This is a genomic window from Altericroceibacterium endophyticum (assembly GCF_009827595.1).
Lineage (GTDB): Bacteria > Pseudomonadota > Alphaproteobacteria > Sphingomonadales > Sphingomonadaceae > Altericroceibacterium > Altericroceibacterium endophyticum.
The window spans coordinates 568,342-625,168 of the sequence record NZ_WTYT01000001.1; the positions used below are offsets into that span (position 1 = coordinate 568,342).

Consider the following 56,827-nt stretch of genomic DNA (forward strand, 5'->3'; position numbering starts at 1 on the left):
ATCTGATGCCGGTTACGCAGATCGAAGCACAGGGACTGAACAAGGCTCTGACACTAAATGTGCTGGCATCGCAGGCACTGATTTCAGCATTTGACCCGCTGCTTAAACGCGCACCGCGTCCGCGCATCATCGGACTTACTAGCTCGGTCGCGGCCCAGCCCCGGCCCTATTGGGGCGCCTATGCAGCCAGCAAGGCCGCTTTCGAAACGCTACTTTCCTGCCATGCACAGGAAGTGGAGCGGATTTCGGATATGCGGGTTGCGATTCTTGATCCCGGTGCCACACGCACCAAAATGCGCGAACGCGCCTATCCCGGCGAAGATCCGCAAACGGTCAAACCCCCCGAAGATGTGGCGGCGCGGATCCGGTTATTGCTGGTTAATGACTTCGCCAATAATCACCGCGAACGAGTGTAAACAACGCTGAAACCATATGCTTTCGGAAATCCGTAAGCACATTCATCCAGTTTCTATTCCACAGGCCCGATTCCATGTCGGATCGCAGCTGGAGATTAGATCATGCAGGATGAGTTTTCAGATCTCTATCGCTATGCCGCGCAGGAAGACCGGTGCGCGCCGCGAACTGTCACCGCTTTTCAAGCACAGCTGCGCATCGCAGGCCGGGATACCTTTTCCAGCCATATTCATGATGTGAGCCTCTCCGGCTTTCGCGCCATGTCCGCGCACCGGATTGCGAGTGGGTCGGTTTGTTATCTGACCATCCCGGATTTTGATGTGATGGAGGCAATCGTTGTCTGGTGGAAAGACGGAATGTGCGGATGCGCGTTTCGCAATTTGCTGGACAGGCAGACGCATGACCGGATCGTCAGCAAGTACCGCGCCCACCGCGCAATTGAGCAATAACGCCCGTCACTCCCCCTTCATTTGACGATAAGCATCAAGCGCCCTTTCCCGGGCTTCCTTGTGGCCAATAAGCTTTTCAGGGTAATCATGCGGCCGCTTGTCACCGGAGGGATCGTGAATATCCTTATCAGGCAGCGCGGCCAGTTCCGGCACCCATTCACGGATGTAATCGGCCGCATTGAATTTCTCACTTTGCGACAAAGGCGCCATGATCCGCGGAAACATCTGCGAATCCACGCCAGTGCCCGACACCCACTGCCAATTGGTGGCATTGCTACCATAATCGGCATCGACGAGCGTGTCCCAGAACCACTCCTCGCCGTGCCGCCAGTCAATCAGCAGATGTTTGATCAGGAAACTCGCCGCAATCATGCGCACGCGATTATGCATCCAACCGGTAGCCCATAATTGACGCATCCCGGCATCGACAATTGGATACCCTGTTTTGCCCATCTGCCACGCCTCCAGTTCCTCAGCAATCACATGGCCCCGATTGGGATTGCGCCAGGGAAAATCATCATACCGATCACGATAATTGCCGTCGGGATAGTGAGGAAACTGGAAAATGATGTTCTGGGCAAAATCACGCCAGGCAATTTCCGACCGATAGGTTTCGGCCCCCTCCCCCCGGTGCCCTTCTAGCGCGGACCAGATTTGCGCGGGGGTTATCTCACCGAAATGAAGATGCGGAGATAGGCGTGAAGATCCATCTATCGAGGGGAGGTTACGGTCATTCTCATAGTCAGAGACCCGATCACCAAAATCGGCAAGCTGCGCATGTGCGGCGTCCTCGCCCACTTCCCAGCTCTTGCGCATCCCCCCTGCCCAATCAGGTGCGGATGGCAGCAAGGTCCAACTTTCCAGACTGTCGGATTTCGGCCAGTTTTCCGGCAATGTCAGGCTAGGCTCTTCTCGCGGGGATTGCTGCGGCAAGGCGCGCATCATGGCGCGGTAGAATGGCGTGAAGATCTTATATGGATCACCCGATCCGGTCGTAAGCGATCCCGGGGGCATCAGGTAATTGCCATCATACAACGCCAAATCCATGTCCTGCGCAACCTTCTTCTCCGCCTCGCGCCACCAGGGTTCATAATGCGCGATCGCGTGAATGGTTTTCGCGCCCGTTTCTTCCACCAGACGCGCGAGTTCTGCTGCGCTTTCTCCGCGCCGCAGGATCAATCTGGAGTTATGTTTTGCAAGCGAGCGCTGAAGCGCGGACAGGCTGTTATGGAGCCACCAGCGAGAGGCCCCGCCCATCTTGCGATTACCTGGCGTTTCATCATCGAGAATATAGACGGGGATGACCGCCCCATTTTCAGCGGCAGCACAAAGGGCCGCCTGATCACGTAATCTGAGGTCACGGCGAAACCATACGATCTGGGGGGCAGTCATTCTCTCTCCGGATAGACATTGGAATAATCAGGAACGGGAACGGCATGCACACGGTTCCCTTAAACACCCCCAGCGAAGGAGAGTATCATGGCTGATGGCGAGAACCGGCGCTTGGCGACATGCGCCATCATCGGCTGGGCGGTATTTCTGCTGATGCTGGTGATGGTCCTCACCGGCCAAAGCAGCTGGATCGACCAGTTTGCTCCAAATCTGCGGCAATGGGGCAGTGGTAGCTCGTTCTTGTTTGAATCCGTGAGGGATCTCACCGCGCTGGGGGGCGTCTTTCTGCGACTGGTGGTCGCTGCCCTCGCCGCATCAATGCTGTTCATTTTCGGATACAGATATCGTGCTTTGGTCCTGGCTGCGGCCGTCCTTTCGGGCTGGCTGGCGAACAGCTTGCTGAAACTGGTGGTTGGGCGTGCGCGCCCTGATCCTGCGTTTCAGATGATGGATGCGATTGGGAACAGCTTCCCCAGCGGCCACAGCTTTAACGGCGCGGTATTGTGGATATCACTCGCCGCATTGGTCGCCCCATTGTTGAAACACCCCGCAGCGCGCAAATTGCTATGGTGGGCCTGTATTATTACATCACTGGGAATTGGCTGGAGCCGGCTGTGGCTCGGTGTGCATTATCCAACTGACAGTATCGCAGGGGTATTCGGCGGCGCGGCATGGGCCATGACCTTCATCCTCTGTGCGCGAATTTTCCAGATGAAAGCCACGTCAGTGAGCAGCGACGAACCCTCTTCTCATTAGGCCGCAAACATCGTCAGGCAGCGAAACGGAAAAACGGCCTTGCGCCATGGGTGATGCATATCGCGCATCGAGCAGAGTAAGCCGTCCTTCGATCCGCTCTATCATCGGTGCGCGTGACCAGAAGAGGAAAGCCGCAACATCCGGGTCCTTGCGGGCCGCCTTGTCCAGGTCACATCTATCGAGCGGATATTCACCGCGCGTCGCGCCCTCCATTCGCCAGATCCCATTGCTGCCCACCGCAATGTCACGCTGCCAGAAGGCAATGGGAACAGGCGAAACTATGGCGGTTTCCCCCTCGATAGTCGCAGGCAGATAGGCACGCGACAAAGCAATATTACCGGCGATATAGGCCAGAACACAGGCCAGAGCGATCCTGGCAATCTTGCGGCCATCTTCTCCGCGTTTGCTTCGTCGCCAGCTCAGCCAAACTGCCGTGCCCATGCCGAGCCACAGCCAGATATCGATAATGAAAATCGCATCGCCATAGAACCAGCGATGGGAGAACGGTTCGAGCAGCCTGATCCCGTAATTGTTCAGCCAGTCGAGCGCCGGATGGCTGAGGCAGGCAAGGAGCGAGAGCGCAAACAGCCAGCCAAAATGCACCTGCAAGCGGCTTTCCGGCCGGCGTCCGCGTGATGCCTGCCACCGGTCAAAGCCATAAAGCAGCGCGGCGAGGATGAGCGGTAAAACCACCCAGGCAATTGGACCGTGGGTCAAACCGCGCCGCATGGCGAGGCTTTCTATTCCATAGACTGTGCAGGTCGCATCGATGTCGGGAATATTGGCGCCGATGATCAGCGCTGGCATGGCAAGGCCGGTCTTTTGCTTAAGGCCAGCCTGCCCCATAAGGGCGCCGACAAGACTGTGCGTAAGATTATCCATAATCCGCGCTTCCAGCCTTGCCGGCGAATAAGATCAGACGGGGTCCTGAGCAGTTCCGCTGACGGTCCATGTCTGGCCGCGCGCAAGCAATGCGGCAAAGTCAGGCGTCTTGCCTTCACTTGCCTGCTTGTTCTGTTCCACCACCGCGCTTTCAAAAGTCACGGCCGGATTATCATAAATCACGCCCAGCGGCATGGGGAACGGACCAAAGGGTAATTCCACCAGCATGTGGGCCAGTGCACGGCTTTTCACATTATGCACCAGCACACCGGCTGTCTGCCAATCATCGCCTTCGACATCGACGACCTTCAGTGCGAAGCTTTCCTGATCCAGAGCGATACCTTTGGTGCCCTTGGCGAACAGCATCGGCTTGCCATCTTCCAGCCAGATCTGCGTTTCAGCAGATGTTTTCTTGGCCGTAAAATCTTCGAACACGTCTTTATTATAGACGATACAGTTCTGAAATATCTCGATAAAGGCTGCACCCTTATGGGCATGTGCGGCCTTCAGAACGTCCGGCAGATCCTTCGACACATCATACCCGCGAGCCACGAAACGTGCTCCGCTACCAAGCGCGAAGGCGCAAGGGTTGGCCGGGTGATCGATCGAGCCCTGCGGAGTGGACGGCGTGTGGGTGCCTTCACGGCTAGTGGGCGAATACTGCCCTTTCGTCAGGCCGTAGATCTCGTTGTTGAACAGCATGATCTGCATATCAACATTGCGCCGAAGCACATGCATCAAGTGGTTGCCGCCGATGGACAGGCCATCACCGTCACCCGTTACCAACCAGATATCGAGTTCGGGATTGGCCAGCTTCACACCCGTTGCAAAGGCGGGTGCGCGGCCGTGGATCGTGTGGAAACCATAGCTTTCGACATAATAGGGAAAGCGGCTGGAGCAGCCGATCCCCGAAATGAAAACCGTCTTGGCAGGATCAGCCTTCAGCTGCGGCAAAGTGCGCTGCACCGCCTTCAGAATCGCATAGTCACCGCAACCGGGGCACCAGCGGACTTCCTGATCGCTTTCCCAATCCTTCAGAGTGGTTTCGATGGGGGTCATGTCGTTCATGAATTCACCGTTTTCGGGCTGGGAAGCTGCGTCTTGTTGGCTTCCACTTCGCCGCCTTCATTGTCTGAGGTGCTGTCGAAATATTGCGCGATCGCTTCTTCCATCTCGGCGATGGAGAAAGGTTGGCCGCTGGTCTTGGTCAGGCTGTGCGCATCGATCATGAACTGATCGCGCAGCACCGTCTTGAACTGTCCGGTGTTCATTTCAGGCACCAGCACATGATCGAAACCAGCCAGCAATTCGGCCATGTTGGAAGGCATCGGCCAGACATGACGCACATGAATGTGGCTGACCGACAGACCCTTCTTGCGCGCCCGGCGAACCGCCTGATGGATCGGGCCGAAGGTCGACCCCCAGCCTACAACGGCCAGTGTTCCGCTGTCTTCGCCCATGGCGACTTCCTGCAGAGGAATATCGCGGGCAATACCCTCGATCTTATCCTTGCGGGCATCGGTCATCGCCTGATGGTTGGCCGGCGAATAATCGATATTGCCGGTGTCGGCATTTTTCTCGATCCCGCCGATCCGGTGCATCAATCCGGGCGTACCAGCCTTGATCCAGGGGCGAGCGCCCTTTTCATCCCGCTTATAGGGAAGCAGTTCATCGCCCGCGTTCTTTTCTTCGAGGAAAGTGACAGGGAACGGTTCGTATGCACTCGGGTCAGGCACCTTCCACGGCTCAGCCGCATTGGCGATGTAACCATCGGTCAGCAGCATTACCGGTGTCATGTAGCGCGTAGCGAGGCGACAGGCCTCAATCGCACAGTCGAAGGCATCGCCGGGGCTACGCGCGGCCACTACGGCCAGCGGCGCATCGCCATTACGGCCATAGACAGCCTGATACAGATCGCTCTGCTCGGTCTTCGTCGGCAGGCCGGTGGACGGGCCACCACGCTGCGAATTGACGATGACGAGCGGCAATTCGGTCATGATACCCAGGCCGATCGCTTCGGTCTTGAGCGCGATCCCCGGACCGGATGAGCTTGTTACGCCCAATTGCCCGGCATAGGATGCGCCAATCGCCGCACAAACGGCCGCGATTTCATCTTCCGCCTGGAAGGTCGTGACGCCGAATTCCTTCAGCCGCGCCAGATGATGCAGGATCGCGGAAGCAGGGGTGATGGGGTAGCCGCCAAAGAACATCGGCAAATTGGCAAGCTGCGCGCCCGCCACCAGACCTAGCGAAATCGATTCCGCTCCGGTGATGGTCCGGTACAGACCGGGCTGCGCTTCAGCGGGCGGCAAATGCACTTTCTTGAGCGGGCCGGAGATTTCCGCCGTTTCGCCATAAGCATGGCCAGCGTTAAGCGCTGCGATATTCGCATCGGCGATCACCGGGTGCTTTTTGAATTTGGCTTTCAGCCACTCGATCAGCGGCGCCCGGTCGCGGTCGAACATCCACAAGGCAAGGCCCAGCGTCCACATGTTCTTGCACCGCAGGGCTTCCTTATTGCCCAACCCAAACGGCTTGACCGCTTCGAGAGTCAGCGCCGAAATATCAAAGGCCAGCACATCCCATTTGGCGAGGCTGTCATTTTCCAGCGGGTTTTCTTCATACTTCGCCTTTTCCAGGTTCCGTGTGGAGAATTCGCCGGTATCGGCGATAATCAGGCCGCCCGGCTTCAGCGCCGGTGCGTTTACCTTCAGCGCCGCCGGGTTCATCGCGACCAGCACATCCGGTGCGTCGCCCGCGGTTTCAATATCGGTAGAACCGAAATTGATCTGGAACGCCGACACCCCGAACAAGGTGCCTTGCGGGGCGCGTATTTCCGCCGGAAAATCAGGGAAAGTCGCCAGATCATTACCTGCCAGAGCCGTGGACAATGTGAACTGTCCGCCGGTCAGCTGCATACCATCGCCGCTATCGCCCGCAAATCGGACGACTACCGCTTCCGGCGTTTCGTTTTCGGTCAGTGTCTCGGCCGTCTGAGTAGCCATTCGCCAAATCCTACTGCGCCCAAGGCGCGTTTTCATTCCATTCTGGCTGGCGACGTAGGTCTGTCAGAGCCGCACGGCAATGAAGTTTTTCTCCCGTAGGACAAAAAGACTATTGGACCGATCAACGCTGGCAGCTGCGGCATTTTTCTGGGACGAAGCAAAAACACCCTTGGAATTGCGGTCGATGCGGGGGTAATTGCGGGCCTATGGATAACAGCAACCTCTCCCAGCCCGACCCTGCACTCTATCGGCCCTGCGTGGGCGTATTACTTGTGAATGGCGACGGGCAGGCCTTTGTCGGAAAAAGGATCGACAATCAGGAAGGCGATTGGTGGCAAATGCCGCAAGGCGGCGTGGACCCGGGGGAGGCGCTGGAAGATGCAGCCTTTCGTGAACTGGGCGAAGAGACCGGCGCACAGCGCGAGAATGTGACCCTGCTGGGCCGCATAGAGGATGAACTGTTCTATGATTTGCCGGACGAGCTGAAAGGCAAATTGTGGGGCGGAAAATATCTCGGCCAGCGGCAGGTCTGGTATCTCGCCCGCTTTACCGGACAGGATTCAGATATCGATCTCGAAGCCCACAACCCGCCTGAGTTTTGCGACTGGAAATGGGTTGATCCTGAATTGCTGCCCGATCTGATAGTTCCGTTCAAACGCGATATTTATCAGCAGGTTGTATCCGCTTTTCGCGGTACATTCTAACCCCTTAATTCTTCGCGACGGGCTCTTCCACAGCGCTTGCTTCTGCCGTCATAACTTTCGGCTGCGGCCCGCGTTCAATCGCCGCTGCGAGTTCCTGCGTTTCTTCGCAATTATCGCCGCATAGCGATTCCAGCTTGCCAAGGTTACGGCGCGCTTTGCCGATGGCGCCTTTTTCCACCATGGCTGCTCCTTCGCCGGAGAGCGCCGCAAAATCATCCGGGTCATTTTCCAGAATCAGGCGGTAATAGTGAATCGCCTTACCCTGCAGACCCTGCATCCGCACGGCTTCTGCCAGATCGATATAGACATCCTGATAGCCTGGATCGACTGCCAGAGCCGCTTCGAATGAACTGATCGCGGAAGGGACATCGCCCGTTTTCAAGGAAGCCTGGCCTTCGGATACAAGCATCGCCGCGCGCGGATCAGGTGTTCGTCCACCTGCCAATCCAGCACTCGCGCTTACGGCTGCCAGAAGAGACAGGGCAAGGGCGGCAGGGGCGTAACGCATCAGATACTCCTTCAAAGCGGGGCGTTTATGTTGGCTGTGAATTGCCATCTCAACGCTCAGGCTATCATCTCTTTCCTATACAGGCGATGAAAAACCCGTCCGTTCCATCATGATGCGGTGTCAGCCGCACCCCTGCACCGCGCGGCTGCCCCAATGGGCAAACCACCGGCTGTGCCGACCAGTCAGGATTATGCTTCAGGAATCTGTCGATCTGGCTTGCGCCTTCTTCATCCAGCACGGAACAGGTCACATAGATCAACCGGCCGCCGGGTTTTACCAGCCTGGCGCCAATTTCCAGCACATGATTTTGCAGATCGGCATAACGCTGCAACTGATCGGGAGTGATCCGCCAGCGCGCTTCGGGTTTGCGCCGCCATGTGCCGGTTCCAGAACACGGTGCGTCAACGAACACCATATCCGCCTGCCCGGCCACATCAGCCAGTGCCTCCATCTCCTTACCGGGATTGAGCAGCAAAGTGTCGCTGACCAATGCCCCGGCGCGCTCTGCACGCGGGGCGAGCCGCCCAAGGCGGCCGCGATCCGTGTCAGCCGCAAGCAAGGTCCCTGAATTTTGCATCATTGCCGCCAGAGCGAGCGTCTTGCCCCCTGCCCCGGCACACAAATCAACCACGGTTTCCCCCGGCTGCGCAGCGGATGCCTCACACGCAAGCTGGCTGCCAAGGTCCTGAACTTCAACCAGCCCGTCACGATAGGCTGGCCATTGCTCCACCTTGGTCCCTTGCGGCAAACGCAGGCCCTGAAGGCTGGGCAGCGGTGTCCCGGCAATCGGCAAATCGGCACTATCACGCTGAGCCTTGAGGCTGTTCACCCGTATATCCAGCGGCGCACGATCCAGCAGGGCCTGTGCCTCTTCACCATGGATATCCGACTGATCAAGCATCCCCATGATCCAATCGGGTGCCACGCCGCCTGCGGCTGGCTGTTCGCGCTCACCCACCGGACTGGGACCGTAATTCGACCCGTCAAACAGATTCCTGATCGCGGGATCGCCTTCCGCCAAGCGCAAGGCGGCGGCGCGCCCACTGGCCGGAACCGGGCCGCAGCAGCGAATGGCATCATAGACCAGATCGCGAATTGCGCGCCGGTCCTTCGATCCAGCGAAGCGATGCGTGCGGAACCATTCGGCGATGATCCGATCGGCCGGTGCGCCCTGATTGCGCGCGGCGGAAATAATATCGTCCAGCAGCTCGATCGCGGTCTGGAGGCGCGCGGCAGGCGTCACTTGATGTCGTCAAACATGGTTTGAAAATCTTCCGAGTCGGGTGCTTTAACGCAGAAATACCGAAAATCTTCAGCGCCTCTGCTATAGGCGCCTTCGCTTTTCTGCCGCTGCAGAAAGGCCTCACCTTTGGCGATGCATGTTTCATGCGAGATCATCAGCGTTTGCTGTATCTCCATGCTGTCATGAGGGGCAGCCGTGTTCCATCCCACCAGGATGAGCAGAAATGGGACGACTGCCTCCATGTTCGGATCAGCGTGTCGGGTAATTCGGCGCTTCGCGGGTGATCGACACGTCATGGACGTGGCTTTCTGCGAGGCCGGAATTGGTGATGCGGACGAACTTCGCGTTCTTGCGCATATCGGCCAGCGTCGCCGAGCCGGTGTAGCCCATCGCCGCTTTGATCCCGCCAACCAGCTGATGAACCACATCGCGCGCCGGTCCCTTGAACGGCACCTGTCCTTCAATACCTTCAGGAACCAGCTTCATCTGGTCCTTGATATCCTGCTGGAAGTAGCGGTCGGCACTGCCGCGCGCCATCGCGCCGACTGAGCCCATGCCGCGATAGGATTTATAGGCCCGGCCCTGATACAGGAACGTCTCGCCAGGCGCTTCTTCCGTACCAGCAAGCAACGAACCGACCATGACGGTGGAAGCGCCAGCAGCCAAAGCCTTGGCGGCATCACCCGAAGTCCGCAAACCGCCATCACCGATGACGGGCACGTCGCTCTTGAAGGCTTCTGCAGCGCTTTCCATGATGGCGGTCAATTGCGGCACGCCAACGCCTGCGACAATGCGCGTGGTGCAGATCGAACCGGGGCCAATGCCCACCTTGATCGCATCCGCACCGGCATCAATCAGCGCCCGCGTGGCTTCTGCCGTAGCGACATTGCCAGCCACGACCTGCACCGTGCTGGAAATCTTTTTCGCGCGTTCGACGGCTTTCGCAACATCCTTATTATGACCATGGGCCGTGTCGATGATGACTACATCGCATTCTGCATCGATCAGCGCTTCGGTGCGAGCAAAGCCCTTATCACCAACAGTGGTCGCCGCGGCAACGCGCAAACGACCGGTCGGATCCTTGGTGGCATTCGGGAAGAGAACCGCCTTTTCGATATCCTTCACCGTGATCAGGCCAATGCACTTATAGGCATCATCCACGACCAGCAGCTTTTCAATCCGACGTTGATGCAGCAGACGGCGTGCTTCTTCCTGATTCACCCCTTCGCGCACCGTTGCGAGATTTTCGTGCGTCATCAGCTCACGCACGGGCTGATCGGGATTAGCGGCAAAACGCACATCCCGATTGGTCAGAATGCCGCACAGCTTGCCCGCCGAGTCGACGACCGGAATGCCGCTGATGCGGTATTTGGTCATCATTTCCTGCGCCGTGCCGAGCGTGGCATCGGGTTCGATAGTGATCGGATTGACCACCATGCCGCTTTCAAAGCGCTTTACCCGGCGCACGGCGCTACATTGCTGATCGACCGAAAGATTGCGGTGCAGCACGCCCATGCCGCCCATCTGGGCCATGACGATAGCCATTTCAGCCTCCGTCACCGTATCCATTGCAGAGGACACGATCGGAATGTTGAGGCTGATGTCGCGCGTGAGACGCGTCCCGGTGTTTGCTTGAGAGGGGACGATATCGCTTTCTGCCGGCCGCAGGAGAACGTCGTCAAAAGTCAGGCCGGTTTGGATATCCATTTGTGCCACCTTGTAAGCTTGCGCGAAGATTCGTGGCGGCCCATGTAACCGCATGGGCTGGCAGGTGCTAGGGGTCTAGCGAACAAATACGTGATCATTCGCGCAAGATTATTATTCTGCGGTCCATCCACCATCGATCGAGTAGTTGGAACCCGTTATGTTGGTCGCCTCCGCGCGGCAAAGAAACAGCGCCAAAGCAGCCACTTCCTCGGGCTGAACGAAGCGCTTGGTCGGCTGCTTGGCCAACAGCACATCGTTCATGACCTGCTCGCGCGTCATATTGCGGCTTTTCATCGTATCGGGGATCTGATTCTCCACCAGCGGAGTCCAGACATAGCCGGGACTGATGCAATTGGCGGTCACGCCATGTTCGGCCAGCTCCAGTGCCAAGGTCTTGGTCAACCCCGTCAAACCGTGTTTTGCCGACACATAGGCCGTTTTGAAGGGCGATGCGGCCAGCGAATGCGCACTGGCTGTGGAAATGATCCGCCCCCAGCCCTGACGCTTCATATAAGGCACGCCAAGCCGCGCAGTATGGAAAGCTGCAGTCAGATTGAGGGCGATGATCGAGTCCCATTTCTCGACTGGAAACTCCTCAACCGGGGCGACATGCTGCATACCCGCATTGTTGAAGATGATATCCACATCGCCGGCCCCCTTCATCAATTCCTCACAGCCTTTGGCAGAGGTGAGATCCGCCCCGACATGCGTGGCGCCGAGCGCCTTGCACAGACCCGCGATTTCATCCTTGTCGCCAAATCCGTTCAGCACGACTTCGGCGCCTTCCGCGGCCAGAGCACGCGCAATGGCGAGGCCAATGCCCGAGGTTGAGCCGGTAACCAATGCGCGCTTGCCCTGAAGGAACATATTCAACTCCTGATGTGGAACCATTTGGCGCAAGTTTCAGCGCTCACGCCTCTTTTCGCAAGCGCTGATATAGCGCTTCGGTTCCATCAAGGCTGTGTTTCGCCCTCGGTCCTGCCGACACTGCTCCAGTCAATGTTGCGCGTCGCGTACATGACCCCGGTCAGCGCGAGGAACAACAGCACCGAACCAATCATGAGAGACAAAGCCGCCAAGCTGAGCAGCACATAGATCAGCGCGTAAAGACCGATCAGCAAGGCCCCGATAAATCCTGCCCGGCGCCAACCTTTCAGCACGGCGGCGCTATAGCTGGTGAGCAGACCGATGATCGCGGCGCTGGCAAGGATATAAGCCAGTGTGAAACCAATCACTTCAGCGAATGCCAGCAGCAGAACAAAGAACAGGACCAGTCCCGCCCCCGACAGCAGATATTCCGCCGCTGCAACCCGCGCACCGCCGACAAGGTCGAACATCAAGAAGGCCAGAAAGGTAAAGCCGATGAACAGGAAGCCATATTTAACCGAGCGGTCCACCTGACTGTAAAGATCGACCGGTTCCACCAGTCCTATGCTAGCCGCCATGGACGGACCGCCATTGGCCGTTGATTCCATATAGGCCGGCGCAGCCGAACCGGCATCACGTTCAATGGGCGGCGGTGGATCATCGCGCAGGAGCAGCGTCTGCCCCAGCGCCAGATTGGTGATCGAATAATGCGCCGTAAAACCATCGTCAGAAATGCTCTTGTCCTCCGGCAGAAAACTGCCGCCGAAACTGGGGTGAGGCCAGCGTGATACAACATCCCAGTCTGTCTTGCCGCCCTGTGGAACCAGCGCCAGACCCTTGCTGCCGCGCATGGCATAAGCCCATGAAATATTGAGCGGCGCCTCACCATCCCAATCGACAAAAGCAAAAAAACCAGAATTTCCGCTGCTCGCAACACCCTTGCCCGGTTGCAGGGTCAGGTTTTGCCCGGCTGCTTTTACAGCGGCGCCTTCCTTAAGGCCGCGCGGATCGGAAATGCCAAAACGCAGCTCCACCTGATCGAACAGCAAGGCACTTTTTTCGATACCCTGCCGGTCAAGATCTTCGGGAAGAACGAAACGCGCCTCTCCCGACATATTTGCATCGAACAGAACGGTTTCATAAATCGAGTAAGAGCGCGTGCTGGGCGAAAGCTGGGTGTTTATCACCTGTTTCAGAGGCGACAGGAACAATTCGTCCCGCACCTTCTGCGTGCGGGTGACGCTTTTGCCATCGACAATCTCTGTCTGAGTGTCATCCCTGAGATAGGGAATGGCAAGGACCGGCCCGGAACCAGTTTGCCGTCCGCCCCACCCCGCGGTGATGGAATTCTGCGCCGTTTCTGACTGATTTTCGCGGTCCTGCACCAAGGCATAGACCATGATGAGCGGGATGGTAAGCAGCAGAGCCACAAGCCCAACCAACAACAATTTGATACCCGGACTACGCGGCTTACTCATCTCATCCCCCAAACAACTCTAGGAGCAGAGCTGTGACGACGGGGCAATGAATAGCGTGTTAATCGAGGTCTTGCTGAAAGACTTAGGCCGTAAACGCATAAACAGCACCGTCGAGGCGCCCAAATGGCGAACATATCGGAGCAAAGCGCCCGCCGGGAAGGCTGTTTGCCTTTCCAAGGGCGATTTGGTTCAAGAGGGAAGCCATTTGAGCGTCGCGAAGCGATTTGGTCAAAATGGCCCATCGCAGCGTCAAGAAGCTTTGAAATATCGACATATTCCGACGCCTTCTTTCCTTGCGCTGAGCCATTTTGCCTCAAACCTCGATGGTACTGTTTATGCGTTTACGGCCTAGATCTGCTTGGACAATTCGGCGATCTGTTGGTTGATCTCCCGCACAGCATCTTTCCGCGCCGCAGCGGGAATATGCGCATTGCTCGTCAGAGCATCGCGCGCCTTGATCAGCCCATCAATGGCACTGCGCATGGCGACCTTTTCCGTGTGGCGAGCAGACGCCTCTGCGCGGCGAGCGATCTTATCCGCCTGCCTTTGCTGACGCTCAGCCACAGCCTCCATCTGGCGTTCCTGCCACTCCAAATGGACTTCGAACTCTTGTTCGATATGGTCCTGCTGCTGATCCAGCGCGTCCATCTGCTGATCAAAGGCGTCTTCCTCTGCCTCACTCCAACTACCATCGATTGAGGCGATCAGCCGTGCCCGATCGGCGCTGAGATCGCTCATCCGCTGGCTGAAAGTCTGCGCAGCACGTGTAGCCGCTGGCGGAGCTGGAGGAGCTGAAGGAGCCGGTGGAACCGGAGGAGCTGGTGAAGCAGCAAGATCGGGATCTATTGCGGTAAGCGGAGCTGCCGGTGCCTGCGGCGCAATCGGCGATGAAACTGGTGCCTGCAAGGTGGAGGATACGGGTTCTGCTGACGGCGCGGGCGGAGCAGAAGGTGCAGCGGGCATATCCTGCACCTGACTGTCCGCATATGAAATCGAGGCAGTGAAAGGCAGCACCAGAGCGGCAGCACCAATCAGGCTTCTGCCCAGAACACGCCGCCGGGGCGTCAGATCATCTCTGGCCAGACTGCGTAGACGATGGATAATCGATTTTTCGCCCAAAACGGGGCAGGCCATCGGCGCCGCCAGCGCCAAATGGCGCCCTTGCGCAAAACCGGCAATCGTCTGGGCATAGGTCGCGCGTTCTTCACGGCTGCGCCCCACCACCACGCGGGCGTCACAGGCTGCCTCCTGATCGCGGCGCATCGCGCGCCAGCCAAGCCATGCCAGCGGGTTGAACCAATGCAGCGCCAGCAGAGGCTGTGCGGCAATATTGGCCAGCAGATCGCGCCCATGATGATGCGCCAGTTCATGCGCAATTGCCAAATCGCGTGCCTGCCGATGCGGGTGAACCATAAAGCGTTCAGGCAGCGCCACGACCTTGTCAAACACGCCCAGGGCAACAGGGGACGTAACCGACGGACTTTCAACCAGCCTCACATCGCCGGCTTCCCCCATGGGGCGGGCACCAGCCAGCAATTCACGGCGCATGGCCCGATATTGCACGGCGCGCCAGACAAGGAAGCCGAGTGATCCGGCAAGCCAGAGGCCAATGGCCCATTCGGCCAATGTCGGAACAAACGCACTTTCAATCGGCAGATTGCTCATATCGGCGGCCGGGCTGATCGTCGGAGCGGACAGCGAATCCATCGTCGCGGTCGGTACATCGCGCAGCTGCGGATCAGCCACTGCTGCGACAGTGGGCTCGAATTCAGCCGGCAAGACAATCGGCGGCATCAGGAAGCGCATGAAGGGCAGGAGCCACAATGCATAGGCGTAAGACGCACCGAAATAAGCTGCGACCGGCTGCCTGAGAAGCAGCACAAGCGCAATCATCAAACCGGTATAGATCAGCGTATCGATCAAAAAGGCTGAAAGTGAGGCGATCATTTGCGCAGCTCCTTCAACAAGGTTTCGATTTCATCGAGGTCACGCTCAGTCAGGGCTTCACTGTCAGCCAGCTGCGCGAATAAGGGAGCCGCCCGGCCGCCAAACAGCCGGTCCACCAGTCGGCGCGACTCGCCGCCGACATAATCGGTCCGTTCAATTGCGGGGCGATAAAGGAAGCGTCGTCCATCCGGCTCCGTTGCCACTGCCTGCTTAGTGACGAGCCGGGAGAGCAGCGTCTTGACCGTGGCAAGGCTCCAGTCGCGCTGATCGCACACCGCCTTGCAAACATCCGCGGCCGAAAGCGGCGCGCGATCCCACAACACCTCCATCACCGCATGTTCTGCGTCGCTTATACGATCAGGCGTTTCGCGGTTGGTCTGCGGCATTGCGGCCTCCGAATGGACATCTAGTTCGACTACAGGTGTAGCCGTATTGACTACACCTGTAAACTGAACGCCAGATGAACAACAACCTTATCCGTAATGCGGCAAATTCTTCCCTGCTCGCCCGCCCAGCAATCCGCTGCGATGAATAACTATGCCGGTCAGCAGGCTATCCGCAATCGCCCGCGCCCTCAGGGCCACAATTTCACGCCCCGCCTCGCTCACCTCCATCGCGCGCAGATTGGCGTAGAACAGGGCAAGCCAACGCTGAAAATGCGCCTCTTCCACACCCTCAATCATGACATGTTTGCGCATTGGATTACCCGAATATTCGCCGCTATTATGCAGGATGGAGCGCCAGAATTGCTTCATCCGGTCCAGATGTGCGGGCCAGTCCTCAACGCGGCTGGCGAAGATGGGGCCAAGCGTTTCATCCTCACGAATGAGTCCATAGAACCGCTCCACCATAGCATCGATAAAGGCCGCATCGACGCCCAGGGCTTCGGCCGCAGCGCGCTTGGCCTGTCTGGTGGCAGTCACATGGTCACGGCCCTGTTTTCTCATGCGGCGCGGCGCATTATCGGTGTCATCACTAAACATAGCGGCAATTTTTCCCGTTTCCCAGGCACGATCAAGAGGGCATTTTGACGCAAGGCCGTCGACAGCGATCATCTCACTTGGCATCATGAGGCCTATGAAAAAATTCAGCTTTCTTGCCGCCCCCTTGCTCCTGATCTCTTCCCTTGCCGGGGCGCAAGAGGGTGTGCCCTCACCCGCTCCGACTCCCGCTCCCGCTTCGCAGAAGGAAGAGGCCCAAACCCAATTGGTGGTGCTGGAAACCGCGATGGGCAATATCACATTGGCGCTGGAGACAGAACGTGCGCCCGTAACCGCCGCCAATTTCCTGCGCTATGCCGATGAAGACCGATTCGACGGCACGGTATTCTATCGCGCGATGAGCGTGGATTGGGGGGAACAGCCCAATGGATTGCTGCAAGGCGGGACGCAGAATGATCCCAAGCGCATTCTGGACCCGATCGCCCATGAACCGACCAGCGAAACCGGGCTAAGCCACACCAAGGGCGCGATTTCGATGGCGCGCATGGAGCCCGGCACGGCGACGGGCGATTTTTCGATCATGCTGGGGGATCAGACCGGGCTTGATGCCAATCCGGACGGCGAAACAGAGGATGTTCGCGCTGGCTATGCGGTGTTCGGCCACGTGGTCGATGGGATGGATGTCGTCCGGGCCATTTTTGCCTCTCCGACGGACCCGTATAAGGGCGAAGGATGGATGAAGGGCCAGATGTTGGCCGATCCAGTCGAAATCATAGATGTCCGCCGGATCGATTCGCCGGAAGGTGATGAAGCCGAGCCGGCGCCGAAGGAAACGAATAGCGCCGAAGCCCCTTAGCCAGAGGCAGAAGCGCCTGCTCTGAACACCCCCATAGAAAAGGGCCGCCTTGCGTGATGCAGGGCGGCCCTTTTTTCTGCCTGGTGAGCGGATCAGTACACCCGCTTCTTCGGCTCGATATATTTCGCATCATCGGTGAGCGTGAAGTCATGCACCGGACGATAATCGATGCGGACATCGCCGCCCTTGCCGCCCCAGCCATCGAACCAGGCTACGGTGTGCTTCATCCATTCGGCATCATTCCGATCAGGGAAATCCTCATGCGCATGGGCGCCGCGGCTTTCCTTGCGGTTTTGCGCGGAATGCATGGTGACCTGTGCCTGAGCGATCAGATTGTCCAGCTCCAGCGTTTCGACCAGATCGGAATTCCAGATCAACGAACGATCGGCGACGGAGATATCCTCCATCCGCTCATACGTATCGTGCAGCTTGACCTTGCCTTCGCTCATCAGCTCATCCGTACGGAACACCGCAGCATGGCCGGCCATAGTGCGCTGCATATCGAGGCGGATATCCGCGGTCGATGAGCCACCCTTGGCGTAACGGAAGTGATCCAGACGACCCAGAGCGAAATCGGCGCTGTCCTTGGGCAGCTCGTCATGGCTGGAGAACGGCTTGATCAGTTCCTTCAGGCGGTGGCCCGTGGCACGACCAAACACCACCAGATCGATCAGCGAGTTGGAACCAAGGCGGTTTGCGCCATGAACCGAAACGCAGGCCGCTTCACCCACGGCGAAAAGGCCGGGAACGGTGTTTTCAGGATTGCCTGCCACCGGATTGAGCACTTCGCCGTGATAGTTACAGGGAATGCCGCCCATATTGTAATGGACCGTCGGCACAACCGGCAGCGGCTGACGCGTCAAATCGACACCGGCAAAAATCTTGCCCGATTCGGTAATACCCGGCAAGCGTTCGGCCAGCACCTTGGGATCAATATGATCAAGATGCAGGTAGATGTGGTCGCTTTCAGGGCCGACACCGCGACCTTCACGAATTTCCAGCGCCATACTGCGCGACACCACGTCACGGCTGGCCAGATCCTTCGCCGAAGGTGCGTAACGCTCCATGAAGCGCTCGCCTTCGCTATTGGTGAGATAGCCGCCCTCACCGCGTGCGCCTTCGGTAATCAGGACGCCAGCGCCATAGATGCCGGTAGGGTGGAATTGAACGAATTCCATATCCTGCAGCGGCAAACCAGCGCGCAGCACCATACCGCCGCCATCACCCGTGCAGGTGTGTGCGGATGTGGCCGTGAAATAGGCGCGGCCATAACCGCCGGTTGCCAGCACCACGGCATGGGCGCGAAAACGGTGGATGGACCCATCGTCCAGACACAGCGCGATCACGCCGCGGCATTTGCCATTTTCCATGATGAGATCGATGGCGAAATATTCGATGAAGAAGTCAGCGTCATATTTCAGGCTCTGCTGATAGAGCGCATGAAGCATGGCGTGGCCGGTCCGGTCGGCGGCGGCGCAGGTGCGCTGCACCGGCGGGCCTTCACCCATATTCTGCATATGGCCGCCAAAGGGACGCTGATAGATCGTGCCATTCTCATTGCGGCTGAAAGGCACGCCGGCATGTTCCAGCTCATACACCGCCTGCGGTGCTTCGCGGACCATATATTCAATCGCGTCCTGATCGCCCAGCCAGTCAGACCCCTTTACGGTGTCATACATGTGCCAGGACCAGTGGTCAGGCGTGTTGTTGCCCAGGCTTGCGGCAATGCCGCCCTGCGCCGCGACAGTGTGCGAGCGCGTGGGAAAAACCTTTGAAATGCAGGCCGTTTTCAGGCCGCTTTCAGCACTGCCCATGGTGGCGCGCAGGCCCGAACCACCCGCGCCAACCACCACCACGTCATAGGTATGGTCGATGATCTTATATGCGGAATTGTCAGCCATCAGGCGGCTCCTCCAAGAGCAAGGCGAATGATACAGAACAGGCCGAATGCACCGCCACCGATAGCGGCAAGATTGAGCACGATCAGCGCGGTGAACTTCGCGCCGGCTTCATGCAGATAATCTTCGAGCAGAACCTGCAGGCCGAGGCGGGCATGCCAGAAGACCGAAATGATCATCAGGCCCAGCGCCGTGGCGGGAACTGGCTGCGCAATCCATTCGCGCATCGTGGCATAGCCATGATCCGGGAGCAGCAGCAGAGAGATGGCAAAAAAGCCGGTCAGCAGCACATTGCCGGCGGCCGTGAAGCGTTGCATCAGCCAGTGATGGGTGCCGCTTTTGGCAGACCCGAGGCCGCGAACGCGTCCGATAGGAGTTCCGTTACCCATAGCAATATCCTCAGATCAGGATCGCCGCCCAGAAGGCGATGGTGAGCACAATGGCGATGACAGGACACAGGATCGACCAGGTCTTGTTCTGAGACAGTTCAAAGCCTGCCCCCATATCCAGTACGAAGTGCCGGATGCCAGAGGCGAAATGGTTGAAGAAGGCCCAGCTGATGCCGACCATGACGATATAGCCGATCGGCGATGTCGCGATGGCGGAGAAATTTGCGTAAGCTTCCGGTCCGCTGACCAGCGAGCCGAGCCACCAGAGCAATACTGGCAGAGCGACGAAGGCCATTCCATCACCGGTAACCCGGTGAAGGATGGAAATGGCCATATGCGGGCCCCATTTCCAGATTTGCAGATGCGGCGATAATGGACGGTTGGCCATAATGCTTTCCGAAGTGTCTGCGCGTGCAATGCACGCTGTGTGGATGCGCGCCTCTCCCTTAGCGAAATTGCACGCAGAGGCAAGCGAACGGCTTGGCCTTATCCTTCCTGCAGCCTAATAAAAAGCCATGACAGCATCAAACATACTTCTGACAGGGAGCAGCCGCGGCATCGGAAAGGCCGCTGCCGATCACCTCACATCACGCGGAAGCACCGTAATCGGTCATGCCTCCACCGCACGCGATTCCAGCGTGATAGGGGCGGATTTTCACGAACCGCATGCCCCGCAAATGCTGTGGAACGAGGCACTTGAGCGTGCAAATGGCAAAATCGATGTGCTGGTGAACAATGCCGGTCTGTTCAAGGCAGAGAATCTGGATTCATCCGACATTGAATGGCTCGATTCGTGGGAAGAAACCCTGCGCATCAACCTTACTGCCGCCGCGCAGCTGTCCCGCTATGCCGTGCAGCATTGGCAAGAAACCGGACGCAGGGGGCGGATTGTTCATGTGGCAAGCCGCGCCGGGCACCGCGGCGACTCGCCCGGTCATTGGCATTATGCCGCTGCCAAAGGCGGAATGCTGGCGCTGCACAAGACGATAGCCCGCGCATACGCCGCTGAGGGCATTCTCAGCTTTGCCATCACGCCCGGCTTTACCGATACCGCGATGGGGGAAGATTATCTTGCGAGCCGTGGCGGCCCCGGACTCTTGAAAGACATCCCGCTTGGCCGCGTGGCGACACCGGAAGAAATCGCATCGATCATCGCATTCTGCGCACTCGACGCACCCGCCAGCATGACAGGGACAACCATCGATGCGAATGGAGCGAGCTATGTTCGTTAGAAATTTCCTGATCGCGGGGTTGGCGCCGGCTTTAGCCCTCTCCCCGGCCTCAGCTGCCGAAGGGCCACCCTCGCGAGCCAATAGTGAAGAGACATCCAACTGGCTTTCCACCTGTGAAAGCTGGGATGAATGGGACAAGGCCGGACCTCCCTTCCGAATTTACGGTAACAGCTATTATGTCGGCACTTGCGGCATTTCCGCGATACTCATCACCAGTGACAAAGGTCATGTCCTGATCGATGGCGGGACACGCGCAGCCCCGGATCTGATCGAGGCCAACATCACAGCATTGGGATTTCGTCTGGCCGATGTCGGGCTGCTGCTCTCCAGCCATGAACATAATGATCATATTGGCGGACTGGCTGAGCTGAAACGCCGAAGCGGCGCCGCCGTCCTGACCAGCGCCGCAGCAGCCACCGCCTTTGCCAGCGGGACCGCGACCAGCGACGACCCGCAGGCCGGGATGAATGCCGATTTCGATCCGGTGGAAGTGGATATCGTGCTCGAAGACAGCCAGCCCGTCAGCTACGGTCCGCTTCATTTCACGCCTGTCTTTACGCCCGGCCACACCCCCGGCGCGCTCAGCTGGCAATGGCAATCCTGCGAGGCCGGACAATGCCGGGCACTGGTCTATGCCGACAGCCTTTCAGCGATCAGCAACGACACATACCGCTTTAGCGATCATCCTGATTATCTCGCCGCTTTCAAAGAGGGTATCGGCCGGCTTCGCCGCCTCGATTGCGATATATTGCTGACCCCGCACCCCTCATCCAGTCAGATGGTGCAGCGCCTGCGCGATGGGTCATTGATCGATTCCAAAGCGTGCCGCAACTATGCAAAACAGGTTAACAAGGCGCTTGATAAACGTCTGGCAAAAGAAGCGGAGCAGTCCCAGTGAGTTGGAAAATAGTCGCCTATGCGCCCAAAAAGGTGGTTCAGGCCGCGCTGGTTGCACATGAGGAAGCCTGGGACTGGGACATGGACATCGGCCTGTCGGGGCATGAAATCGCCGAAGACCGGCCCCAGGACTGGGTTCTGGAAGCATGGCTGGAGCATGAGCCGACAGAGGCCGACAAACAGGCTTTTCTCGCGCTGTTCGCCGGGGAACCACCTGAGCTGGAAACAGAGCAACTGCCGGAAATTGACTGGCTGACAGAAAGCCAGAAAGGCGTGAAGCCGATCACGGCGGGCAAGTTCTATATCCACACGCCAGACCACCCGGAATCAGCGGACAAATCGCTGACGAACTTTGTCATTCCCGCCAGTCAGGCTTTTGGCACCGGGCAGCATGAAACTACCTCCGGCTGTCTGTCGATGTTGACGGAAATGAAGCGCCGAGGCGTAAAGGCACGGAATATCGCAGATATCGGCACAGGCACCGGCTTGCTGGCTTTTGCCGCGCTGGATCTGTGGCCTCGTGCCGTTGCGACGGCCAGCGACATTGATACGGTTTGTACGCAAGTCGTGGAGGAAAATGCCCGGCAGAATGGCATTCCCATGGGCGCAAAACGCGGCGAAGTGACGATGCTGACCGCAGACGGTATGGATGATCCGCTGCTTCAGGCGCGGGCGCCCTATGACCTCCTGATCGCCAATATTCTCGCCGGACCGTTGATTGATCTGGCGCCAGACTTTGCCGAAGCCGTGCCTTCTGGTGGGCATGTCCTTCTGGCCGGGTTGCTGGAAAGTCAGGAGAAAAAAGTGCGCGCCGCCTATATGCGGGCCGGGTTGCGACTGGCGGCCCGCAAGGTGAATGGCAATTGGTCGATCTTGTGGCTGAGACGCCGGCCCGGCATCTGATGGCCCGTATCGGACGGATCAGCCGGGCCGTCGTAGGCTGGGCGTTCCTGTTACTGGGTCTGGCAGTCTTATCCGCCTGGCCGCTGTCCTCGATCCCGCGCAATCCGCATTGGAGCGAACCAGATGAGGGCGTGACCATCATGGTCGAGAGCAATGGCGTTCACACGGCCCTAGTGATGCCTCTCGTGACGCCCGAAAAGGACTGGCGAGGTACCTTTCCGGCGGCTGATATCTCCGCCAGCGATCGAGCATATTCGCATGTTTCGGTGAGCTGGGGTGAAAAAGAGATCTTCTTGAACACCCCCACCTGGTGGGATCTCTCTCCCCTCAGCGTGCTGCGGATTGCCGGTTTTGGCGGGGACAGCCTGCTGCATGTGGCGCATTATGTTCGCCCCGTTCCAACAAGTCACATGCGCCCTGTGACCGTCAGCCGGAACGAATATCAGAAACTCGTTTCGACCATCGAAAAAGTGGCGCCAGTAGCGCGTACCCGCCACTATCCGGGCTACGGCGCTCAGGACGTTTTTTATGATGCGCCGGGAAATTACACCTTCACCAATACGTGTAATCAGTGGACCAGCAATAGCTTAGCCGCAGCCGGAATCCGCACAGGATGGTGGACTCCTTTTGCTGGCGGCGTGATGAAATGGGTGCCGGATCCCAGCTGATCAGATGGGCCGCATCAGTCCTTAAAATCTGGCTGCATCGCGGTCCGATCAGGTCAGCCAATATCAGCCAGCAGCCTTGACGATCTCTGCCCAGGCATTCTCATCCATAGTCTCGATGCCCAGCTCTTCGGCCTTTTTCAGCTTGCTGCCTGCGCCGGGCCCATAAACGACAAGGTCGGTTTTGGCGGAGACGGACCCTGCCGCCTTCGCCCCCAGCTTCTCCGCCTGCGCCTTGGCTTCATCGCGGCTCATGGTTTCCAGCTTGCCGGTAAAGACCACCGTCTTGCCTGAAACATCGCTCTCGACGGTTTCCACTGTGAATTGCGGCGGACTGACTTCGCTCAGCAGATCGTCCCATACGTCGCGATTGTGCTTTTCGTGGAAGAAATCGGCCAAGGCCTCCCCCACAGCCATGCCGATACCATCGGTCCGAACATCCAGAATGGCCTTGATCTTATCCGTCAGCCGCTCCCGATATTTATTCTCGGATTCACCCTCCGCGCGCGGGCTGTCATGAAGATATTCATAGATCTCGGCCGCCTTTTCAGGCAGCTTGTGGATATCCCCCAGCCCCTTCATCAGATCGCGGGCAGTTACCGCCCCGACATGGCGGATACCCAGGCCAAACAGCAGGCGGGCGGCATCGGGTTTGCGCTTGGCTTCCACAGACGCCAACAGATTATCCACAGACTTTTCCTGCCACCCTTCCAGCGACAGAATATCTTCCCTTCGTTTGCGCAGACGGAAGATATCAGCCGGACTTTCCAGCCAGCCCAAAGCGAAGAACTGCGCGATTGTTTTTTCGCCCAGACCATCAATGTCCAATGCAACACGGCTGACAAAATGTTCAAGTCTTTCCGTGCGTTGTGCCGGACAGATGAGACCGCCTGTGCAGCGCACATCGACCTCGCCCTCTTCGGCCACTGCTTCACTGCCGCATTCCGGACAATGGTCGGGAAAATGATAAGGCTCCCGCGTTTCGTCCTGCGTCAGATTTTCGACAACTTGCGGGATAACGTCACCGGCGCGCTGGATTACGACCCTGTCGCCAGGACGGACCTGCAACCGTTCCACTTCATCGCGATTATGCAGGGTTACGTTGGTAACGGTGACCCCGCCCACCAAAACGGGCGATAATCGCCCGACCGGGGTCAGCTTACCCGTCCGTCCTACCTGGATCTCGATCCGTTCGAGCGTGGTTTGCGCTTGTTCTGCCGGGAATTTATGCGCCAATGCCCAGCGCGGCGCCTTCGCCACAAAGCCAAGCCTGTCCTGCCAGTCGAGCCGGTTGACCTTGTACACGACACCGTCGATTTCATAGCCAAGCCCGGCGCGCCGTTCTGCGATAGAGCGGTAATGGGCCAGCATTTGCGGCAGGTCTTCACACAATTTCAGATCCGGCGAAATCGGCAGTCCCCACTGCTCAATTTTCTGCATAACCCCTATTTGCGTGTCTGCCGGCAGGGCACTGTTGGCGCCCCAGCCATGCGCCCAGAAACGCAATTGGCGCTGCGCAGTGACGGATGCGTCCTTCTGTCTCAGTGACCCGGCAGCGGCATTGCGCGGATTGGCAAATTGCCGCGCCGAGGCAGGATCAAACTCCTGACCCTTGGCAAGAGCTTTTGCCTGCGCTTCCTCGACAAGACGTTCATTAAGCCCCTCAAAGGCTTGTTTTTCCATGTACACTTCGCCGCGCACTTCAAACAATTCCGGCACATTATCACCGTGAAGTTTCTGCGGGATATCAGCAATATGGGCGACATTCGCCGTCACATTCTCACCCACCTGCCCATCACCGCGCGTCGCCGCGAGAACCAGTTTCCCGTTTTCATAGCGCAGCGAGCAGGACAGCCCATCGATCTTGTCTTCGGCCGTAAAAGCCACCGCATCGCCCTGGTCAAGCCGAAGGAAGCGCCGGATCCGTGCGGTGAAATCAGCGACATCATCATCCGCAAATGCATTGTCGAGGCTCATCATGCGAACCTCATGCGTGACTTTGGACAGCGGCGATGCCGCGATTTCATAGCCAACTGCTTTTGACGGCGAATCGTCGCGGATAAGATCAGGAAAGGCAGCTTCCAATGCCGCGTTACGCTGGATCAGAGCATCATATTCCTGATCGGTAATCTCAGGCGCATCTTCGGCATGATACAACCGGTTATGCCGGGCGATCTGCCGGGCGAGCCGCATCAATTCATTCGCTGCTTCCGCTTCGTTAAGCTCTTTGGGATCCTTGGCCATTCCCTGCCTATGGCCCGAAACTGGCGGCTGTTCCAGATGTCTGAACATATCGCCGGATTGCTATCCCCACTTCTTGGTGGACATCGGGACCTTGCTGATTAGCTCTGCCAGCCCAGCAGACGAGTATTAGCCCCCTTCGATCAGTCGCTTGGCCTGAGCGCGAGCTTCCTCTGTCACTTCTGCACCGGACAGCATACGGGCAATTTCTTCCTGACGGCCCGCATCATCCAGCAGCAGGACACCGGTTTTCGTCACGGTGCCCTGGCTGCTTTTCGCGATCATGTAATGCGTCTTGCCGCGTGCCGCGACTTGCGGGCTGTGAGTGACGGCCAGCAACTGGCCATCATGCGCCAATCGCGCCAGTCTTTCGCCAATGGCAGAGGCCACGGCCCCGCCAACCCCGCGGTCAATTTCATCGAAAATCACGGTCGTCGCCCCGCCCTTCTCCGCCAAGGCAACCTTCAGCGCCAGAATGAAGCGAGACAGCTCGCCGCCACTGGCAATTTTGGCCAGCGGGGCAAAGTCGGCGCCGGGATTCGTCGCAATCAGGAACTCCACCGCATCCATACCCTGCGCGCCCCAGCGATCTTCGGGAAGCTGAGTGACAGATGTCTGGAACCGAGCGGCATCCAGCTTCAGCGGCGCCAGTTCTGCAGCGACAGCCTTATCCAGCTGTTTCGCAGCCCTTTCTCGCCGTTGATGCACTTTCTGCGCGAGAGTTTGATAATCGGAGCGTGCCTGTTCGGCGGCCTTCGCCAGATCCCACAATTCGCTCTCGCCACCTTCAATCGCATCGAGAGCCGATCTGAGCGCCCGCATGCGATCGGGCAGTTCATCAACCGTGCAATTGTGTTTTCTGGCAAGAGCGCGCAGATCGAACAACCGGGTTTCTATCCGATCGAGCTCAGCAGGGTCGAACAGCATGGCCAGCGCCGCCTGTTCAAGCTTTTCTTCCGCATCCCCCGCTTCGATAATCGAACGGTCCAATGCGGCGAGTGCTTCGGTGAGCAAATCATGCTCCGGCGCGATGCGATCAAGCCGCCGGGCGGCACCGCGTAGCTGCGCGAGAGCAGAATCCGAACCTTCCCAGAGGTGACGTAATTCCTCCAGATCACCGGCCAGCTTCTCACCCTTTTGCATGGTGGCCCGGCTCAGTGCCAATTGTTCTTCTTCGCTTTCCTCTGGTTGAAGCGCGTTCAGTTCCTCCAGATGGGCAAGCATCAGATCCTGTTCAGCGCTGGCGCGTTCGATTTCATCCCGCGCCGCGGCCAGATCCTGCTCAGCGCGCTGGAATTTGCGCCATGCGCTCTCCAGCCCGGCGAGATCAGTGCCAGCATATTTATCCAGAAGAGCGCGATGGCCCCGGGCGTTCACCAAGCCGCGATCATCATGCTGACCATGCAGTTCGACGAGGAATGCGGCAATATCGCGGAGTAGCGCGACACCTACCGGCTGATCGTTGATAAAGGCCTTGGAACCGCCATCGGCCCTCACCCGTCGGCGGATTATCAGCGGCTCCCCCGGTTCGATGTCGATTTCAGCATCATCCAGCTTCTCCCGCATGCTTGCGGGCATGGATTGAAACTCAAAGCTCGCGGTTACAGAGGCCTGATCTTCGCCGCTGCGTACGAGACCGCTATCGGCGCGATTGCCAAGGATCAGTCCCAGCGCATCCAGAAGAATCGACTTACCCGCGCCGGTTTCACCGGTCAGAACGCCCAGCCCGGGCCCGAAACCAAGTTCAAGAGCCTCAATCAGCACGATGTTACGGATAGAAAGCGCGGTTAGCATGGTCTTTTGCGATTAGCCCATGCGCAACGCCGCGTCACCTCTATGTCGGTAAAAGCAACCAGATTCAGCTCGAAACTGTGGGGGCTTTTTCCCGCATCAGGTCATATGCGCGCTCGTACCATTTGCTGCCGGGATAATTGGCTCCCAGAACAGCGGCATATTTCTCCGCTTCTTCGGGAATACCCAGGGCCAGACTCGTTTCCGTCAGGCGATACAGCGCTTCAGCGGTGTGGCTGGTCGTCTGGTACGTTTCGACAACGTTCTGAAACCGGATTTGCGCAGCGATCCAATTGCCGGACCGCTCATAAAATCGACCGATTTCCATTTCTTTGCCGGCCAGATGATCATTCACCAGATCAATCTTGAGATTGGCGTCGGCTGCATATCGGCTTTCCGGAAAACGCCGGCGCACTTCTTCCAATGCGGTCAGTGCCTGCTGCGTAATCGCCTGATCCCGCTGCACATCGCTGATCTGTTCATAATAGCTGATCGCGATCAGGTAATATGCGTAGGACGCATCCTTGTTACCTGGATGAATCGACAGAAAGCGCTGCGCAGACTGAATGGACTTGTTGTAATCACGGCTGACATAATAGCTGAACGCACTCATCAGCTGTGCCCGACGCGCCCAGGGCGAATAGGGATGCTGCCGCTCGACTTCGTCAAACAGAGCCGCCGCCATCTTCGCATCACCGCGATCGAGGCGTTCTTTTGCAGCACTGTAGAGCGTTTCCACATCGCGAGCGACATAGGCGGTTTCTTCAGGGCCGCTGCCGCCGGCACAACCAGCCAGCAGAAGAGCGGAAAGCGCGCCACCGGCAATCAAAACCGGGCGCAGGGAAAAACGAGAGGAAGCGTGTTTCGCGGACATGATCTGCCTATAGCCAGCAGGTGAATGAACGCCAAGTGAAGTTCTCACATTTGGACATGCTCTTTGCACAAAGATTTCTGTCCATAAAAAACCCGGCTTGCACGTGGCAGGCCGGGTTTGAAGATTTTGTTGATCGAAAGGATCAGGCTGTCTGGCCTCGGCGAGCGCGGCGGCGCCAGAAGAAAAGGCCGCCCAATGCCAGCACCATCAGCCCAATCGGACCGGGTTCAGGGACCGGCGTGCCCGGATCACCAGGATCGCCTGGGTCGCCGGGATCACTAGGGTCGCCCGGATTGTAGCTGTAACCGCCCGAATAGGTACCCACATGCATTTCACCGCGCTGGGTGAGGTTGCCAAAGACCGCCGAACCCTGAATGTAATTGCCGGTCGTGCCATTGGCTTCGGGCGCCAGAACGGAACCGCGCCATGCTGTTTTCACATCCACGTTCTCAGCATCCGGGAAGTTCCAGATCACCTTTTCGCCAAGGCCATCGGCATCGCCCACGAAATTGGCTCTGAGTGTGGCGTTCTTACCTGAGACATTTACAATAACCGTATCGGCACCATTCAGCTCAAACGAAACCTCGCGAAAGTCGAAAGCTTGATCCGATGTAATATTGAAAACGGCGACACCGTCAGCGTCCGGTTGAGCATTGAACACAGGACGAGTGCTAAAGCCTGTGATCTGGCTGTTTGAAGCAAGCCCGCCCAGATCCTTGGACAAATTCGTCAGACTGGTATTGAGCAGGCTACTCTGCTGCTGCAAGCCGAACAGAAAAGTCGGATCGGATGCATTCAGATTCGACTCCACCGTATTCTGGTTCACATTGGTGTTGCTGATCGCGCCACCTACACGAACCGTCTGGTTTGGGCCGTTGAGGTTGAAACCACTGGTTACAGCGCCGCCAATGACTGCGCCCGAACCATTGTTCAGGTTCTTATGGCCGCCCGCAACATTGCCTACCACTGTCAGACCTGGCTTACCGTTCGGAGAAGGGTCAACCTCGTGAATGTTATAGTTGGATGACGAGCCCACCAGATTACCACCGACAAATGTCCGGCCTTCCACTTCGGACGTCGAATCGAGATTGCCGAGAACAATCAGGTTCCATTCGCGCATGGCATCCAGCCCGGCAACGTCAGATGCCTGAGCGGGTACAGCCGTCAGCAGCGACGCGGCTACTATGGTGGGTGCGATGATACGAGAAGTGAAGGTCACAGTGTCGGTTACTCACTTTGCTAAATTCGTTAAGCTGCCAATATAGTCGCCAATCCGGATTGGTATCGCGTGTTTAGGGACGTTTCATTACGAAACACATAATTGTGGTTTACCATTTATTTACATGTTCAGTCCCGCATCAAACCTGATGCACCTCTAAATCTTTCCGCCGAAAGCGAAGTCGCCAGTACAACACCATGCCAGAGACATTCAGAATGCCGGCGTCACACTTCGCATGGCTCGGGATCGGGTTCACTTTTCGAGCCTCTAATTCAATCGGTTGCGCCAGCTTTCATTTTATTCAAAGAAAGCGATAGAGCGCACTTCAATACTCTCGCGCGGTTTCGCGTCAGAGAAACTTGAATCCCGAAATGCCGTATGGGGACAGCGCCAGGTCGTGCTTTCATCAGAATCATAGAATTTGAAGAACAGCACATCGTCTTTGTTCATATCGGAGAAATACCACCAGCGATGCTGCGGATCATACCGAAAAATAGTGGCGGCTATCATCTGATCCTCACCTTCGACCGGAGCAGTAAGCGCATCACCTTCGGGAAATTCGTCGACGACAAACAAGGTATTGTACGCTTCGTTACCCTCTGGTGCAGACCGACCATCGCATACAGCCAGGGGAACATCCTGTGGTCCCGGTGAAAAGGTCCGCCAAAAACTCGTGGCGATGAAGCGCTTAAAACCCGGCCCGTCCGGAAAATGCTCCTTATAGGTCGCTTCAGCGACCTTTTGAGCCGTCAGGCGGTTGAAATCGATATGCGCTTCGCCCGCAGGCGGCTGCACACCGCCACTATGCTGATAATTCTCCGACTTCTCCTGAATATGATCGGAAAGGTCGAGCGACGTTCGAATCATCCACCCGCGCGCCACGGCCTTATCCGCGCCCGTCAGGCGGCAGATCGCCTGTTCGGTTTCCCGCTCGTAAACCCGCGTCACTTCTTCCTTGTCATGGAAATCCGCAATTTTGGTGGGTGACTTGGCCAGCATGAAGCCGTGCTTATCCAATTCAAAATGGTCGCGGATCGGCATGCCGTCACGAATGGACATTTCATAATCCGCATATTCGCCGGTGTTCATTTCTTCACCCTGCGAGACATAGCGGCGCGTCACGAAATCTCCGGGCGCCAGATAGCGGATCATCGTCTGCGTGGTGCGTGCCGTATCTTCAATATCACTGTGCGTCTGTGTGGCCATCTCTATACTCTCCCTAGGTCTTCGGTTTATCCGAGTTTTTCGTCGCTTAATTTCACTCAGTTCCGTAATTTATGCAAGTGCATAAAAATCAGGAGTAACGATATGGCCCGCAACAGTCGGCAAAAACTGCTCGAAGCAGCAGAAAATCTCCTGATCGATCGCGGGGTCAATTCCCTGACCGTGCGCCGGATCGGAGAGCGGGCAGAGCTCAATGCTGCGCTGATCACCTATCATTTTGGCGGCATCGCGGAATTGCTGCGCGAATTGTCCGAACTGAACACCGCGCCCATGCGCCACGCCTGGGCAAAACTGGCCGAGCCGCTCCCTGGAGATGATCGCGATTTAGAGATATTGCTTCGTCGCTGGCTGGACCCGCTGACCTATCCAGCGGCCTTCACCCAGGATGGCCTGGCGCTCAGTGTTATCGACGAAATAGCGTCACACGGCGCGCAAGAAATCCGGCAGGAGCTGAATGATGAAATGCGTTCAGTGGCGCAGCGCGTTGCGGCTGCGGCCGCGCCGCTGCTCCCGAAATTGGAGACACGCGAGCTTATGCTGCGGCTTCGCTTTATCGCCGGCGCCGCCCTTGGCCCGCCGCCGCGGGAGCGGGCCAGTATGAATATGTTATCGACCGCATCGGAAAAGCCGGTCGACGCGCTGACCCGTTTCGCGATGGCGGCCCTGACCGGCTGATCACTGCCTGCTGAACGGGAAACGCGCGACAGCTATCGCGCGATCGGGCAGATGCTTATTCTTCACCCATCCGAAGTGCGGCGATAAAAGCTTCCTGCGGAATGGACACATTGCCATATTCACGCATCCGCTTCTTACCTTCCTTCTGCTTCTCAAGCAGTTTCTTCTTCCGGCTGATGTCGCCGCCATAACATTTGGCGGTAACATCCTTGCGCATGGCACTGATGGTTTCGCGGGCGATAACCTTGGCACCAATGGCCGCCTGAATCGGAATCTTGAACATGTGGCGGGGGATGAGATCTTTTAAACGCTCAACCAATGCCCGTCCGCGCGGGTCCGCCTGGCTGCGATGCACGATCATGCTCAGAGCATCGACCGGTTCATTGTTCACCAGAATATTCATCTTCACCAGATCGCCTTCACGCAGGCCGATCTGTTCATAATCGAAACTGGCATAACCGCGCGAAATGCTCTTCAGGCGGTCATAAAAGTCGAACACCACTTCGTTGAGCGGCAATTCGTAGACGATTTGCGCCCGGCCACCGACATAGGTGAGGTCGTGTTGAATTCCGCGCCGGTCCTGACACAGTTTCAGAATGCTGCCGAGATGTTCATCGGGCGTGTAGATCGTGGCCTTGATCCAGGGTTCTTCCATATGGTCGATCTTTGCCGGATCGGGCATATCTGCCGGATTGTGCAGCTCGACGATACTGCCATCGGTCATCGACAGACGATACACCACAGATGGCGCGGTGGTGATCAGATCAAGGTCATATTCCCGGCTCAGTCGCTCCTGAATAATCTCAAGATGCAGCAGCCCGAGGAAACCGCAGCGGAAGCCAAAGCCCAATGCGGCGGAATTCTCCATTTCGAACGTGAAGCTCGCATCATTCAGTCGCAGCTTGCCGATGCTTTCGCGCAATTTCTCAAAATCCGCGGCATCGACCGGAAACAGGCCGCAGAACACGACCGATTGCACTTCCTTATAGCCGGGCAGCGCCTGATCCGCCCCGCCCTTCACCGTGGTAATCGTATCGCCAACCTTGGCTTGTTCGACTTCCTTGATCTGCGCAGTGATAAATCCGATCTCGCCCGGGCCGAGTTCGGCCAATTGCTCGATCTTTGGGCGCATACAACCGACACGGTCGACCAAATGCTGCGTATCGCCCTGCATGAATTTAATCTGCAGGCCCTTCTTCAGCACGCCTTCCATCACGCGCACGAGAATAACGACGCCCAGATAGGGGTCGTACCAGCTATCAACCAGCATGGCTTTCAGCGGCTTGTCCCGCTCACCGACGGGCGGCGGAATGCGTTTGACCAGCGCTTCGAGCACATCTTCGATGCCGATACCGGATTTGGCTGAAGTCAGCACCGCCTCGGATGCATCAAGGCCGATCACGTCCTCGATTTCAGTCCGCACCTTCTCGGCATCGGCGGCGGGCAGATCGATCTTGTTGATGACCGGCACAATTTCGTGATCATGCTCGATCGACTGATAAACATTCGCCAGCGTCTGCGCTTCCACACCCTGCGCCGCATCAACCACCAGCAAAGCCCCCTCGCAGGCGGCCAGGCTTCGTGACACCTCATAGGCGAAATCGACATGACCGGGCGTGTCCATCAGATTCAGCTGATAGGTCAGACCATCCTGCGCGGTGTAATCCAGACGCACCGTCTGCGCCTTGATCGTGATGCCGCGTTCACGCTCGATATCCATATTATCGAGCACCTGCTCCTTGAGCTCACGCTCTGTCAGGCCGCCAGTCACCTGAATCAGGCGATCTGCTAGCGTGCTCTTACCGTGATCGATATGGGCAATAATGGAGAAATTACGAATGAGAGAAAGGTCGGTCATCCGCCGCCTTTAGCCCGCCTTCTGCCGCCTGTCAGCAGACAGTTGCACCGACACCGCATTTGCATGCTCAGCAGCGTCTTTTCTGCCGCCTGCACTGCCACGCACAAGGCGTCGTTCGGGATCAGATTCCAGCGGCGGATCAAATTCCACACCCATCCGGTCCTGTTCACACCAGCGCGCGGTTGCCCCCATTTTGTGGCCATCGGGCAAGGTTATGCTGAACTTCGTGTCTTGCGGAACGTTCCACAAGCCTTCCACCAGTGCTCCGGTGCGTGACAGATTGCGGATCGTCCCATCATAATGGTGGCCGGCATGTGTCAGCGCGACCTGGCGCGTTACCACGTGCCGGTTTGACCGCTCTTCGCGTTGCCCGTGCGCCTTGGCACGCAGCCCCTGACGCAGCCTTTCGGTGGCTTTGTCCCGATTGAGCGGCCGGTCATACACATACCCCTGAACATGGCTGCAGCCGTGAAGCCTCACAAGATCCAGCTCCTCGAGTGTCTCAACACCTTCGGCCGTCGTCTCCATCCCCATCGCCTGTGCGAGGCTGGTGATGGAGGCAATGATCGCGCCATTGCGGCTCTCAGCCTGCGTCGCGCCGCGTACAAAGCTGCGATCAATCTTGATCTTGTCAAATGGTGCGCGTCGCAAATAACCGAGTGACGAATACCCCGTGCCAAAATCATCCAGCGCCAATCGCACGCCGATACGCTTCAAGGATGCGAACATCGCATCTGTCTTATTATCACCGTTGAGAAATACACTTTCAGTGATTTCGAGTTCGAGACGCGAGGGATCGATTCCCGCCTGCGCCACGGCATTTGTTACAAGTGTCGGCAGCTGAGCATTGGCAAATTGAACCGGCGACAGATTTACCGCGACTCTTACGCTGCTGGGCCAACTGGCCAGATCATGGCAGGCGGTGCGCATGGCCCATTCGCCCAATCGCTCGATCAGCCCGAAATCCTCCGCAATCTGCACGAAACGGCGCGGCGCGATCCAGCCCTTTTCAGGATGATTCCAGCGCATCAAGGCTTCGAAGCCGGTTATCTGTTCCGTCGCGGTGGCAATAACCGGCTGATAATACAGTTCCAGCTCACCATGGGTAATGGCTCTGCGAAGGTCTCTTTCCAGACCAAGCCGTTCCTCAGCCTCCTGATGCAATTCCGGAGCATAGAAACGGTGGCAGCCGCGCCCGGCATCTTTCGCCGCATATAGGGCGAGGTCGGCATTGCGGATCAGCGCTTTGCTGGTCACGCCATCGTCAGGCGCAATGGCAATACCGATGGACACGCCGACGGTGGCGATCTGATCTTCCAGCCGATAGGGGCTCGAAACACTGTCAATGATGGTGTCAGCCAGCTTTCTCACATATTTGCGGCCTGGCTCTCCTGCCAGAATAACCTGAAATTCGTCGCCGCCGATACGGCCCACGCGGCCAATATCCTTCACCGCAAGCTCCAGCCGAGACGCCACCTGTTTCAGCAAAGCATCGCCTGCAGGATGCCCAAGCGTGTCATTCACTTCCTTGAACTTGTCGAGATCGACCAACATGATCACGCAGCGCCGGTCTTTGTCCTCCGGGGCGCTCAGGATTGTTTCGAGCGTCTGCGACATCTGGAAACGATTGGCGAGCCCCGTCAATGAATCAAAATGGGCAAGACGCGAGGTCCATAATTCGTTGCGCTTGCGCTCCGTCAGATCGTTGCCGATCCCACGAAAGCCAGAAAAACTGCCCGCGGCATCGTAGAGCGGGCGGCCGCTGACAGCCCACCAAATCCCCTCACCAACAGCAGAGCGCATGGGCAAATCGCGAAAAGGCGAATGCGCCTTCAAATGAAACGCCAGAATATCAAGACTTTGCGCAGCACTCTTATCAGACGAAAACAGATCCTGTATATTGTTTCCGAGCAGATCTTTCTGCCGAAAGCCCAGTGTGGCCGCGACCGGTTCAGAGAGATAGCGCAGCGTACCCGATGCATCTGTTTCCCAAAACCAGCCTTGTCCGGTCTGTTCGTAGTCCCTCAGAATGGACGCTGCACGCAGCTTCCCATCGTCAATCTGCTGCGATCCAAGAGCAGCCGGCGGCAACAGCTGCTTGTGGGAAACACCTCTGGCACCAAGGAAAATCGCTATACCGCCCAGCGTCAGCCACAACGCCCCCAAAGCTGAACCAGCCGCTATCACCAGCGGGAGCCAAAGGGTAACCTGCGCGACAATCGCGGCCACACCCTGACGGCGAAACAGGTACAATGAAGGGATCGCAAGGCTTGCCGTAAAGACGATGCCCGCTGACATGGGAATCGACCCTCTGTTGACCCATAGAGCCGCGCCGGATCCGAACAGCAGAAACGGCAGCATAAACAAGGCCCAAGCCAGGACTTCGTGCTTCAAAACGGAATGGTTGATGAGCCGCGGCAGAAGTGCGGCAATCGCCGCTGCCAGCAGCAGCTGAGTTACAACGAATTCCGGAACGCCGACAAAAAACGAGCCCACAGCATATGACAACATCATGCAAAAGCTAAGCTGAGGCACGTGGTCTGCCGGCATGCTGGCAGCCTTATCATCGGGCGAAAAGAGAATCGGCAATTTCATAGGATGTTTGCCATCGGCTTTGTGCCTGAAAAATTGGTTAATTGTCGTGAAACATTGGCAGGTGAATGTGTTCGGCTTAGACTTATAAATATCACATGAGAGGACGAAAATGCGGCATTTGGCGATTATCGGTTCCGGGCCTGCCGGCTATTACTCTGCCGAAGCGGCGCAAAAAGCCTTTGGCGACGATGTACGGGTCGATATTTTTGACCGATTGCCAGTGCCCTTTGGCCTGATACGCAGCGGTGTGGCGCCTGATCACCAATCGATCAAAGGTGTCGCCCGGCGTTATGAGAAAACGGCGCTGACCGACAATGTGCGCTTCGTCGGCAATGTTTCCATTGGCGAGGATGTGACAATTGCCGAGCTGCACGACCTCTATGATGCCGTGATCCTGGCGACAGGGGCACCGCAGGACCGCACGCTTGATCTGCCCGGACAGGATCTGGGCAATGTATTTGGCAGTGCCGCCTTTGTCGGTTGGTATAACGGGCATCCGCAATTCACCGATCTCGACCCCGATCTGTCTGGAGAGACCGCCGTCATCATCGGGATGGGCAATGTCGCGCTCGATATTGCCCGCATTCTGTCCAAGACCGATGAAGAATTTGCCGGCAGCGACATCACCGCCAACGCATTGGAGCAGCTCAACAGGTCCAATATAAAACGGATCATCTTTCTTGGGCGGCGCGGCCCCCATGACATTCGGATGACGCCGAAGGAACTTGCCGAACTCGGCAAACTGCAGCGCGCGGCCCCCTGTCTCGACCCTGACGATTTTCCGCCAGTAGACAGCGATCAGGATCTCGATCCCGGCTTGCGGAAATCAGTGACTCTGCTGCGTGAATTTGCCCAAGAAAACGCGCCGGACAAGCCATTGAAAGTCGAATTCATGTTCTGGGTCCGACCTCAGGAAATCAAAGGCGCGCAAGCGACTGAAACCATGCTTGTCGAACGGACCCGTCTTGAGGGTGATAAGCTGACAGGAACGGGCGAGACAGTCAGCATACCGGCATCGCTCGTAGTGAGCGCTATCGGCTATCGCACAAGCATGCTTCCCGGCGTCCCCTATGATGACCGCGGAGGACGCTTTGCCAATGACGACGGGCTTATATCACCGGGGCTCTATTGCGTCGGCTGGGCGCGGCGCGGCCCCACGGGCACAATCGGCACCAACCGCCCAGACGGTTATGCCGTGATCGACAGAATCGCCGCTGAGCTGCCAGAGACAGGTTCCGGCAAAGAAGGCCGTGCTGGCTTCGACCGGCTCGCACAGAAAAAGGACCTCGAAATCGTGACCTTCCAGAATTGGAAGAAAATCGAAGAGGCCGAGGAGACCGCCGCACGCGACGGATCTCCTCGAGAAAAATTCACGGATATTGCTGAAATGATCAGGGCCGCAAATGCGCCCCATTAATGTAGCAAATCGATGCGGGCGTCAGACCCGCATCGGCATCAGGACATAGAGCGCGGGGCTCTTGTCATTTTTGCGGATCAATGTCGGCGCCCCCGCATCGGCCAGATGCAATTCGACAGAATCTCCATCAATCTGGCCCAATATATCCTTGAGATAATTGGCGTTAAATCCAATCTCAAAGCCATCGGAGGAATAGGATGCCGGGACTTCTTCGGCCGCCGCGCCATTGTCAGGCGATGTCACCGAAAGCGTAACCTTGTCGGTATCGAGCCCCATTTTAACAGCGCGGGTCTTCTCAGTGGCGATGGTCGCCACGCGGTCCACACCTTCATAGAAGCTGCGCGGATCGATTTTGAGAAGCTTGTCATTGCCGGTCGGAATAACCCGCGAATAATCGGGGAATGTCCCGTCGATCAATTTGCTGGTCAGCGTCACGCCGCCTTCACCACCCATGGAGAAGCGGATCTTGCTCGCCGAAAGATCGACCTGCACATTTCCATCCAGCGCTTCTTCAAGCAGCTTGCGCAATTCGCCAATGGCTTTGCGCGGAACGATGACGTCGGGCATGCCCTCGGCCCCTTCCGGGCGCGGCACGGTGAACCGGGCCAGACGATGGCCGTCGGTCGCCGCCGCTTTCAACACCGGTTCGTCATCTTCTGCGACATGCAGGAAAATGCCGTTGAGGTAATAGCGTGTTTCCTCGGTAGAAATCGCAAAACGGGTCCGGTCGATCATTTCCGCCAGCAATTTCGCAGGAATAGCGAAGCTGGTCGGCAAATCGCCTTCCACGATTACCGGGAAATCATCCCGCGGCAGTGTAGGCAGGGAGAAGCGGCTACGCCCCGCCTTTACGGTCATGCGGTTATCGGCTGCTTCCAGACTGACCTGGCTGCCATCGGGCAGTTTGCGGGCAATGTCGAACAGCAGATGCGCGGAAACCGTGATTGCGCCGGATGTTTCCACCGCAACCGCAGAGAGGCTTTCCACCACCTGAAGATCGAGATCCGTCGCCATGATCTTCAGCGTGCCTGAGGCATCCGCTTCGATCAGGACATTGGACAAGATAGGAATCGTGTTGCGCCGTTCCACCACGGACTGGACATGGGACAGACAGCGAAGCAGCGTCGCGCGTTCGATCGTGGCCTTCATGGTTCCTTTCGATCCCCTTCTGCGCCGGCGACGGAATCGCCTGTTGCGCGTATTGCATGGCCTGCAATCCTTAGCGCTGATGCGCCATGTCACAAGCGCCAATCCCCGGCAAAGTAGATTGCTTGGGGATAAATCTAAGGAAAACCGGCCCTTTTTTTACTATTCAGGGCCGATTTCCCCATTCCAACTTATGAGAACATTGCCATTCCGCCATTCACATGCAGCGTCTGACCGGTAATATAACCAGCCTCTTTCGACGCCAGATAGGCAACAGCGGCGCCAATCTCATCGCCCTCACCCATGCGGCCCATCGGAATCCGGGCATTGAGCGCGTCTTTCTGAGCGTCGGGCAAAACCTCGGTCATGGCTGTACGGATGAACCCAGGGGCCACGCAATTCACGGTAATGCCCCGCGCGGCCAGTTCCTGCGCCATGCTCTTCGACATGCCGACCAGCCCGGCCTTCGCCGCAGCGTAATTGGCCTGCCCCGGATTGCCGGTCGCGCCCACCACACTGGTGATGTTGATCATCCGGCCAAAACGCGCCTTCATCATCGGGCGGGTTGCCCCGCGCATCAGGCGAAAAGCCGCCTCGAGATTGATTTTCAGAACCTGTTCGAATTCCTCATCCTTCATCCGCATAGACAAATTGTCCCGCGTGATGCCGGCATTGTTTACCAGAATATCGAGCTTGCCGAGCGTATCCACGGCAGCCGGGACCAGCTCTTCAACCTGCGTGGTGTCGGACAAATTGCAGGTCACCTCCACATGATCATGCGGAAATTCGTCATTGAGCTCGGCGCGAAATGCACGCAACTTGTCACTATTCGAACCAGAAAGCGCGATCCGCGCGCCCTGTTTCGCAAGCGAACGCGCGATAGAGGAGCCGATCCCCCCGGAGGCGCCGGTTACCAGCGCCGTCATGCCTGTCAGATCGAACACCCTCAAATCTCCTTTATCAAATTTTCGATGTCTTCCATCGTGATGACACTTTGCACGCTGACGTCTTTCACCGTGCGGCCGATCATCGGTCCGACAACCTTACCGCCAACTTCAACGAATTGGGTGATTTCAGCCTCAGCCATCGCGATCACGCTTTCGCGCCAGCGAACCCGGCCGCAAATTTGCTGAACCAGCAATTCGCGTTCCTGCGCCGCATCGCTGGTCAGTGCAGCCGTCACATTGGAATAGACCGGCAAATGCATCGCCTGCGGCGGGGTCTTTTCGAGTGCTTCAGCCATCGCATCGGCGGCGGGTTGCATCAGCGAGCAATGAAAAGGGGCCGAAACCGGCAGCAAGACACCGCGCTTGATGCCATGATCCTTGACCATGGCCACCGCGCGTTCGATTGCTTCACGATGGCCGGAAAGCACGACCTGCCCCGGGTCATTATCATTGGCGACTTCGCAGACCTGACCTTCGGCCGCCGCTTCGGCGAGCGCCGTAGCCTTGGCTATGTCAGCGCCCAGCAAAGCGCACATCGCGCCTTCGCCAACAGGCACTGCAGCCTGCATCGCCTGCCCGCGCAGCTTCAGCAGCCGCGCCGTATCGCCCAGTGAAAACGCACCAACCGCGCACAAAGCGGTATATTCGCCCAGCGAATGGCCTGCGACACATTCCCCCTTGTCGGCGATCGAAATACCAGCTTCTTTTTCCAGCACGCGCAAAGTGGCGATGGCATTCGCCATGATTGCCGGCTGTGCATTTTCGGTCAGAGTGAGGTCACTCTCCGGCCCTTCACGCATCAGGCGCGAGAGGTTCTGCGACAGAGCCTCATCCACTTCTTCAAACACTTCGCGCGCAGCGGGACTGGCCGCAGCCAGATCAGCACCCATGCCAACTTTCTGGCTACCCTGCCCCGGGAATACAAATGCTCGCATCAAATCCTCCTAGAATGCCGCGCCCGTTATGGGCGGCTGGCCCCTTGCGCAAGGCCAAAGGGCACGATTTTATTGTCAGCATCATGGCCAATATCGGCCCTGCCAAGATAGGGAAGGTCATTTCGCTCGCACCAATATTGCGCGATTTCCTCAGCTGTCTGGCCAAAATCGCGATCATTTTCCGGGACCGCGCTAATCCTGCCCAGACGAATTCCCGCACAATCACGCAAATTCTGAGTGACGTGGAAAAACAGGCGGTCAACGGCATAAAGATGCTCTGATACTTCCTCCAGCATGACCACATGACCTGCCAGATCCGGCATGAGATCCGTGCCCGAAAGCATAGCAAGCGTGATCAGGTTGAAGGCGGCTGCAGGCTGACCATCCAATGAAGGCTCCAGACCCGACATATCGCCCGACAGAAAAGCCAGTGCACGGCGAATGGCACCCTCGCCCCGCTCACGGCTGCCATCCACCACCATCGGCCCATGCACCGGTCGTCCGACCCCTGCACGATAAAGCGCCGCCAACAGATAACCGCTGTCGGAATAGCCCAGAAAAACCTTCTTTTTCGCTGCATCACCAAGCCGGGAAATCGCCTGCTCAGCAATTCGATTGCCGCCATATCCGCCGCGCGCGAACCATAGGGCATCCATAGCCGGATCATTCGCGCATTCGACAAAGGCTTCCAGACGGGCGGAATCCGAGCCGGCAAAATGACCATCGCTCAAAAAACACTGCTCGTGGAAATGCAGCGTAACATCCGGAAATTCGGCAGCCGCCAGCGCAGCGGTCTCTCGCGCTCTTTCACGGGTCAGAGATGTCGCCGGGGCGCAAATCGCGATGCTTGTCATCCACCCTGCCTAGCTTGCTCTGCCGGCCCCGTCACCCGTTTGACACCGGTTATCCAGCAAATGCAGCGACACCCAATTGATCGCGTGGCAGCTTGCCTCTAATCAAATCCATATGACAGACGTTCTTCCGACCGATTTGACGGCGCACCCATGGTTCTTTTGCGGCATTGGGGGGTCGGGCATGCTTCCGCTCGCCACCATTTTACGCGCAAAAGGCGCGCAGGTGGCGGGGTCTGACCGCAGTTTCGATCAGGGTAGATCTCCGGAAAAGTTTGCCTCGCTTGAGAAGCGAGGTTTCACGCTGTTCCCACAGGATGGCAGTGGCATAACAAGCGGTGACCAGACATTGGTGGCATCCGCCGCTGTCGAAGACACGGTGCCCGAAGTGGTCCGTGCGCAAGAGCTTGGATGCGCGCGCCTGACCCGGGCAGAACTGCTGTCACGCCTGTTCAACTCCGCGCCGATATCGATCGGGATAGCGGGCACTTCCGGCAAGAGTACCGTCACCGGAATGCTGGGCTGGATTCTGGATCGCACCGGCAATGACCCCACGATCATGAACGGCGCGGTGATGAAGAACTACGTTTCTGACGCCGCTCCCTTCGCCAGTGCGCGGGTTGGATCGGGTGATGTATTTGTCAGCGAAGTCGATGAAAGCGATGGGTCTATTGCACTCTATCGCCCGACTGTTTCCGTGTTGCTCAATGTCAGCCTCGATCACAAAAGTATCGAGCAATTGCGCGTGCTGTTTCGCAATTTCCTTCAGGCAGGCCAGTTTGCCGCCGTTAATCTGGATAATGATGAAAGCCAATGGTTGGCGGAGGGACGCCCCGATGCCATCACTTTTGCCATTGATGACCCCTCCGCACGAATCGGGGTTGAGCCGGGCTCCATTTCCCAGACACCAACCGCCATTGCCGCGCTGATCGTCGATCGTGAGAGTGACACGGGATACGGCCTGCATCTCAACATGCCCGGCCGTCATAACCTCGCCAATGCCCTCGCGGCGATTGCCGGAGCCGTTGCAGCCGGTGTCAGTGTGGAAGACGCAATTGATGCGCTCGGCTCTTTTACGGGCCTTGCGCGCAGATTCGATATTGTCGGCACGTCGCCGTCGGGAATTACGGTGATCGACGACTTTGGTCACAATCCTGAGAAGTGCGCCGCGACTTTACGAACCTTGAAACAGCATGATGGGCGCATTCTGGCGTTTTTCCAGCCCCACGGATATGGACCGCTGCGCCAGATGGGCAATGAACTGGCCGAGACGTTTGCCAAATTGCTCGGTCCGGATGACCGGACGATCCTATGCGATCCGGTATATTTTGGTGGTACGGTTGATCGCAGCGAAGGGAGCGAGCGTATTGTCCAGCGTATTCGCGATAGTGGCGGTACGGCGGATTATATTGCCTCCCGGAAAGAATGCGGTGAAAGGTTGGCCGAAATGGCCCTCCCCGGTGACCGGATCGTCATAATGGGTGCGCGCGACGATACTTTGTCGCATTTCGCCGCCGATCTTCTGCAGAAAATTAGCTAAGCTGATTCTATAACCGCTCGCGGTGATTCAGACATGGATTGGAGACGGAAGACAGGCCGATGCTGGTTTGCGATACGCCGTGTCCGCTGCGATTTCCTCTGCATGCATTCGCAGTTATGGAACCCCAACCACAACGGTTCGCACAACAAAAATGTAACTGGAAACAGAAATGACCCTTTCCGCCCGCTATCTCGCCGCCGCCGCCGCGCCGCTTTGCGTATTTCTCAGCGCAACCCCTGCCCTGGCGCAGGTTTCCGTGGATGCCAATGTGGCCAAGGAAGACGGTGATTGGGGCGGTGAATTCGGCGCCAATTATGCGATCTATCAGTCGGGTGGGTTTTCACTCACCCCCGGCGCCGGCCTGTTCGTGCATGACGATGATGATCCGCGCTATTTCGAAGACAATGATGGCGGCAGCAGCGGTTGCCGCGATGGTCGGACGGGCAATTTCGTTGATGATGACAATTGCGACAGCACGTCGGTCAGCGCCTTTGGCCGGGTCGAGGCCAGCTATTCCATTCCGATGTCACTCACTCTCGGCCTCGGCGCCCGGATCGACGATGATGTGCGCCCTTACGCAACCGTGTCCTATCCCCTTCTGCCCGTGATGAATCTGAAGGGGAATATCGGTGACGGCTATATTGCTGCCGGTTTACAGGCAAAATTCTGAAACCGGAGATGCTGAAAGACAGTCGGCGCTTGCATTTACCCGGCAGGGGTTTATGAGCGCCGCTTTCCAGCCTGCAGGATTTGTAAACGAATCCGGCTGGAATTTTGAAGAAAGCCGGAGGGGCCTCTCGCGATCCGCGCGAAGGTCAGCGATCGGTAGATAGTGAAAGGACATGGAGCATGGCTCTTTATGAGCATGTTTTCCTGGCGCGCCAAGATCTGAGCCAAAGTCAGGTCGACGCCCTTGCGGCAGCCGCTACGGAAATCGTCGAAAAGAACGACGGTAAAGTTACCAAGACCGAAACCTGGGGCCTCAAGAACCTCGCCTACAAGATTGACCGCAATCGCAAGGCGCATTTCGTGATGCTCAACATCGAAGGCCCCGGTTCGCTGGTTGCCGAGCTCGAGCGTCAGAACCGTCTCAATGAAGACGTGATCCGCTGGCTCACCATCGCCGTTGAAGAACAAGAAAGCGGCCCCTCGGTCATGATGCGCAAAAACGATCGTGATCGTAAGCGCCGTGGAGGAGACAGCTAATGGCACGTCCGTTTTTCCGTCGTCGCAAGACCTGCCCGTTCTCTGCAAAGAACGCACCGGTCATTGATTACAAAGACGTTCGCCTGCTGCAGGGCTTCATGTCCGAACGCGGCAAGATCGTCCCGAGCCGTATCACGGCCGTTTCAGCCAAGAAGCAGCGTGAGCTCTCCAAGGCCATCAAGCGCGCACGTCACCTGGGCCTTCTGCCCTATGTCGTGAAGTAAGGAGAAGACACATGAATATCATTCTCCTCGAACGTATCGAAAAGCTCGGCTCGATCGGTGATGTTGTCACCGTGCGTGACGGCTACGCCCGCAATTTCCTTCTTCCCAACAAGAAGGCCCTGCGCGCGAACGAAAACAACAAGAAGGTTTTCGAAGCCAATCGCGAACGCCTGGAACAGGAAAATGCCGAGAAGCGCACCGCTGCTGAAGAGCAGGGCAAGAGCATCGAAGGCGCAGAAATCATCCTGATCCGTGCATCGTCCAATGCCGGCCAGCTTTATGGTTCTGTCAGTGTCCGCGACATCGCCGACAAGCTGGTTGAACAGGGCCATGACGTGAACAAGTCGCAGATCGTGCTCGAACGCCCGATCAAGACCATCGGCATGACCGATGTTCGCGTTGCTCTTCACCCTGAAGTTCACGTGACGGTAAAAGCCAATGTCGCGCGTTCGGACGACGAAGCAGAGCTTCAGAGCCAGGGCGTCGACGTGATGCAACAGATGTTCGAAGACGATCAGGCACAGATCGAAGGCTTCACCGAAGAAAAAGACCCCAATGCAGAACCCGGCGAACTGCCCGAGGAAATGCTTGAGGAAAGCGCTGAAGAAGAAAACGCCGAAGGCTGATCTTTTCCAGTTTCTTTTGAAAAAGCGCGGATGGCGAGAGCTATCCGCGCTTTTTTCATATGGGCGGCCTGCATGATGCCTTTGAAATGCAAGAATTTTGGCGCTACTTATCGGCATGACCGAAACAAGCCAAAATGTGATTGCCCGGATTCGCGCGATCTATGACACTGCCGTGGACCAATTGCGCGGCGATATTCTCGACTATGTGAACAATGGCACCATCCCGCCCGCAGAGCGGCGCAATGATGGCAGCTATTGCTATCCCGAACTGGTGCTGCAGCACCGCTCCACCGGGCCAGTATCCACTCGCTCCCGCGCCTATGGCCGGTTGAATATTGACGGGTCGTATTCCACCACCGTCACGCGTCCGGAATTGTTCAGTGATTATCTGAGCGAACAGCTCGATTTGCTGCAGGAAGATTACACCGTCGAGATTGACGTGCGCCCGTCGCGTCAGGAGATCCCGTTTCCTTATGTGCTGGACGGGGCGCATGGCGCCTCCATGAATACGGTGCGCCCGCAGGAACTGGCCCGATACTTCCCCACAACTGACCTTGCTTTGATCGGTGACAGCATCGCCGATGGGATCGATCTGGAAGACCCCGCAAATATGGGGCAAGGTCCAATGCCGCTATCCTTGTTCGATGGATTGCGCACCGATTTCTCGCTCGCACGGCTGGCGCATTATACCGGCACCAGACCCGAAGACTTTCAGCGCTATGTCCTGTTCACCAATTACCACCGTTATGTGGACGAATTTGTCGACTGGGCAGCGGAACAGCTCGGCTCCGATGGTTATACCGCGCTGGCGGGTGCAGGCGGCCTCAATATTACCAGCGCCACGAAAAATGCCCGGTCACAATTGTCCGACACGGCATGGCGGCGGCACCAGATGCCAGCCTATCATCTGATTGGCGAAAATCGCTCCGGCATAACGTTGGTCAATATCGGTGTCGGCCCCAGCAACGCAAAAACCATCACCGATCACCTCGCCGTTTTGCGGCCGGAGGCCTGGTTGATGATCGGCCATTGCGGAGGATTGCGGCCGAGCCAACGGATCGGCGACTTCGTGCTGGCCCATGCATATCTGCGTGATGACCACATATTGGATGATGTGCTGCCGCCTGAAATCCCCCTGCCCGCCATTGCCGAAGTACAGCGCGCACTGGCGCTGGCGGCAGAGCAGGTCAGCGGCACCCATGGACCAGATCTCAAACAGCGCATGCGGACCGGCACCGTGGTGACGACCGATGACCGGAATTGGGAATTGCGCTATTCGCAAACCGCGCAGCGCCTGTCCCAAAGCCGTGCCGTGGGAATCGAAATGGAAAGCGCAACGATCGCGGCGCAGGGATATCGCTTCCGCGTGCCCTATGGCACGCTGCTGTGCGTTTCGGACAAGCCGCTGCATGGTGAAATCAAGCTGCCCGGCCAGGCCAACCGTTTTTATGAAGAAGCGATTGCGGCCCATCTCCAGATCGGAATACGCAGCTGTGAATTGCTTCGCGCAGAAGGCCCGAGCCTTCACAGCCGCAAATTGCGCGCCTTTAACGAACCGCCGTTCAGATAAGTATCAGCCCTTGCCCTTGGTGGCCGTTTTACCGGGCTGATAACTCGCCTCGATAAATTCGATAATGCGGCCGGCAATATCCTTGCCGGTCGCTTTTTCGATGCCTTCCAGCCCGGGGGAGCTGTTCACTTCCATGATCACCGGTCCGTGATTGCTGCGGAGCATGTCCACGCCGCAAACATTCAGGCCCATCCGCTTGGCAGCGCGCACTGCGGTTGAGCGCTCCTCAGGCGTAATCTTGACCAGTTCCGCACTGCCGCCGCGGTGCAGATTGCTGCGAAAATCGCCCGCAGCCCCCGTCCGCTTCATGGCCGCGACAACCTTACCGCCGACCACAAGAGCGCGAATGTCACTGCCACCGGCTTCCTTGATGAATTCCTGCACGAGAATATTCACATTGGCACCGCGAAACGCCTCGATCACCGACTTCGCCGATTTCTCGGTTTCGCCCAGCACCACGCCAATACCCTGCGTCCCCTCCAGCAGCTTGATCACAACCGGTGCGCCGCCGACCATGCGGATGACTTCCGCTGCCTGCTTGGGGTCATGCGCGAAAGCGGTGACGGGCAGGCCCAGACCGGCCTTGGCCAGCAATTGCATGCTGCGCAATTTGTCCCGGCTTCGGCCAATGGCCACACTTTCATTAAGCGGCCAGACGCTCATCATTTCGAATTGCCGCAAAACAGCGAGACCATAAAAGGTGATCGAGGCGCCAATACGCGGGATCACCGCATCATAAGGGCCCAGCTTCTCACCATTGTAATAGGCTTCAGGCCGGTGGGAGGTGATATTGAGATTGACCCTGAGCGTATTGAGGATGTCGATCTCGTGCCCCCTCTGCTCCGCTGCCTCCACCAGGCGCCGGTGGGAATAGAGATTGGGGTTACGCGCCAGCATGGCGATTTTCATGTAAAGAGACCTTTCATCCGTCCGGTCTCGGGTGAATCCGACACAAGATAGGATCGTCCTGAATCTACCAGGAACCTGTGACGCAAAGATGTCCGCCCGATCAGCAGCGGAAATGTCATATCGCTGCGATCGGCCAGGCTGAATTCGGCCCGGAACTGTTCATTTCCAAGCCGCAAAACCGTTTTGATTATCAGCCGCCGCTGGGTCTGACCGTTCGAACTGGTGATGGAACGGCGGGCAACCTTCGGGGCTTCGCAAAGCAGTGTCCGGCCATCGAACTCGAGCTCGAAGCGCACCCAGCTTTCCTCATCACGATCAAATAGTTCTATATTCGCAGCGTGCAGCGAACTGGTGCGCGCTCCGGTATCTATTTTTGCAGGCAGGCGCTGCACGCCCAATTCTGGCAGTGCCGCATATTCGCGCCAGCCGACCAAATGCATGCCTGAAACTGGCTCGATTTTCATGCCCTCAATTTACCCCATGACGGGATTTGCGGGAAGCGAATAAAACGCGGAGGCAGCGATATAATTGCAGGGCCATCGTCACATCGGCGCAATCTGGCCGGAAAAGCACTTTCGGCCCTACTCGCAACACGGCCTGTCTATTAGACAGCTTTACGCTGGCCCCGACCTCGATCATCTGCGTTCTTCCCGCAAAGGAGAGAATTTTTATGAACAAGACAACTGGCTTTTTCGCTGCACTGGCACTCACGCTTCCCGCTTCGGCTTTCGCGCAAGAAGCCGCCGCGGATACCGCAAATCCTGCGACTGAAAGTGCCGAACAAGGTGTTAGCGACGCCGAAGTGGCGCAATTCGCTGGCGCCTATGTCAAGATCATGGGCATTCAGTCCGACGATAGCATTACGGCTGAAGCAAAGCAGACGGCAATGGTTGCCGCGGTAGAAGGGTCTGGCCTGGCACCAGCCCGATTTAACGCCATTGCGCAGCAGTCGCGCAGCGACCCTGCATTGCAGGAACGGATTTCCGCGCAAGTTGCCGCGCAGACCCCCGCCGCCGCACCGGCTGATTCCGCAGCCCCGGCTGACTAAAACCTCCAGCTTACTTTATCGAAGGGGCCGGTCCGCAAGGGCTGGCCCCTTTACTATGTCTGACGCGCAAAATTACACTTGATGATCAGTGACCTGACTGTAGCTTAACGCTTACGGAGGGTGCTTATTTCATCACACACTGCCCCAAGCCCGGTTGACGGCGATACCCAAAAAAGCGCCAGTGCCCTGCCCGCACGGCTGGACCGTCTTCCATGGAGCCGGTTTCACTGGCTGGTAGTGATTGCATTGGGCATCACTTGGATTCTCGACGGGCTTGAAGTAACGATCGCCGGATCTGTGGCGGGTGCCCTGCGCGAGAGCCCCGTCCTGCAATTCAGCGCCTCGGATGTCGGGTTGGCCAATTCAGCCTATCTGGTTGGTGCAGTTGCAGGGGCGCTGTTTTTCGGTTGGCTGACCGACCGATGGGGCCGAAAAAAGCTCTTTTCGATCACTCTTGGCCTTTATCTGATTGCGACCGCTGGCACCGCTTTTACATGGGATTTGCCGAGCTTTGCGGTGATGCGGTTCCTTACGGGGGCAGGTATTGGCGGCGAGTATTCGGCCATCAATTCCGCGATACAGGAACTGATTCCAGCGCGCCGCCGCGGTTGGACCGATCTGGTCATCAATGGCAGTTTCTGGGTCGGGGCGGCGCTGGCCAGCGGCGCTTCCATACTGCTACTAGACCCACGCTTCATCGATCCCGAAATTGGCTGGCGGCTGGCATTTTTTGGCGGCGCAGCGATCGGTCTGGTCATTCTCGTTCTGCGGCGGTTCTTACCGGAAAGCCCGCGCTGGCTGGCCAATCACGGACGAGCGCAAGAGGCCGAACACATCATCACCGCAATCGAGAAGCGTATCCAGGCCGAAGGGCATCGGCTGCCTCCCGTTGCGGCCTCTGCCCAGCGTAGCACTCCCCGCCAGTCGACCAGCATGGGGGACGTGTTCAGAACCCTGTTCCACACCTATCCCAAGCGCACGTTTTACTGCCTGATATTGATGGCTGCACAGGCATTCTTCTACAATGCGATCTTCTTCACCTATGCGATGATGCTGACCGATTTCTACAGCGTGCCGAGCGCCCATGTAGGGTATTATATTCTGCCTTTTGCTGCCGGTAATGCCTTGGGGCCGCTGCTGCTGGGGCATTTTTTCGATAGCTGGGGTCGCCGCCCCATGATTATTCTGACTTACGGGCTCTCCGGTTTGTTGCTGGCGGCTACCGGTTTTGCCTTTGCCGCCGGCTGGCTCACCGCCACCACGCAAACGCTGTGTTGGAGCATGACCTTCTTTTTCGCCTCGGCCGCAGCATCGGCGGCCTATCTGACAGCGGCAGAGAGTTTTCCGCTGGAGATACGCGCCTTGGCGATTGCTGTCTTCTATGCGCTCGGGACGCTTTTAGGCGCCGCCGCTCCATGGGTGTTCGGCATGTTGATAGAAAGCGGATCCCGCTCACAGGTTCTGCTCGGCTATCTTTTCGGGGCCGCGCTGATGATTTTGGCGAGTATCGTGACCGTATTTTACGGAATAGCAGCCGAGCGAAAACCGCTGGAAGACGTAGCCAAGCCGCTCAGTTGGCACTGAGCGGCCTGGAATTACGCTGTTTCCTGCGCCTTTTTCTGGTCAGTAATCCGGATCACCTGCCAGGATATGATCACCGCGAAACCGATCATCACAGCGCCAATATACCAGGGCGAATCATGCGAAATCGCTTCGTAGATCAGGCCGAAAATCGGCGGCGCCATGATCCGGCCAAGCGCATTGGTCGCCATCAACAGCCCCATTGTGCCGCCCTGCCTGTCCGGGGGGGTGTTGCGTGAAATCAAGGCACCCGAAATCGGGAAAGCCAAACTGTGGCCTGCCATCAGCATCCCCATCAGCACCACACCGGAAACGGGCAAGCGGATAACAGGCTGCAGCACCATGGACAGGGCCAGAAGGAAAAGCCCACCCATGATGACGCGCGCCTCGCCAAAGCGGCTTACCAACGGGCCGATGAGGACAACTTGCGCCAGAAAGCCACCGGCACCGATCGCCAGGAAGGCAAAGCCCAGATCATGCGCCCCCCAGCCAAAATTCTCCTCGCTCCACAGGCCATAGATCGCTTCCATCGAAGCGAAGGCCGCTATGCCGAGGAACCCGATCATGAACAGGCGCAGGAGCAAAGGCTGTGAGCCAACAAAGGCGAAAGCTTCGCTATATTTGGGCAGCGGAGCGCCTTTCCCCTTTGGCGCCACGACGTTTCGCAGGACCAGCAGGCACCATAGGGACGCCAAAACCGAAAAACCGCCAGCAATGAAGATCGGCAATCGGAAACTGGCCGCAGTGGCCCCATCCCCTGCGAGCAAGCCGCCAATTACCGGGCCGAAGGCGAAGCCAAGACTGAAGGATGCACCAAAGAAACCCATGGTCTTCGCACGTTTCTCTGGGGTTGAGACGTCGGCGATAAAGCCCTGCGCGACGCTCATCGTGCCGGAGAAGAAGCCACTGACAATCCGGATGGCGATCGCCCAGTAAAGATCGGGCGCGAAGGCGAAGGCAAAATAGCTAAGCCCGGCACAAAAGGTCGTGACGAACAGAACCTTCCGCCGGCCCCATATATCCGACTGGCGGCCCCAATGGATCTCGCCAAAGATATTGCCGAAGGAATAGGCCGCAAAAAGCAGTGAAATGCCAAACGGTCCGGCATCGAATATCTGCCCGAAAAAGGGCAGCAATGGCAGAATCAGGCTGAAACCGGCAATATTAATAAAGACCGCGACCAGCAGCGGCGGAAGACGCTTATCCATCAAACGCCGTCCTGACATTGAACGAAATCCGGAAGTCGCAGGATGCGCCTGCACACGAAATAGACCGGCTGGGACGCCGGCTGCTTGATATGGTCATTCACCCTCTCCTCAGAGATGACCATAACAGTTGTTATAATGGTGGAAAACCCGCTTCCTGTTCAGAAGCGGGCATTTTCCCCAAGCTCATCATCAATCGGCAGCGCCGTGACAATGTTTGTATTTATTCCCTGAACCGCAGGGACACGGCGCATTCCGGCTGACCCGCTGATCGGCATAAGGATTTTCTCTGTTGGTTCCGCCGGAGCCGAATGAAGCGCGCGGACTGCCGGCCAGCGACCCAAGAATTGCCTCTGCACCGGTGGGGCGCGACGAACTATCGGCATTATCGGTCCCAAACATCGGGTCGATATGACCGGTCAGGAAATCCGGCAGTTCCGGCAGATCAACCGGCGGTGGCGGTGCGCTCATGCGCAACTGGCTGGTGAGCAGAATACGCGTGACGTCTTCCCGGATTTTCTCCAGCATGTTTTCAAACAGGCCGAAGGCTTCCTGCTTATATTCATTGATCGGCGTCTTTTGCGCATAGGCCCGTAGCGATACCACCTGACGCAGCGAATCCAGCGTCGCCAGATGCTCTTTCCAGTGATGATCAAGCTGCCCCAGAAGCACGCTCTTTTCGACCTGACGCCAGATCGAATCTTCGGCTTCAGCCATTTTGGCCTGCATCACGTCGTCAGCCTGCTGCTGCAGCCGCTCCTCGATCAGTTCCGGCTCGACAGCCTCTTCTTCCAGCCAGTCATCAATTGGCGGAGTTAGCCCCAGAACATCTTCCACCTTTTCCTTCAGCACGGCCACATTCCATTGTTCAGGATAGGAACCGGGCGGGCAGGATTCGGCCACGATCGCGTTGATGGCGTCCTGACGCATTTCCAGAACAACATCATCGACACGCTCGCTATCCATGATTTCCGCGCGCTGCTCGTAAATGACCTTTCGCTGATCATTCATCACATTGTCGTATTCAACGACCTGCTTACGCATGTCGTAATTGCGTGCTTCGACCTTCTTCTGGGCGGTTTCGATCGCCTTGGAGAGCCACTTTGACCCAATCGCCTCACCATCGGCGAGGTTGGAGTTCATCATCTTTGAAAAGAGCGTATCCGGCCCGAAAATGCGCAGAAGATCATCTTCAAGACAGAGATAGAAACGCGACAGCCCCGGGTCACCCTGACGGCCCGATCGGCCACGCAGCTGATTATCGATCCGCCGGCTTTCATGCCGCTCTGTGCCGAGTACGAACAGGCCACCAGCTTCCAGAACCTTCTCGCGTTCTGCGGCCACTTCTTCCTTGATGCGGGCGATGGCGGCATCCCGTTCCGGACCATCCTCCATCTGTCCGCACTGATCTTCGATCAGAAAATCGACATTACCGCCCAGCTGAATGTCGGTGCCGCGGCCGGCCATATTGGTGGCAATGGTCACTGCACCCAATCGGCCCGCCTGCGCCACGATATGCGCTTCCATCTCGTGGAAGCGGGCATTGAGCACATTGTGCTTCACGCCTTCCTGAGTGAGGAATTCGGACAAAAGCTCCGACTTTTCGATCGACACAGTACCGACCAGAACGGGCTGGCCGATCTCATATTTGTCCCGAATACCCTTGGCGATGGCGCGGAACTTGTCGTTGGTATTCTTGTAGAATTCGTCTTCCTCATCAATTCGCGCAATCGGCAGATTGGTGGGGATGGTCACGACATTCATCTTGTAAATGTCCCAGAACTCGGCCGCTTCGGTGGCCGCCGTACCGGTCATGCCGGCGAGCTTGGGATACATGCGGAAGAAATTCTGGAAAGTAATCGATGCAAGCGTTTGATTTTCCGGCTCGATCTTCACGCCTTCCTTGGCCTCGACCGCCTGATGCAAGCCATTGGACCAGCGGCGACCATCCATCATGCGGCCGGTAAATTCGTCGATGATGACGACCTTGCTGTCCTTCACGATATAATCGGTATCGCGCTTGAACATGATGTTGGCTTTGAGAGCCTGGTCCATGTGGTGGACCACCTGCGTATTCTCGACATCATAGAGATTGTCGGTTTCCAGCAGGCCTTCCGACGTGAACAGTTTCTCAATTTCCTCCACCCCATCTTCGGTCAGGGTGATGTTCTTGGTCTTTTCGTCCGCCTCATACCATTCAGGGTCGATGCTCTTCACCACCTTGTCGATCGAGATATAGAGATCGGACTTGTCCTCGGTCGGACCGGAAATGATCAGCGGCGTCCGTGCCTCGTCGATCAGGATCGAATCGACCTCATCGATCAAGGCGTAGTTGAAGGGGCGCTGCACCATCTGGGCGCGCTCATGCTTCATATTATCACGCAGATAATCGAAGCCGAATTCATTATTGGTACCGTAGGTAATATCGGCAGCATAGGCCTCCCGGCGCGCCTGCTCACCCAGATTGGGCACGATAACGCCGACGCTCAGACCAAGGAAATTATAGACGCGCCCCATCGTTTCCGCGTCACGCGCGGCCAGGTAATCGTTGACGGTGACGACATGCGCGCCCTTGCCTTCAATCGCGTTGAGATAGACGGCAAGCGTGGCGACCAGCGTCTTACCTTCACCCGTGCGCATTTCGGCAATTTCACCGCGATGAAGCACGATCCCGCCGACCATCTGCACATCGAAATGCCGCATTCCCAGCACGCGCCGTGATGCCTCACGCACCGTGGCGAAAGCTTCAGGCAGAATAGCGTCGAAGCCGTCCCCATTTTCCAGCTGCGCGCGGAATTTATCCGTCTGCGCCTTCAGCTGTTCATCGGACAAAGCCTCGATTTCAGGCTCAAGATCATTGATCTTTGAAACAACTTTATCGAGCGATTTAACGTAGCGGTCATTGGAAGAACCGAAAATGGTTTTGGCGAGCGCACCGAACATGGCGTTTCCTAATCAGATATAATGGGGGCAATGGCCGCATCGTCATGGCGAAGGCAGCCTGAAAAAATAGATCTAAGGGAATGCAGCGCGTTATTCGTGCGCGCGATCAATCCGGATGCGAACAGCCACTGCACTGGCAATGGCAAAATCGGGCGCAATGCCGAAAGCGGGCAGTTGCACAGGCTTGCGCAAGCGGGCCGCACGGCTGGTTCCGGCTTGCGCAGGCAGAGCCACGATTTGTTCGGGGGCAGCTTCGCTTTGCAGATGCACGTTCTGCACCCGCTCCACTTGCGCATGGGCAGGCGCTGCGCTGGCAGCAAGACCCGTGATCACGGCAAGGATTGTTAGAAGCTGGCGAAGCATTTCGCTCTGCGAGATAGGCACTCTGCATCAATTCGTCCACCGTGAAAGCGCGTTTACCTTGTGCATTCCTCCTATTAAGGCAGATCTATGGATCTCAGTCGCTCACCGCTCGCCCTGCCCTTCCCCGATATGCCAGACATAGATGGGGTGACTCCGCGTATTGCCCGCGCCCAATACAAGGATTGGGATCGCTGTGATCTCACCTATGTGGAACTGGCTGAAGGCACCGCTGTCGCCGGTGTTTTCACGCGCAATATATGTTGTTCAAGCGAAGTCGAAATAGGCCGCGAGAATGTGGCGGCAGGCCGCGCACGGGCTTTGATCGTCAATGCTGGCAATTCCAATGCCTTTACCGGATATCGGGGCCGTGAAGCGGTCGAACAGATCATGGATCAGGTGGCAGAGCACCTCGCCTGCCCGCGCGAACAGGTGTTCGTCTCTTCCACGGGTGTCATCGGTGTTCCGCTCCCCAAAGACAAAGCCGCAGCCGGGGTAGAAGCTGTTCTAGAGACCAGCCCTTGCAGCTGGCGCGATGCAGCGGACACGATCGGGACCACCGATACATTTGCCAAGGGCGCCACAGTATCGGCCATGATCGGGGATCAGAGGATCGAATTCACCGCCATCATCAAAGGCAGCGGCATGATCGCGCCGGATATGGCGACCATGCTCGGCTATATCTTTACCGATGCCGCCGTTTCACCCACCTTTCTGCAATGCGCTCTGTCACAAGCGACGAAGGGTAGCTTCAACGCCATCACGGTGGATAGCGATACCTCCACCAGCGACACCGTACTTGCCTTCGCAACGGGCAAAGCGGGCAACATGCCGCTGACCGATGCCGATGACCCCGGCGCTGATGCCTTTATCGCTGCGCTGGAAGACATTTGCCGCCAGCTTGCCCATCTGGTGGTCAGAGACGGAGAAGGCGCGCAGAAATTTATCGAAGTGCGCGTATCCGGCGCAGTGAGCGATGAAAGCGCGCGCCGGGTGGGTCTGGCGATTGCCAATTCGCCGCTGGTCAAAACCGCCATAGCGGGCGGAGATGCCAATTGGGGCCGCGTGGTCATGGCCGTCGGAAAAGCCGGTGAACCGGCCGATAGAGACAAATTGTCGATCGGCTTCGGCGGCATCTGGATGGCGCGTGAAGGCCAGCCACTGCCCGATTATGATGAAACGCCGGTGGCGAAACATCTTGAGGGCCGCGAAGTGACGTTGGAGGTTGATCTTGGTCTGGGAGAAGGCCGGGCTGAAATCTGGACCTGTGATCTCACCCACGGCTATATCGAGATCAACGCGGATTATCGCTCATGAGCGGCACACTCGATCGCGAGATATTGGCGCTGATGCGGCATACCGCAGAAACCGTCGTCATGCCCCGTTATCACAATCTGGCTGATGACGAGATTATTCAGAAAGCCGTGGATGACCCGGTGACCATTGCCGATCGTGAAGCCGAGGCCATGCTCAGCGAAGGATTGCACAAGCTTCTGCCAGAAGCGGCCATCGTTGGGGAGGAGGCTGCATTTGCGGACCCCGCAGTTCTTCGCGGATTGTCGGATTTGTGCTGGATCATCGACCCGATCGATGGCACCCGCAATTTTGCCAGTGGCACCGGCCCCTTCGTGCTGATGGTGGCGCTGGCCGATGCGGGGATTACGCAGGGCGCATGGATTTACGACCCGCAGCGCGACCGGCTGTGTCATGCCACGCTGGGCAAAGGCGCCAAAGTGGATGGTGAGCCTATCTCAGCGAAGCTCAGCGGCACTGAGCCGCCCCGCCTTGCTGCCATGACATCCTACATGCAGCCGCACCAAAGAGATTTGTTTGAACGGGAAATCGCGCCGCATTATTCCGTGGCGGATGCTCCGGGATGTGCGGGCGAGCAATATCCGCTGGTGACATTTGGCGACCATGATGCCGCCATCTATCAACGCACATTGGCGTGGGATCACGCGGCAGGCGCGCTGTTTCTGAATGAAGCGGGCGGAAAATGCGCCAGACTGGATGGCAGCGCATACCGGGTGGACAGTCAGCGCAAAGGCATGGTTGGCGCCGCCAGCTCTGCCCTGTTCGACGAAATTACCGAGCGGCTGACGAAAGCTGGCTATTCACCTGAGGAATAAGAAAGCAGCCGGGGCGATGTGCAACACTCGCCCCGGCCCTTGTGCCTCAATTCCGAATCACAATTCGCTTTCAAGCCACTGCTTCAGCTGGCTTTTCGGAGCCGCGCCCAGTTTCTGGGCGACGGCCTTGCCGTCTTTGAACAGAATCATCAGCGGAATTGACTGAACACCCATCTGTCCGGGGACATCGGTATTTTCCATGATGTCCATCTTCGCGACGGTGACCTGCTCGGACAATTCATCGCTTATTTCTTCCAATGCGGGTGCAATCATCTTGCACGGTCCGCACCAGTCGGCCCAGAAATCGACAAGTACAGGCTTGTCGGAATCGAGGACATCAGCCTGGAAACTGGCATCGGTGACACTCTTGGTGGCCATATTCTCTGCTCCTGTTTGGTTGAGGGCAATCTAAGCCCGCTTCGCGGGGAAACAACGGGTCAAAGATCAAAGCTTTCCTGCACAGATGCAAAGCCGGGTTTGTAACGCGCCAGCAATGCGTCAGGAAGCACGAAGATCTGCGGTTTTTGAGTATAAAGCAGCGCCGCCTCGATCCGCCTGTCCGGATAAATCATCCCCAGCG

At 57.5% G+C, this 56,827-nt stretch carries 55 protein-coding genes (2 of these 55 running past the window's edge); 21 read left to right on the plus strand and 34 right to left on the minus strand.

The window, feature by feature from the left end; genetic code table 11:
- Positions 1–416, plus strand: partial view of an SDR family NAD(P)-dependent oxidoreductase gene (locus tag GRI91_RS02800; RefSeq protein WP_160735080.1) — the 3' portion only. The gene continues 292 nt to the left of window position 1, outside the view; 416 of the gene's 708 nt are visible here — the last part of the coding sequence; the start codon falls outside the window, past its left edge; its stop codon occupies positions 414–416.
- Positions 417–518: 102 nt separating this feature from the next.
- A complete protein-coding gene (locus tag GRI91_RS02805; protein WP_160735081.1) occupies positions 519–863 on the plus strand; it encodes a PilZ domain-containing protein in 345 nt (114 codons plus the stop codon).
- A 6-nt stretch (positions 864–869) separates the two neighbouring features.
- Here GRI91_RS02805 and GRI91_RS02810 read toward each other — a convergent pair whose 3' ends face one another.
- Entirely contained in the window at positions 870–2,255 is a 1,386-nt protein-coding gene (locus GRI91_RS02810; RefSeq protein WP_160735082.1) for a cryptochrome/photolyase family protein, read from the minus strand.
- A gap of 87 nt (positions 2,256–2,342) precedes the next feature.
- On the opposite strand from GRI91_RS02810, the gene GRI91_RS02815 reads away from it, so the two are divergent.
- On the plus strand, positions 2,343–3,011 hold the full coding sequence (locus GRI91_RS02815) for a phosphatase PAP2 family protein (RefSeq protein WP_160735083.1): 669 nt from the start codon (positions 2,343–2,345) through the stop codon (positions 3,009–3,011).
- Here GRI91_RS02815 and GRI91_RS02820 read toward each other — a convergent pair.
- From GRI91_RS02820 to GRI91_RS02830, 3 genes are read right to left on the minus strand one after another with little or no spacing between them, the layout of a single operon-like run.
- The gene (locus GRI91_RS02820) at positions 2,979–3,893 is read right to left on the minus strand and encodes a metal-dependent hydrolase (RefSeq protein ID WP_160735084.1); all 915 of its coding nucleotides are present in this window, start codon (positions 3,891–3,893) and stop codon (positions 2,979–2,981) included. The genes GRI91_RS02815 and GRI91_RS02820 overlap by 33 nt on opposite strands.
- 33 nt (positions 3,894–3,926) lie before the next feature.
- Positions 3,927–4,961 carry a 2-oxoacid:ferredoxin oxidoreductase subunit beta gene (locus tag GRI91_RS02825; RefSeq protein ID WP_160735085.1) on the minus strand — a complete coding sequence of 345 codons (1,035 nt, stop codon included), beginning with the start codon at positions 4,959–4,961 and terminating at the stop codon, positions 3,927–3,929.
- Positions 4,958–6,898: a 2-oxoacid:acceptor oxidoreductase subunit alpha gene (locus GRI91_RS02830; RefSeq protein WP_160735086.1), complete on the minus strand. Its 1,941-nt coding sequence runs from the start codon at positions 6,896–6,898 to the stop codon at positions 4,958–4,960. Before GRI91_RS02830 ends, GRI91_RS02825 begins: the two co-directional genes overlap by 4 nt.
- Before the next feature lie 206 nt (positions 6,899–7,104).
- Between GRI91_RS02830 and GRI91_RS02835 the strand changes: the two genes are divergently transcribed.
- Positions 7,105–7,602: an RNA pyrophosphohydrolase gene (locus tag GRI91_RS02835; RefSeq protein WP_160735087.1), complete on the plus strand. Its 498-nt coding sequence runs from the start codon at positions 7,105–7,107 to the stop codon at positions 7,600–7,602.
- Positions 7,603–7,606: 4 nt separating this feature from the next.
- On the opposite strand, the gene GRI91_RS02840 is transcribed toward GRI91_RS02835, so the two are convergent.
- From GRI91_RS02840 to GRI91_RS02880, 9 genes are all read right to left on the minus strand, one after another.
- Entirely contained in the window at positions 7,607–8,110 is a 504-nt protein-coding gene (locus GRI91_RS02840; protein ID WP_237437602.1) for a tetratricopeptide repeat protein, read from the minus strand.
- Positions 8,111–8,174: 64 nt separating this feature from the next.
- The gene (locus GRI91_RS02845) at positions 8,175–9,353 is read right to left on the minus strand and encodes an SAM-dependent methyltransferase (protein WP_160735089.1); all 1,179 of its coding nucleotides are present in this window, start codon (positions 9,351–9,353) and stop codon (positions 8,175–8,177) included.
- Positions 9,350–9,595, minus strand: a complete 246-nt coding sequence (locus GRI91_RS02850) for a hypothetical protein (protein ID WP_160735090.1) — start codon at positions 9,593–9,595, stop codon at positions 9,350–9,352. Before GRI91_RS02850 ends, GRI91_RS02845 begins: the two co-directional genes overlap by 4 nt.
- Positions 9,596–9,602: 7 nt before the next feature.
- On the minus strand, positions 9,603–11,060 hold the full coding sequence (guaB, locus tag GRI91_RS02855; protein WP_160735091.1) for an IMP dehydrogenase: 1,458 nt from the start codon (positions 11,058–11,060) through the stop codon (positions 9,603–9,605).
- 111 nt (positions 11,061–11,171) lie between these two features.
- Positions 11,172–11,927, minus strand: a complete 756-nt coding sequence (locus tag GRI91_RS02860) for a 3-hydroxybutyrate dehydrogenase (RefSeq protein WP_202385414.1) — start codon at positions 11,925–11,927, stop codon at positions 11,172–11,174.
- A gap of 86 nt (positions 11,928–12,013) precedes the next feature.
- Positions 12,014–13,405, minus strand: a complete 1,392-nt coding sequence (gene creD / locus GRI91_RS02865; RefSeq protein ID WP_160735093.1) for a cell envelope integrity protein CreD — start codon at positions 13,403–13,405, stop codon at positions 12,014–12,016.
- Between the two features lie 348 nt (positions 13,406–13,753).
- Positions 13,754–15,352 carry a M56 family metallopeptidase gene (locus tag GRI91_RS02870; RefSeq protein ID WP_160735094.1) on the minus strand — a complete coding sequence of 533 codons (1,599 nt, stop codon included), beginning with the start codon at positions 15,350–15,352 and terminating at the stop codon, positions 13,754–13,756.
- Complete coding sequence (locus tag GRI91_RS02875) at positions 15,349–15,738, minus strand: BlaI/MecI/CopY family transcriptional regulator (protein WP_160735095.1); 390 nt, start codon at positions 15,736–15,738, stop codon at positions 15,349–15,351. The genes GRI91_RS02870 and GRI91_RS02875 overlap by 4 nt, the downstream gene beginning before the upstream one ends.
- 87 nt (positions 15,739–15,825) lie before the next feature.
- Positions 15,826–16,335, minus strand: a complete 510-nt coding sequence (locus GRI91_RS02880; protein WP_237437603.1) for a group III truncated hemoglobin — start codon at positions 16,333–16,335, stop codon at positions 15,826–15,828.
- Positions 16,336–16,429: 94 nt separating this feature from the next.
- Here GRI91_RS02880 and GRI91_RS02885 point away from each other — a divergent pair, with 94 nt between their 5' ends.
- Entirely contained in the window at positions 16,430–17,149 is a 720-nt protein-coding gene (locus tag GRI91_RS02885) for a peptidylprolyl isomerase (RefSeq protein ID WP_160735096.1), read from the plus strand.
- 92 nt (positions 17,150–17,241) lie between these two features.
- Here the strand turns inward: GRI91_RS02885 and sdhA are convergent, their stop codons facing one another.
- The 3 genes from sdhA to sdhC are packed head-to-tail and all read right to left on the minus strand — an operon-like array spanning position 17,242 to position 19,824.
- On the minus strand, positions 17,242–19,050 hold the full coding sequence (sdhA, locus tag GRI91_RS02890) for a succinate dehydrogenase flavoprotein subunit (protein WP_160735097.1): 1,809 nt from the start codon (positions 19,048–19,050) through the stop codon (positions 17,242–17,244).
- Positions 19,050–19,436 carry a succinate dehydrogenase, hydrophobic membrane anchor protein gene (gene sdhD, locus GRI91_RS02895; RefSeq protein WP_160735098.1) on the minus strand — a complete coding sequence of 129 codons (387 nt, stop codon included), beginning with the start codon at positions 19,434–19,436 and terminating at the stop codon, positions 19,050–19,052. The genes sdhA and sdhD overlap by 1 nt, the downstream gene beginning before the upstream one ends.
- A gap of 10 nt (positions 19,437–19,446) precedes the next feature.
- Positions 19,447–19,824, minus strand: coding sequence for a succinate dehydrogenase, cytochrome b556 subunit (sdhC, locus tag GRI91_RS02900; RefSeq protein ID WP_160735099.1), 378 nt, complete (start codon positions 19,822–19,824; stop codon positions 19,447–19,449).
- Positions 19,825–19,951: 127 nt separating this feature from the next.
- Here sdhC and GRI91_RS02905 point away from each other — a divergent pair, with 127 nt between their 5' ends.
- From GRI91_RS02905 to GRI91_RS02920, 4 genes are read left to right on the plus strand one after another with little or no spacing between them, the layout of a single operon-like run.
- A complete protein-coding gene (locus GRI91_RS02905) occupies positions 19,952–20,668 on the plus strand; it encodes an SDR family NAD(P)-dependent oxidoreductase (RefSeq protein ID WP_160735100.1) in 717 nt (238 codons plus the stop codon).
- Complete coding sequence (bla, locus tag GRI91_RS02910) at positions 20,658–21,566, plus strand: subclass B3 metallo-beta-lactamase (RefSeq protein WP_202385415.1); 909 nt, start codon at positions 20,658–20,660, stop codon at positions 21,564–21,566. The genes GRI91_RS02905 and bla overlap by 11 nt, the downstream gene beginning before the upstream one ends.
- The gene (locus GRI91_RS02915; protein ID WP_160735102.1) at positions 21,563–22,468 is read left to right on the plus strand and encodes a 50S ribosomal protein L11 methyltransferase; all 906 of its coding nucleotides are present in this window, start codon (positions 21,563–21,565) and stop codon (positions 22,466–22,468) included. The genes bla and GRI91_RS02915 overlap by 4 nt, the downstream gene beginning before the upstream one ends.
- On the plus strand, positions 22,441–23,136 hold the full coding sequence (locus GRI91_RS02920; RefSeq protein ID WP_337190303.1) for a DUF2459 domain-containing protein: 696 nt from the start codon (positions 22,441–22,443) through the stop codon (positions 23,134–23,136). The genes GRI91_RS02915 and GRI91_RS02920 overlap by 28 nt, the downstream gene beginning before the upstream one ends.
- Before the next feature lie 63 nt (positions 23,137–23,199).
- Here GRI91_RS02920 and ligA read toward each other — a convergent pair whose 3' ends face one another.
- The 5 genes from ligA to GRI91_RS02945 all read right to left on the minus strand — a co-directional run bounded on the left by ligA (position 23,200) and on the right by GRI91_RS02945 (position 30,464).
- Entirely contained in the window at positions 23,200–25,377 is a 2,178-nt protein-coding gene (ligA, locus tag GRI91_RS02925; RefSeq protein ID WP_160735103.1) for an NAD-dependent DNA ligase LigA, read from the minus strand.
- A gap of 126 nt (positions 25,378–25,503) precedes the next feature.
- Positions 25,504–27,168 (minus strand): DNA repair protein RecN, encoded by a 1,665-nt coding sequence (gene recN / locus GRI91_RS02930; protein WP_160735104.1) that lies wholly within the window; start codon positions 27,166–27,168, stop codon positions 25,504–25,506.
- A 64-nt stretch (positions 27,169–27,232) separates the two neighbouring features.
- Positions 27,233–28,039 carry an outer membrane protein assembly factor BamD gene (locus tag GRI91_RS02935; RefSeq protein WP_160735105.1) on the minus strand — a complete coding sequence of 269 codons (807 nt, stop codon included), beginning with the start codon at positions 28,037–28,039 and terminating at the stop codon, positions 27,233–27,235.
- Between the two features lie 142 nt (positions 28,040–28,181).
- Positions 28,182–29,258, minus strand: coding sequence for a choice-of-anchor A family protein (locus GRI91_RS02940; RefSeq protein WP_337190304.1), 1,077 nt, complete (start codon positions 29,256–29,258; stop codon positions 28,182–28,184).
- Between the two features lie 297 nt (positions 29,259–29,555).
- A complete protein-coding gene (locus GRI91_RS02945) occupies positions 29,556–30,464 on the minus strand; it encodes a CmcJ/NvfI family oxidoreductase (RefSeq protein WP_160735106.1) in 909 nt (302 codons plus the stop codon).
- 102 nt (positions 30,465–30,566) lie between these two features.
- Between GRI91_RS02945 and GRI91_RS02950 the strand changes: the two genes are divergently transcribed.
- Complete coding sequence (locus GRI91_RS02950) at positions 30,567–31,157, plus strand: TetR/AcrR family transcriptional regulator (RefSeq protein ID WP_160735107.1); 591 nt, start codon at positions 30,567–30,569, stop codon at positions 31,155–31,157.
- A 55-nt stretch (positions 31,158–31,212) separates the two neighbouring features.
- Here the strand turns inward: GRI91_RS02950 and lepA are convergent, their stop codons facing one another.
- Both lepA and GRI91_RS02960 read right to left on the minus strand, forming a co-directional pair.
- Positions 31,213–33,015, minus strand: coding sequence for a translation elongation factor 4 (gene lepA / locus GRI91_RS02955; protein WP_160735108.1), 1,803 nt, complete (start codon positions 33,013–33,015; stop codon positions 31,213–31,215).
- A 9-nt stretch (positions 33,016–33,024) separates the two neighbouring features.
- The gene (locus GRI91_RS02960) at positions 33,025–35,610 is read right to left on the minus strand and encodes an EAL domain-containing protein (RefSeq protein WP_160735109.1); all 2,586 of its coding nucleotides are present in this window, start codon (positions 35,608–35,610) and stop codon (positions 33,025–33,027) included.
- Positions 35,611–35,719: 109 nt separating this feature from the next.
- On the opposite strand from GRI91_RS02960, the gene GRI91_RS02965 reads away from it, so the two are divergent.
- Positions 35,720–37,027, plus strand: coding sequence for an FAD-dependent oxidoreductase (locus GRI91_RS02965; protein ID WP_160735110.1), 1,308 nt, complete (start codon positions 35,720–35,722; stop codon positions 37,025–37,027).
- A gap of 21 nt (positions 37,028–37,048) precedes the next feature.
- Here GRI91_RS02965 and dnaN read toward each other — a convergent pair whose 3' ends face one another.
- From dnaN to GRI91_RS02985, 4 genes are all read right to left on the minus strand, one after another.
- A complete protein-coding gene (gene dnaN / locus GRI91_RS02970) occupies positions 37,049–38,176 on the minus strand; it encodes a DNA polymerase III subunit beta (protein ID WP_160735111.1) in 1,128 nt (375 codons plus the stop codon).
- A 188-nt stretch (positions 38,177–38,364) separates the two neighbouring features.
- Positions 38,365–39,117, minus strand: coding sequence for a 3-oxoacyl-[acyl-carrier-protein] reductase (gene fabG / locus GRI91_RS02975; protein ID WP_160735112.1), 753 nt, complete (start codon positions 39,115–39,117; stop codon positions 38,365–38,367).
- Between the two features lie 2 nt (positions 39,118–39,119).
- A complete protein-coding gene (gene fabD, locus GRI91_RS02980) occupies positions 39,120–40,055 on the minus strand; it encodes an ACP S-malonyltransferase (RefSeq protein ID WP_160735113.1) in 936 nt (311 codons plus the stop codon).
- Positions 40,056–40,081: 26 nt separating this feature from the next.
- Positions 40,082–40,909 (minus strand): LD-carboxypeptidase, encoded by an 828-nt coding sequence (locus GRI91_RS02985; protein WP_160735114.1) that lies wholly within the window; start codon positions 40,907–40,909, stop codon positions 40,082–40,084.
- Between the two features lie 112 nt (positions 40,910–41,021).
- On the opposite strand from GRI91_RS02985, the gene GRI91_RS02990 reads away from it, so the two are divergent.
- The 6 genes from GRI91_RS02990 to GRI91_RS03015 all read left to right on the plus strand — a co-directional run bounded on the left by GRI91_RS02990 (position 41,022) and on the right by GRI91_RS03015 (position 46,072).
- Positions 41,022–42,446 (plus strand): glutamate ligase domain-containing protein, encoded by a 1,425-nt coding sequence (locus GRI91_RS02990; protein ID WP_160735115.1) that lies wholly within the window; start codon positions 41,022–41,024, stop codon positions 42,444–42,446.
- Between the two features lie 169 nt (positions 42,447–42,615).
- Entirely contained in the window at positions 42,616–43,116 is a 501-nt protein-coding gene (locus tag GRI91_RS02995; RefSeq protein WP_237437604.1) for a hypothetical protein, read from the plus strand.
- A 179-nt stretch (positions 43,117–43,295) separates the two neighbouring features.
- A complete protein-coding gene (rpsF, locus tag GRI91_RS03000) occupies positions 43,296–43,652 on the plus strand; it encodes a 30S ribosomal protein S6 (RefSeq protein ID WP_160735116.1) in 357 nt (118 codons plus the stop codon).
- A complete protein-coding gene (gene rpsR / locus GRI91_RS03005; RefSeq protein WP_160735117.1) occupies positions 43,652–43,876 on the plus strand; it encodes a 30S ribosomal protein S18 in 225 nt (74 codons plus the stop codon). Before rpsF ends, rpsR begins: the two co-directional genes overlap by 1 nt.
- A gap of 11 nt (positions 43,877–43,887) precedes the next feature.
- A complete protein-coding gene (rplI, locus tag GRI91_RS03010) occupies positions 43,888–44,502 on the plus strand; it encodes a 50S ribosomal protein L9 (RefSeq protein ID WP_160735118.1) in 615 nt (204 codons plus the stop codon).
- Positions 44,503–44,617: 115 nt separating this feature from the next.
- Positions 44,618–46,072: an AMP nucleosidase gene (locus tag GRI91_RS03015; protein ID WP_160735119.1), complete on the plus strand. Its 1,455-nt coding sequence runs from the start codon at positions 44,618–44,620 to the stop codon at positions 46,070–46,072.
- A gap of 3 nt (positions 46,073–46,075) precedes the next feature.
- Here GRI91_RS03015 and rimK read toward each other — a convergent pair whose 3' ends face one another.
- Positions 46,076–46,981 (minus strand): 30S ribosomal protein S6--L-glutamate ligase, encoded by a 906-nt coding sequence (gene rimK / locus GRI91_RS03020; RefSeq protein ID WP_160735120.1) that lies wholly within the window; start codon positions 46,979–46,981, stop codon positions 46,076–46,078.
- Positions 46,978–47,445, minus strand: a complete 468-nt coding sequence (locus GRI91_RS03025; protein ID WP_237437605.1) for an ATP-dependent zinc protease family protein — start codon at positions 47,443–47,445, stop codon at positions 46,978–46,980. The genes rimK and GRI91_RS03025 overlap by 4 nt, the downstream gene beginning before the upstream one ends.
- Before the next feature lie 206 nt (positions 47,446–47,651).
- On the opposite strand from GRI91_RS03025, the gene GRI91_RS03030 reads away from it, so the two are divergent.
- Positions 47,652–48,029: a DUF4168 domain-containing protein gene (locus GRI91_RS03030; protein ID WP_160735121.1), complete on the plus strand. Its 378-nt coding sequence runs from the start codon at positions 47,652–47,654 to the stop codon at positions 48,027–48,029.
- Between the two features lie 120 nt (positions 48,030–48,149).
- Positions 48,150–49,613: an MFS transporter gene (locus tag GRI91_RS03035; protein WP_337190305.1), complete on the plus strand. Its 1,464-nt coding sequence runs from the start codon at positions 48,150–48,152 to the stop codon at positions 49,611–49,613.
- A gap of 11 nt (positions 49,614–49,624) precedes the next feature.
- Here GRI91_RS03035 and GRI91_RS03040 read toward each other — a convergent pair whose 3' ends face one another.
- From GRI91_RS03040 to GRI91_RS03050, 3 genes are all read right to left on the minus strand, one after another.
- Positions 49,625–50,818: an MFS transporter gene (locus tag GRI91_RS03040; protein WP_160735122.1), complete on the minus strand. Its 1,194-nt coding sequence runs from the start codon at positions 50,816–50,818 to the stop codon at positions 49,625–49,627.
- A 189-nt stretch (positions 50,819–51,007) separates the two neighbouring features.
- Positions 51,008–53,758 carry a preprotein translocase subunit SecA gene (secA, locus tag GRI91_RS03045; RefSeq protein WP_160735123.1) on the minus strand — a complete coding sequence of 917 codons (2,751 nt, stop codon included), beginning with the start codon at positions 53,756–53,758 and terminating at the stop codon, positions 51,008–51,010.
- A gap of 90 nt (positions 53,759–53,848) precedes the next feature.
- Entirely contained in the window at positions 53,849–54,121 is a 273-nt protein-coding gene (locus GRI91_RS03050) for a hypothetical protein (RefSeq protein ID WP_160735124.1), read from the minus strand.
- Between the two features lie 87 nt (positions 54,122–54,208).
- Here GRI91_RS03050 and argJ point away from each other — a divergent pair, with 87 nt between their 5' ends.
- Both argJ and GRI91_RS03060 read left to right on the plus strand, forming a co-directional pair.
- Positions 54,209–55,435, plus strand: a complete 1,227-nt coding sequence (gene argJ, locus GRI91_RS03055) for a bifunctional glutamate N-acetyltransferase/amino-acid acetyltransferase ArgJ (RefSeq protein WP_160735125.1) — start codon at positions 54,209–54,211, stop codon at positions 55,433–55,435.
- Positions 55,432–56,247 (plus strand): inositol monophosphatase family protein, encoded by an 816-nt coding sequence (locus tag GRI91_RS03060; protein WP_160735126.1) that lies wholly within the window; start codon positions 55,432–55,434, stop codon positions 56,245–56,247. The genes argJ and GRI91_RS03060 overlap by 4 nt, the downstream gene beginning before the upstream one ends.
- A gap of 57 nt (positions 56,248–56,304) precedes the next feature.
- On the opposite strand, the gene trxA is transcribed toward GRI91_RS03060, so the two are convergent.
- Positions 56,305–56,625 carry a thioredoxin gene (gene trxA, locus GRI91_RS03065; protein WP_160735127.1) on the minus strand — a complete coding sequence of 107 codons (321 nt, stop codon included), beginning with the start codon at positions 56,623–56,625 and terminating at the stop codon, positions 56,305–56,307.
- A gap of 59 nt (positions 56,626–56,684) precedes the next feature.
- A protein-coding gene (addA, locus tag GRI91_RS03070) for a double-strand break repair helicase AddA (protein WP_160735128.1) crosses the window boundary here: on the minus strand, positions 56,685–56,827 show its 3' portion. Its footprint extends 3,340 nt past the window's final position; 143 of the gene's 3,483 nt are visible here — the last part of the coding sequence; its start codon lies beyond the right edge, outside the window; its stop codon occupies positions 56,685–56,687.

What these genes read in the sequence shown, in the direction of transcription:
- GRI91_RS02805 (WP_160735081.1), top strand. Translation starts at nt 519, where the DNA reads ATGCAGGATGAGTTTTCAGATCTCTATCGCTATGCCGCGCAGGAAGAC.
- GRI91_RS02810 (WP_160735082.1), bottom strand. Translation starts at nt 2,255, where the DNA reads ATGACTGCCCCCCAGATCGTATGGTTTCGCCGTGACCTCAGATTACGT.
- GRI91_RS02815 (WP_160735083.1), top strand. Translation starts at nt 2,343, where the DNA reads ATGGCTGATGGCGAGAACCGGCGCTTGGCGACATGCGCCATCATCGGC.
- GRI91_RS02820 (WP_160735084.1), bottom strand. Translation starts at nt 3,893, where the DNA reads ATGGATAATCTTACGCACAGTCTTGTCGGCGCCCTTATGGGGCAGGCT.
- GRI91_RS02825 (WP_160735085.1), bottom strand. Translation starts at nt 4,961, where the DNA reads ATGAACGACATGACCCCCATCGAAACCACTCTGAAGGATTGGGAAAGC.
- GRI91_RS02830 (WP_160735086.1), bottom strand. Translation starts at nt 6,898, where the DNA reads ATGGCTACTCAGACGGCCGAGACACTGACCGAAAACGAAACGCCGGAA.
- GRI91_RS02835 (WP_160735087.1), top strand. Translation starts at nt 7,105, where the DNA reads ATGGATAACAGCAACCTCTCCCAGCCCGACCCTGCACTCTATCGGCCC.
- GRI91_RS02840 (WP_237437602.1), bottom strand. Translation starts at nt 8,110, where the DNA reads ATGCGTTACGCCCCTGCCGCCCTTGCCCTGTCTCTTCTGGCAGCCGTA.
- GRI91_RS02850 (WP_160735090.1), bottom strand. Translation starts at nt 9,595, where the DNA reads ATGGAGGCAGTCGTCCCATTTCTGCTCATCCTGGTGGGATGGAACACG.
- guaB (WP_160735091.1), bottom strand. Translation starts at nt 11,060, where the DNA reads ATGGATATCCAAACCGGCCTGACTTTTGACGACGTTCTCCTGCGGCCG.
- GRI91_RS02860 (WP_202385414.1), bottom strand. Translation starts at nt 11,927, where the DNA reads ATGTTCCTTCAGGGCAAGCGCGCATTGGTTACCGGCTCAACCTCGGGC.
- creD (WP_160735093.1), bottom strand. Translation starts at nt 13,405, where the DNA reads ATGAGTAAGCCGCGTAGTCCGGGTATCAAATTGTTGTTGGTTGGGCTT.
- GRI91_RS02870 (WP_160735094.1), bottom strand. Translation starts at nt 15,352, where the DNA reads ATGATCGCCTCACTTTCAGCCTTTTTGATCGATACGCTGATCTATACC.
- GRI91_RS02875 (WP_160735095.1), bottom strand. Translation starts at nt 15,738, where the DNA reads ATGCCGCAGACCAACCGCGAAACGCCTGATCGTATAAGCGACGCAGAA.
- GRI91_RS02880 (WP_237437603.1), bottom strand. Translation starts at nt 16,335, where the DNA reads ATGTTTAGTGATGACACCGATAATGCGCCGCGCCGCATGAGAAAACAG.
- GRI91_RS02885 (WP_160735096.1), top strand. Translation starts at nt 16,430, where the DNA reads ATGAAAAAATTCAGCTTTCTTGCCGCCCCCTTGCTCCTGATCTCTTCC.
- sdhA (WP_160735097.1), bottom strand. Translation starts at nt 19,050, where the DNA reads ATGGCTGACAATTCCGCATATAAGATCATCGACCATACCTATGACGTG.
- sdhD (WP_160735098.1), bottom strand. Translation starts at nt 19,436, where the DNA reads ATGGGTAACGGAACTCCTATCGGACGCGTTCGCGGCCTCGGGTCTGCC.
- sdhC (WP_160735099.1), bottom strand. Translation starts at nt 19,824, where the DNA reads ATGGCCAACCGTCCATTATCGCCGCATCTGCAAATCTGGAAATGGGGC.
- GRI91_RS02905 (WP_160735100.1), top strand. Translation starts at nt 19,952, where the DNA reads ATGACAGCATCAAACATACTTCTGACAGGGAGCAGCCGCGGCATCGGA.
- bla (WP_202385415.1), top strand. Translation starts at nt 20,658, where the DNA reads ATGTTCGTTAGAAATTTCCTGATCGCGGGGTTGGCGCCGGCTTTAGCC.
- ligA (WP_160735103.1), bottom strand. Translation starts at nt 25,377, where the DNA reads ATGGCCAAGGATCCCAAAGAGCTTAACGAAGCGGAAGCAGCGAATGAA.
- recN (WP_160735104.1), bottom strand. Translation starts at nt 27,168, where the DNA reads ATGCTAACCGCGCTTTCTATCCGTAACATCGTGCTGATTGAGGCTCTT.
- GRI91_RS02935 (WP_160735105.1), bottom strand. Translation starts at nt 28,039, where the DNA reads ATGTCCGCGAAACACGCTTCCTCTCGTTTTTCCCTGCGCCCGGTTTTG.
- GRI91_RS02945 (WP_160735106.1), bottom strand. Translation starts at nt 30,464, where the DNA reads ATGGCCACACAGACGCACAGTGATATTGAAGATACGGCACGCACCACG.
- GRI91_RS02950 (WP_160735107.1), top strand. Translation starts at nt 30,567, where the DNA reads ATGGCCCGCAACAGTCGGCAAAAACTGCTCGAAGCAGCAGAAAATCTC.
- lepA (WP_160735108.1), bottom strand. Translation starts at nt 33,015, where the DNA reads ATGACCGACCTTTCTCTCATTCGTAATTTCTCCATTATTGCCCATATC.
- GRI91_RS02960 (WP_160735109.1), bottom strand. Translation starts at nt 35,610, where the DNA reads ATGAAATTGCCGATTCTCTTTTCGCCCGATGATAAGGCTGCCAGCATG.
- GRI91_RS02965 (WP_160735110.1), top strand. Translation starts at nt 35,720, where the DNA reads ATGCGGCATTTGGCGATTATCGGTTCCGGGCCTGCCGGCTATTACTCT.
- dnaN (WP_160735111.1), bottom strand. Translation starts at nt 38,176, where the DNA reads ATGAAGGCCACGATCGAACGCGCGACGCTGCTTCGCTGTCTGTCCCAT.
- fabD (WP_160735113.1), bottom strand. Translation starts at nt 40,055, where the DNA reads ATGCGAGCATTTGTATTCCCGGGGCAGGGTAGCCAGAAAGTTGGCATG.
- GRI91_RS02985 (WP_160735114.1), bottom strand. Translation starts at nt 40,909, where the DNA reads ATGACAAGCATCGCGATTTGCGCCCCGGCGACATCTCTGACCCGTGAA.
- GRI91_RS02990 (WP_160735115.1), top strand. Translation starts at nt 41,022, where the DNA reads ATGACAGACGTTCTTCCGACCGATTTGACGGCGCACCCATGGTTCTTT.
- GRI91_RS02995 (WP_237437604.1), top strand. Translation starts at nt 42,616, where the DNA reads ATGACCCTTTCCGCCCGCTATCTCGCCGCCGCCGCCGCGCCGCTTTGC.
- rpsF (WP_160735116.1), top strand. Translation starts at nt 43,296, where the DNA reads ATGGCTCTTTATGAGCATGTTTTCCTGGCGCGCCAAGATCTGAGCCAA.
- rpsR (WP_160735117.1), top strand. Translation starts at nt 43,652, where the DNA reads ATGGCACGTCCGTTTTTCCGTCGTCGCAAGACCTGCCCGTTCTCTGCA.
- rplI (WP_160735118.1), top strand. Translation starts at nt 43,888, where the DNA reads ATGAATATCATTCTCCTCGAACGTATCGAAAAGCTCGGCTCGATCGGT.
- GRI91_RS03015 (WP_160735119.1), top strand. Translation starts at nt 44,618, where the DNA reads ATGACCGAAACAAGCCAAAATGTGATTGCCCGGATTCGCGCGATCTAT.
- rimK (WP_160735120.1), bottom strand. Translation starts at nt 46,981, where the DNA reads ATGAAAATCGCCATGCTGGCGCGTAACCCCAATCTCTATTCCCACCGG.
- GRI91_RS03025 (WP_237437605.1), bottom strand. Translation starts at nt 47,445, where the DNA reads ATGAAAATCGAGCCAGTTTCAGGCATGCATTTGGTCGGCTGGCGCGAA.
- GRI91_RS03030 (WP_160735121.1), top strand. Translation starts at nt 47,652, where the DNA reads ATGAACAAGACAACTGGCTTTTTCGCTGCACTGGCACTCACGCTTCCC.
- GRI91_RS03040 (WP_160735122.1), bottom strand. Translation starts at nt 50,818, where the DNA reads ATGGATAAGCGTCTTCCGCCGCTGCTGGTCGCGGTCTTTATTAATATT.
- secA (WP_160735123.1), bottom strand. Translation starts at nt 53,758, where the DNA reads ATGTTCGGTGCGCTCGCCAAAACCATTTTCGGTTCTTCCAATGACCGC.
- GRI91_RS03050 (WP_160735124.1), bottom strand. Translation starts at nt 54,121, where the DNA reads ATGCTTCGCCAGCTTCTAACAATCCTTGCCGTGATCACGGGTCTTGCT.
- argJ (WP_160735125.1), top strand. Translation starts at nt 54,209, where the DNA reads ATGGATCTCAGTCGCTCACCGCTCGCCCTGCCCTTCCCCGATATGCCA.
- GRI91_RS03060 (WP_160735126.1), top strand. Translation starts at nt 55,432, where the DNA reads ATGAGCGGCACACTCGATCGCGAGATATTGGCGCTGATGCGGCATACC.
- trxA (WP_160735127.1), bottom strand. Translation starts at nt 56,625, where the DNA reads ATGGCCACCAAGAGTGTCACCGATGCCAGTTTCCAGGCTGATGTCCTC.